This window comes from Clostridium sp. DFI.1.208 (assembly GCF_024463855.1).
Classification (GTDB): Bacteria; Bacillota_I; Bacilli_A; order Erysipelotrichales; family Erysipelotrichaceae; genus Clostridium_AQ.
This window is the reverse complement of record NZ_JANGCA010000037.1, coordinates 1-50,431: the sequence shown is the minus strand read 5'-3', so window position 1 is coordinate 50,431 and position 50,431 is coordinate 1. Positions and strand designations below refer to the sequence as shown.

The window sequence follows — 50,431 nt, the reverse complement described above, 5'->3', positions numbered from 1 at the left end:
CCTGCCTATGTATATTATACCATAAAGTACCTTAAAGTACGAATATAAAATCAAATAAATTTGACAAAAAAATAGCTTATTTAAGCCATATTTTAAACTTTCAACTTTTTTAAGTGTAAAACTTCCGGGACTTGCAGCTCTATGATTTTCGTTATGCTAAATCGCTAAATATAAAAAGCATCCCATTTTGCAAATAATTACGAAAGTTCTTGCTTTTCTCATTTGCTGTGTTATACTGAATGAGTAATAACAAGCAAATAACTATGATTTCAATATTCACATATCAGGAATTGTAATTATCTCATTGTACAATTCACGTATGTGTTTTTTTATGCCATGAGAGTGCTTCTTATCTACATCATAAGGAGGTACTAATATGAGTACAGGTAAAGTAAAATGGTTTAACGCAGACAAAGGATACGGATTTATTACAACAGACGCTGGACAGGATCTGTTTGTACACTATTCTGAAATCCAGACTTCCGGATTCCGTACATTGGAAGAGGGAGCAAAGGTAAACTTCGAGATCAATACAAACGATCGCGGAGACCACGCTGCAAACGTAACTGTAATTTAATTACACAGAGAAAGAACCGTCGAAATGAAATCGGCGGTTTTTTTATATCCCCGAGGAGAAGATCTTCGCAAAAGGTCTACCTGCGAAACCCTTGCTTATGCAAGGAAGCACCTGTACGTATGTTTGATATCGAATGGAACGCAGGTTCCCTGTATCCCGATATAGAAAAGACTCCGCATACCTGCAGAGCCTTTTCTAAAATTATAGGGGATAGAATGATGTTATACGTAAATTAGGGATAGTTTTCGGGGATCATTTACGTATCAGCAGTTTTCTCATCTGCCAACCATACTATACAGCAGTTAAATTCCGCAATTTGTCGAACTATGTCGCCTGCTCGTTTTTTTCTTCATCCACATGAATGAGCGGCTTCAAAAGCTCATAGAAGTCCTCATATGGAACAAATTGAATTTCCTCATCCTTTTTATAAGCCACATAATATTTCCCGTAGCTGTCATAGATCACTTCATATTTATCCTTTTTTACAAGCACCGTTGTCAGTGGTATCTTGTAGCGAGTCTTATTTCCATTTACCAGCTTATCTTCATATGCATAATGCGTGCTGGCATATACAGGATGATCAATACCCGCAATCGTCAAGCTGCCCTTTTCAATATCAGGCAGATACAGATCACTTTCGCCCATCTCTATATATTTATCTGGAAATTTCACAGCAGCAGCCTGCGCTACAGCCTGTTCCTCAAGTCCTGTAATCTGCAAATCCATCACCTTCCTATGCATCGTATTATATCATGAATTTCATTGTTTTTGACATTCCGCGATTGCTATCACACAATTTGTGTATAAAAAATCAGGATTCCACACATTTTTCCATTATCCCTCCATATTTAAACGGAAAGTTTTTTGTATACTATAGGTAAGCAAGTGGTAATCTTGCTTAGTATGACATATTTCCCCCAAAAATAACTTCATACTTTCTCCCTTTCAAAATAAAATAATAATGATACAAAAAAGACGTTCCCCCAAACGTCTTTTTTGTTATCAGAGTACAAAACACCAAATCTCCTTCCAAGTCAATGCAACAGGTAATACAGCCTCATGTCGCTGTTTTTCCCGTTCTGCATCCCGGAAATACCCGATTGTCGGCTTTCATTTTCTGCGTTTATCCTGCGCTTTATTCCTTGATCCACAAAATTGTAGCAGCTATCACACAATTTGTGCGGAGTAATTATAAATTCCACATATTTTTCCATGATCGCGCCATATTTAAACTGCAAGTTTTTCGTATACTATAAGCAAGCAAGAGGTAATCTTGCTGGTATGATAAAATTCCCCCCAAGAATAACTTCATACTTTCTCCCTTTCAATATAAAGATAATAAGATACAAAAGAAGCTCATGAACCCAAGCATGAGCTTCTTTTGTTTTACTTATGATGATTTCTTGTGTATTGCTTCCAAAGCCCAGATGTTTGTATCTCGTCGAAACAGCAGGCAGATTGCGACACCTGTGAATCCCAGCAGCAGAAACAGAAGCGCTGCGCCGCTCCCCGCTCCCTGCCCGACAGCATGCACAAGCAGAGGAGATGCTTCCCGGCTTGCCATAAAGGGCTCAAGGATATAATCCACAAGCACTCCTCCCAGACAATATCCTGCCGGAATTGTGAAAAACTGAAGAGAGTTTCTTGCGGCATATACTCTTCCCTGCATAGCAAGGGGAATATGCTCCCGCAGCAGCACATCCATATTCGTATTCATTACCGGAATAAACAGCCAGCCCAGAATCGCTCCCAGACACCATAACGATGGTCCTCTTCCCAGTGCCAGTAAAAAGCTTTCGGTTCCCATACTGATTAGCAGAGCATTATGAATCGTCCGCACACGGTGATGCTTTGTCGGGCGTAGCATCAGAAGAAGACTCCCGCTCAGATTTGCCAGTCCCATACAGGTATTCACCAGACCCAATACAGCTTCACTGCCACCCTCACGCATCAGCAGCATATAGGGGAGTGCGGCATCATAGGCGGAGGCTACCAGATTTATCGCAGCCAGATACAGGATCAGATCCAGAACACCGCGATTCGCTCGCAGCCAGCGAAGTCCGCTTTTCACCCCGCTCAGTAAGGGCTCCTTTTTCATAGACTGTGCCTTGGCAGCAGGCAGCTTTATGAAAAAGGCCAGTGCGATAAAGGCAACGCCGAAGCTGATGAGATCAAGCAGCAGGATTGTCTGCATACCGAATAGTGCATATAAAGACGTTGCAAAGATGGGAACCAGCAGCGTATTCAGCGAATTGGAAAACATTCGCAGAGCGCCTGCTCTGGCATAGTGCTTCTTCGGTGTCACCAGTGTAATCGCCACTTCACTGGAGGGCTGCTGCAACGTATTCATAAACCCATTGACAGCATTCAGTATATACAAATGCCAAATCTCCAGCGTTCCCTGCAGCATAAGGAAACCAATTCCAAGGGTCGTGGCAGCTGCCAGGCTATCACAGATCAGCATTGTCTTCCTTTTATCCCAGCGATCACACAGGGATCCGGCAAATAAGCCGAACAGCACATAGGGAGTGTAAGAACAGATGGAAAGCATCGCACTGACCATAGCACTGCCGGATTGCTGCAGACTCCATATGACAAGTGCAAAGCTCGTCATAGAGCTTCCCAGCTGTGAGCATGCCTGCGTACTCCAGAGTACAAGAAAAACATGCAGCTCTTTTATCGTTTGTTTCAGATTGTTCATTTTGACTTTGCTCCTTTTCTACAATGATTGTATGATAGGCAAAGTCAGCGGACGAGTCCGTACTCATTGCTCCATGCAAGCGATTCGTCCATCAGACTTTGCATGGAGCTACTGCATAAGGTAATTTCATAATATCCCCTTTCATTTACAGCTGTGTACAGCCGGAGAAAGCATGCGATTCCTCACAAGCATAGAAAGACTCCGTAAAGCTTGTAAATGGATACGTAGAAGTCTTTACAGCAAGTCTTACCTTTTCTATTATACCACAGCCTCGCTGTATGCTTCCCATAATGTAAAACGATAAGGGGAAAATATAACATAGTTTTCCACAGTATCTACATTATTTGTTGACAAGTATTTCGTATACTATAGGCAGCAAGTAAGAAAAGCTTGCTAGTATGATAATTCCCCAAAAGCAAATTCATACTTTCTCTCTTTCATTTAAAACTGATAATAATAGAAACGCACTGTTCCCCCAAGCAGTGCGTTTCTATTGTTTCAAGCCATGCGAGAGGCTGATTTTTGATATCGTCAGAGGTATAGCTTCCCTCCTATGGAAATGAAGATCAAAAGCGTGGTGAAAGCCCCTGTGGCAATACAGGAAAGCAACAACATAATTTCACATAGTTGCGACATATTTTTCAGATAACAATTTCGTATACTGTAATCAGCAAGAGGAACTCTTGCCAAGTATGATAATTTCCCCCTCAAATGAAATTCATACTTTCTCCCTTTCATTTAATTTTATAATTCTAAAAGGAAAAGAACGCACCCCCTCAGCGTTCTTTTTCTTTTGTCTTCATTTATTGCTGAATTCTCATCACCATTCCCTCTCCTGCAAGCTCCATGGTGTATGTGTCGTATGACGCTATGCAATACGTTTGCACATGTACAGGACAAAGGGATGCATCTTCGCTGTTGCAGAAACAAAATCCGGTCAAAGAGCCCTTGCTGCCTAAACATTATCCCATACAGGATAAAAGATATTGCAATGTTTCCCAGGCAATCGGTATAAGCAATGCCGGCAGCAGATTTCCGATTTTGATCTGCTTTCCGAAAAACAGATTGATACCAACACCGAAAATCAATACATTGCCAACCAGTGAAAGATTATTGATCAGCGCTTCACGAAACAGCGGAGAAAGAAAGCCGGCCAGAAGTGTGATAGCGCCCTGATAGAAAAAGAGCGGAACTGCTGCAAACAATACGCCGATTCCAAGGGCAGAGGCGAAAACCATGGATATGATACCATCGAGAATCGCCTTTGTTATCAGCATGGAGGCATCGTGTGTCAAACCATCCTGCAATGCACCTACCACAGCCATCGCTCCGACACAAATAACAAGTGCATTACTCACAAAGCCTTCCACAAATTTATCATCCCTGCTTTTCACCATATTCTGCAGACGATGCGCCAATCCCTCCATGCGATCCTCTAAGCGCAAAAGCTCTCCGACAACCGCACCGACTCCCAGTGAGCAGATCAGCAACAGTGTGCCATTGGTTTGTAGCTGTGCGCCCTCCACATGCATCATGGCACTTAGCGCTCCGCTGATTCCGATAAACAATGTGCATAAGCCAAGTGAGCGCATGAGCAAATCACGAACACGAAGCGGAAGTCCGCCCTTAACCAGCATGCCGATAGCTCCTCCAACAATCACAGCAGCCGCATTGATCACTGTCCCCATAAAATAGCCTCCCTTTTTTCCTACAAATGTACCACTCCGCAATATAAAAGTCAATGGATTCCACTAAGCCTGTTTATGAAACAGCTGCGAAAATGCATAACGTATGCAAATAAAAAAAGGTTTTTCATCTCCTTGTGTACATCACGAAATGAAAAACCTCTTATTACCGCAATAAGCAGCAGCCTGCGTTACGCTTCGCTTATAAGAACTGGTTCAGCATACTTGCAAGCTGTGTCTTTGGCTGATAGCCGGAAATCTGTTTTACTGCCTCTCCGTCCTTAAATACAATCATGGTAGGGACAGACATGATACCATATTTCATCGCCAGATCGCCTTCCTGATCTACATCAACCTTGACAATTTCCATTCTCCCCTTCATATCCTCTGCCAAATCCTCCAGCACAGGTGCCAGCATTTTGCATGGTCCGCACCAGGTCGCAAAGAAATCCACCAGGACAACACCCTGTTTTGTAATTTGTTCAAATTCTGCTTTATTTATAACTTTCATAATCTCGTACCTCCGACTATCCACAGTATATCACATTCTACAGGAAACATGCATGAAAATGCTCATACTGCGAAATATTTCTGCAATGCCTTGAAGATTCCCTCATCATTATTACTGTCGGTCTCCTCATCCGCTGCCGCCTTGACCTCAGCCATAGCATTTCCCATCGCAATACCGATACCTGCGGCCTGCAGCATTTCGATATCATTCTCTCCATCACCAAAAGCCATCACATCGCGCATGGAAATCCCCAGCATGTCCACCAGTGCCTGCAAACCGCTTCCCTTTGTAATACCAAGCGGCATCAGCTCCAGCCATTTCGGCGTTGTCAGCCCCAGCCAGTAGCGATCCTTTAAATCCCTTTTCGCCTGGGCGCTTACTTCAGCCATCACATCCGCATGATAGGCGATACTCACCTTATTGATACGGCGGTCTATTTCTTCCCATGTATCTATATAATGAATATTCGGATAGCCCTTTCGATTATCTGCCAAAAGCGCAAAGGCACCTCCCGTCCATGGATAATCCTCTCCCAGATTGTGTATCCTGCGATATTCCGCTTTTTCCTTGATGATACTTTCCGGATTATAATCATACAATCCGTCATCAAACTGCGCCATAAATTCAACATCCCATTGTCGGAAATATGTAAAAAGCTCTTCCATTTCAATGCGTCCCATCTGCTTGCGAATGTGGCGCTTTCCACTTGCAAGATCATACAGAATCAAACCGTTGACCTCCAGCAGATAACCTCCGTATGCATCCATACAAAGCTCCTTGGCATATTCCAGCAGCTTGCAATAGCTTCTTCCGCTAGCCAGAACAAGACGTACCCCCTGTTGCTGCACACGCAGCAGCAGCTCCTTTGTTTTCGGTGAAATCTTATTTTCGCTTGTCAGCAGTGTTCCATCCATATCCATTACAATCATCTGTATCATTTCTATCACGCCCCTTATGAATAGGATTATACAATGAATACCTTCAGAAGTAAAATCATACTGGAAGAAGAAAAAAAAGAATGCTATACTGAATGCACAACGTGGAGGTACTGCAATGAAAATACAGAAAACGAATGCCATGCGCATTCTTGACAGCAACAGGCTGCCATATGAAGTGTTCAGCTATGCACATGGAACAGAGCCTGTCGCCGGTCTGGCGGTAGCGAAGCAGCTGCAGGAGGATCCGGAACAGGTTTTCAAAACACTGGTAACGGTTGCGAACACGAAGGAATATATCGTTTTCGTAATTCCGGTTGCGTATGAGCTGCACCTGAAGAAATGTGCGAAAGCTGCCGGTGTGAAATCCGTGGAAATGATTCATGTAAAGGATATCAACAAACTAACAGGCTATGTACGCGGAGGCTGTTCCCCTATTGGCATGAAGAAGCAATTCCGTACCTTTGTGCACGAGAGCTGTACCCGGCTTCCTGCCATGATGTTCAGCGGCGGAAAAATCGGTGTACAGATCAAAATGCAACCGGATGACCTGCTCAAGCTGATTCATGCCGAAACAGCAGATATCATCTGTGACGCCTAAAGCTGTCATACTCCATGACAGCTTTTTTTATAAAAAAGGAGAGCTTACTCCCCTGCTGTAAATACATATTTATCCAGTGCCTTTGCAATTCCCATCTGATCATTGGTATCGGTGACATCCCATGCTGCCTTTTTCAGGGATTCCATGGCATTTCCCATCGCGATGCCGTACTTCACGGTTTTGATCATTTCCATATCGTTTTCCGCATCTCCAAACGCCATCATTTCCTCCGTAGAGATTCCCAGCTTTTCACCGATTCGCAACAACGCACTCGCCTTGGATACGCCCTTCGGCATAACCTCAATCCATGCAGGACCGACCTCCAGCAATTCATAATCCTCTAATTCCTTACGCAGATGCGGTAAATGCTTCTTGAAAAAGGAGGCCGTCTGTATCAGTACAAACTTATTTACATCCTGCGTAATCTCATATTCTGCATCCTCCAGCGGTATGAAATTTCGCTTTCCCTGATTAAATCCATAATCCATCGGGCGTCCAAACACAACACTGCGCACCTTTTTCATCGCCTTCAGACGCTTGGATATCAAATCATAGAAATCATAGCCGCAGCAGCTGATGACCTCAAAATTATATTTCATCCCCAGTGCCATCACTTTTTTTGCATCCTTGCCATCCAGCACCTTATCCACATAATATTCCTTTTTATGAAAATCATAAATAATCTGTCCGTTTACTCCTGCCACAAAATTATTGCCTCTGTGCTCAAGCTCCAGCGGTTCATATACAAAATCGATACCACCCTTATCTCGTCCAGTAGCTATTGTTATGGAAATTCCCATCTCCTGTGCCTTGATCAGACGTTTTTTCGTTTCCTCATCAATCGTTTTCTGCGTGGTCAGCAGCGTTCCATCCAGATCCAGTGCTATCAGTTTTATCGCCATATCCTACCTCTACTTTCTTTATCAACCCTATTATAGCGAATATAGAAAAAAAGTAAACCTGTAATACCTGTAAAGGAGCCAGTCAGCTATAAGCAGGGCTGCGATCGTTCCAGCAAAAGAGCTTCTTTACAATGCAATATCATTAGGGATATTCAGACTGTGACCAGAATATTCCTATAGCTTAACAGGCTTTCTTAGAAGTCAGCCGATGCAGAATAGCAAAGAAATTTTGACGCCCCCTTTTTCCCTGAACGCACGTATTATTTTGCAAGAATGTAAGCCGTTTTGTATCGGTTTGCATTTTTAAGCAAAAAGAAAACGGACACTCTCTTGGAATATCCGTCTCTCTCATAGTATTTTATTTAGCCAATTTTGCAGCTGCTGCCTCATCAACAACAACGACAACATCCGCATGATTCTGCAGAACGCTGGCAGGGCATGCCGGATCAACCGGTCCGTTGACCATAGCCGCAACAGCATCTGCCTTGTTAGCACCGGATGCTACAAGCAGGATTTTCTTTGCCTTCATGATTGTCGCAATTCCCATTGTGATTGCATGTGTCGGCACCTGATTGATGTCATTGTCAAAGAAACGCGCGTTATCAGAACGTGTTTTCTCTGTCAGCTCAACAATGTGTGTTTCCTCTGTAAACGGTGTACCCGGCTCATTGAAACCGATGTGTCCGTTACCGCCGATTCCCAGAACCTGCACATCCACACTGACATTTTCCATAGCCTTTTCATATCCTTCACAATCTTCCTTTGTGCTTCCATAAGGTACATGAATCTTGTCCTCCGGCAAATCAATTCCCTTGAACAGATTTTCATGCATGAATGTCCAGTAGGATTCCGGGTGATTTCTGTCGATTCCTACGTATTCATCCAGATTGAAAGACTGGCACTGTGCATAGCTTGTTCCATTGTCCTTGTGATCCTGAATCATGTTCTTGTACAATCCGATTGGACTGGAGCCTGTCGCAAGACCTAAAACAGCATCCTTTTTGCTTGTGACAACTTCCTTCATAACATCAAATGCTTCTTTGCTTACTGCATCGTAATCTTTCACTACAATAACTTTCATTTTCTTTTCTCCTCCTGATATTACACAGTATTATCATACCATTTTGAAAGCATGTTTTCAATGTCAGAACATACATATCCTGCATTTCCAGCTACCTGTGCGTCACAGGCTTTCTGCAGTGCGCATGCTATCCCATACGAGAGCCTCTGCTTTTTCTCTATGGCAGCTTTCGCTTTCGACGGCTGCAGTCGTAGATCAAATGCTTATGGCAGCTGATTTCCCGCTGCAACATAGATGGAATACCATTCCTCTCTGGTAAGCGTAATGTCACATGCTTTCACGATTCCTTCTATACGCGTCAAATTGACGGAACCCAGAATTACCTGCATGTGTGCCGGATGGCGAAGCAGCCATGCCGCCGCAATCGCACTGTTGCTGACCTGATATTTATCGGCAAGTGTCTGTATGCGTGTATTCACCTCAGGGAATTTCGGATTATCAAGGAATACCCCTTCAAACATGCCGTACTGAAACGGTGACCAGCATTGTATCGTTATATCCTGCAGTCTGCAGTAATCCAGTGTACCGTTATCGCGGTTTATGCCGCGCGAATCGAAGGTATTGACATTCACCCCGGCGTCAATCATCGGCGTATGCATCACACTCAGCTGCATCTGATTGATTTCAATCGGCTGCTTACTATATTTTTTCAGCAGCTCAATCTGATAGGGATTGTGATTGCTGACGCCAAAATGCTTTACTTTGCCGGATGTATATAAGGCATCAAAAGCCTCCGCTACCTCCAATGGCTCCATCAGGGCATCCGGGCGATGCAGCAGCAGATAATCAAGATATCCGCATTGCAGACGTTCAATAGAAGCATCCACACAACGAATTATGTAGTCCCTTGAAAAATCATAATGCGTCGTTTCACTGCGATGAATACCGCATTTTGACTGAATGAGCATATCCTTCCTCAAGGAAGGCTGCGTCTTCAGCACCTTTCCAAACAGCTCCTCGCAGACACCCCTTCCATAAATATCCGCATGATCAAAGAAATTGATTCCCAGCTCCAGATCACGACGAATCAGGGTCTCCAAATCCTTTGGTTTCATAGCATCAATACGCATACAGCCCTGAACGATAGCCGGTGCCTGCGTATCCGCAATGCAAATGCTTTTCATATGCTTGCTTCCTCCTTTTATCTTTATCGATTGCCTTCATTATACTTCTTTTTTGTGTATGTGGATACATATAAAATGAGTATTTCTTTTGTTTTCATATCATGGTATCCCTAGACGAAGCATGTAGATGAACGTGCACCATCAGCCAGGGCTATCAACATCCAAAAGGACATCGCTGTTTATAAAAGAAAGAAGGCCCTTTTAGATGAATTCCATTTTTTAAAACGCATGCTTTACTGCATTCTCTTCTTATGCTTCACAAGCTGGGCTTTTCAGATATAGGTATCGGAAATGAAACCAAGAAATCCAGCTTTTTTCATCTTGCCGCAAACAAGAATTTCAGAAATAAAAAGGGATATGCATAGCTTTTATCATATCCGGTTCCCCGTTTCTATGACACATGCTCTATTTGCATATCCCTGTTTCTTAAAATACCTGAATTGTATAAGCAGTTGTGAATGTCTTCCCTGCAGAAAGCGTCATCGTACCCTCACGATGGTAGAAGTCTTCCTCTACTTTTGAAAAATCCGCATGACCGTACCACGGCTCCAGACAGATAAACGGTGCACCTTTTTTCGCTGTCCAGATCGCCAGATATGGATATCCGCTAATGGATATGCGCACACCGTGATGTTTTGGCCCGGATAATGTCAGATAGGAGCTTTTCATCCCCTGATAGATCAGCGTTGCATATTTCTCGATATTCTCATAGCTGCATGGTATCGTCTGCAGGCTTACATCCTCCAGAACATAGGGCTTCTTCTTTTCCGGATCAAACACCAGCTGCTTCAGCTGCTCAGGATTCGTAAAGCGCATCGTATAATCCTCAAACGCCTCCCCCTCGCACAACGGACAGTTGAAGCCCGGGTGCAAGCCAAAGGTAAACGGCATTTCGCTCTCTCCGGTGTTTGTAATGCGATAGGTTACCGTAAGCGTATCGTTTTGCAGTGCATAGCCTACCTCATAATGAAAATCAAAGGGATACTGTGCCCTTGTTTCCGCACTGCTATCAAATGCCAGGATGACCTCATTTCCATCATCGCGCACACAATCCAGCGTCGCATAACGAACCAGTCCATGATTTTTCATAGCGTACGTTTTACCATCAATTTCATAGGTACCATCCAGAGTGTTTCCTACCAACGGAAACAACCCGGGATTTTTTCCTGTCCAGTAATCCGGATGTCCCTGCCACATATACTGCATACCGGTTTTTAAATCGGTAAAGCTTTCAATTTCTCCACCCTTTGCAGTAAAGGTTACCTCATAACGATTATTTGTTAATTTCATACAGCCTCTCCTCTCGTACAATGTTCATGTCTATTATAGCACAACAAAAATGCAGATGCCGCAGAAACTGCAGGAGTTCCTGCTATATCCACCCCATCTGTTTACAGAAGAGATACACGCCGTCCTCGTCTATGGAAGCACAAATATGATCTGCTGCCTCCTTTGCTTTTGGATTGGCATTTCCCATAGCGACGCCAATGCCCGCAGCACGCAGCATGCCCACATCATTGGCACCGTCACCAAAGCACGCAATCTGTTCTACCGGTATATCCCAATGTGCAGCCATCGCTTCTACACCCCTGCTTTTATCTACGTTTTCCGCAGTGATTTCCAATGTGTTGGAGGAATGTGTCACAATAAAGGCATCCTTCATAAGGGCGAGAATCTCTTTCCGCTGTGTTTCGTTTTGCGGATAGGCAAGCATATTAAAGACCGATTCCTGTGCATAGGGCTTGACGATGGGCATATTCAGATACAGCTTGAAAAACTCATCACGAATATTGTGGGGACACGGTGTTGTCAGACAGTCATTGTCAAAGGTGGAATACCGTACCGGTATATGTCTTTGCTCACAATAGCGGATGAGCCGTTCCACCTGCTCCTGCTGCAGAGGAAAGCTGGTGACAACCTCCTTCCTTCCCATGACCAGTGCTCCGCCATCATAGATTGCGGCATCAAAGGAAAATTCACGGAAAAAGGACGGAAGATTGCGGACCTCATAGCGGCAGCGACTTGTAGCGACACCGATACGGTATCCGTTTTCCTTTAGGAGATTCAACGCCAGGCGGGTAGTTGCAGGAAAATCGTGAATGCGATGGGTGTAAAGCGTATTGTCTACATCAAAAAATAAAGCTTTTATATTTTTCATATGGAATCCCTCATTTCATAACGCTTATCATTATAGCACGACAGACAAAGAAAACAAAAGGAGCACCTTGGGGGAAGTGCTCCTTTTGCTGTTGCTTATTATTTATTTAATAGAAAGGAAAAGTATGAAAAATTTTCTGAGGGGAAAAATTCATATCTGCAGGATTCCTCCTGCATGACTACAGTATACTAAAAAGTTATATTTTAAATATGTAGAGAACTTGTAAAAATGTGTGTTCTTTCAAGTGTCGGTACCCAAATTGTGTGAACGCACAAGGATACAGACTTTAGAAAAAGGGTGTAAAAATCTCAGTCACTTCTTTCTATACACCAACAGAAAGGGTGCCTTAGGGGAAAGCACCTTTTTCTGTATATGGTTATTGTATTAAAAGGGAGAACGCATGAAATAATTTTGGGGGAGCATATTCCATACAGGCAGGATACCTTCTGCTAGCATATAGGATGCGCTAAACAATCGCTATATGATGTATAAGCATGGTAACTTATATGCGATATCTTGGCAGCGGATCAAGCGACTGTATGCACCCTTTTATGCTGGAAATTGCTGCAGCTGCACTCTTGATTTCCCCACCGCTGTCGTCTCCTGATATGAAAAAGCTGAACAGGTACAGATGACATAATCTAATTCAAGAAAACTGCCTGTACAAAAGAATAAGATCATGAGGTATGGCTGTGGGCAATTCTTTGCAGATTGTCTTAGAAAGGTTGACGCATGCCAACAAAAAAGATGCCTTGGGGGAAGCATCTTCTCTGTATATGATAATTATTATTTTGAAAGGGAGAAAGTATGAAATAATTTTGGGGGAAATAGTTCATACAAGCAAGATACCTCTTGCTTGACTATAGTATACAAAATGTCTATCAATATATTATGTATAGATCATGGTAAATTATGTGTAATTCAGCAAAGCTCAACCCAAATTATGTGAGCATTGCCGTGAAATTGCTGAAGAAAGGGAATCCTGTGGATTCCCTTACGATTTCGTACGCTGATTAGAATGCTTCTTTTCCTCTTACATATGTCATTTCTACAGAGTAATCGTCATTCAGTACAACGATATCTGCATCATAGCCAGCCACAAGCTTTCCTTTGCGATCATCCACATTCAGATATCTCGCCGGATTCAGTGTACAGGAGTTGATTGCGTAATCCCAAGGAATCATCGCTTTTTCAACAAGCACCTTCAAGCCCTCATTGACCTTCAGAGTAGAGCCTGCAAGACTCTTTGCGCCAGTCAGATGTGCACTTCCATCCGGATACAGCTCAATTTCATTTCCGCCGAAGAGAACCTTTGTCCCTACCGGCAGACCTTTTACCATTAACGCATCCGTAATCATAATGGTATAATCTCTTCCCTTTGCCATGAACAGATCATTCAATGCATCCGGTGTAGAGTGATTTCCATCACAGATGACCTCGCCAAAGGTATCACGGAAGCGCATAGCAGCCCCTACCAGACCCGGCTTGCGGTGATGGAAGGGAGTCATTCCGTTAAAGATATGCGTCATGGAAGTAGCTCCGTTGGCAATCGCCATTCCTGCTTCTTCAATCGTTGCCGCAGAGTGTCCGATGCTCACACGGACATCGTTTGCTGCACAATATCTTGTCAATTCAAAATTCTCATCGCGCTCCGTAGCCATTGTTATAATTTTGATGAGTCCGTTGGCAGCCTTCTGATATCGCTTGAACTGTTCAACATCCGGTTTTACGATACACTGCTCCGGCTGTGCTCCCTTGTAAACCATGTCCAGATATGGTCCCTCAAAATGAATACCGAGGATTTCCGCACCCTCATAGCCATCCGCAACAACCTTTGCGACATTTTTCACTGCCTTGGTAAGTACCTCCTCTGTCTGTGTAATTGTGGTAGGACAGATGCCGGTAATACCTTCCTCAGGGATGTGCTTCATCCAGTTGCGCAGACCTTCTTCTTCCGCATCATTGGTGTCAAAGCCATAAGCACCATGTGTATGAACGTCAATGAATCCCGGTACAATTCGTCTTTCACCATAGTCCTTATCAGCCGGTTTTGCGCCATACGCCAGAATATTTTTGATTTTTCCATCCTCCAGCTCCAGCTGGGCTTCGATGAAGTGACCGAGTACCCATACTCTCTTACTTTGAATAATCATGAAATAGCTCCTCCTTTATTGATATCTATATTATACTACCCGAATCTTTGAATTTAAACGGGTTTGCAACTTAATTTTCAATTCGTGTACCGTTTCTGCTAAAAACTGCAAATAACGGTATGTATTTTATTTGTGAATAAAAAATCAAATAAGTGGACATCCTCCTTATATCATATTAAAATAGAAGCCAGAGGTGAAGGAAATGAAACAAGCAATACAAATTAAAGAAAATATGTACTGGGTCGGCGTTCATGATTTCAACTGCCGCCATTTTCACGGTGATCTGTTTCCGATCGCAGAAGGGACAACCTACAACTCCTATCTGATTGTGGATGAGCAGGTGACGCTGATCGATACAGTTGAAGAAGAATTTTATGATACGATGATGGAGCGAATTCGTTCGGTAATCGGTGAGCGTACCATTGATAATGTCATCGTGCAGCATGCAGAGCCGGATCATTCCGGAGGCTTCCTGAAATTTATGAAGGATTATCCGGATGCCAAGCCGTATGCAAGCAATGCCGGTGTGGGTATCATGCTGAAGCAGTATTTCAAAAGCTATGATTTTCAAAGGGTGAAAACCGGAGATACCTTATCCACAGGACGTTACACACTGACATTTGTGGAAATGCCGATGATTCACTGGCCGGATAACATGCTGACCTATGTCGCAGAACAGAAAATTGCATTCTCCAATGATGCATTCGGACAGCACATTGCAAGCTATGATATCTTTGATGATGCACACGGAGCTGCCAAGTGTATTGATCGTGCAAAGGATTACTATGCAAACATCGTCATGCCATATGGTATGCAGGTTGCTAATAAGCTGAAGCAGATTCAAGAGATGAAGCTAGACATTGATATGATTGCCCCGGCACACGGTATTATCTGGAGAAGCTACCTGCCGGAGCTGTTTCAGGCATATGAGGATTTTGCGACCTTCAAGGCGGTTGATAAAGCAGTTATCGTGTATGAAAGTGTCTGGAAGCATACGCAGATGATGGCAGAGGCACTTGCAGAGGGCATGGGAAGAAACGGAATCTGTGTAAAAATCTTCAAATGCTCAATGACTTCCCCAGCGATCATTCAAAAGGAGCTGCTGGATGCCAAGGCGATTTTGGTTGGAAGCGGAAATTACAACAATGCCATGGCAGGAAGTATCGCGGCATTCCTTGAAAAGCTGGTTACCTGCAAGGTGAAGAATAAAAAGGGTCTGGGCTTTGGATCCTACGGCTGGGCAAATCTTGTCACAAAGGAAATCAATGCCCGTCTGGAAAAAGCCGGCATCACCCTGCTGAATGATACGGTCGTTTCACAGAATTACACACCGAGTGAAGAGGATTTGGACGCACTGATGGAGCTTGGAAAGCAGATTGCTGAAGAAATCAAGGCGATGTAGTCCTGATTTGGCACTGCTATGAAACATCTACATAAAAAAGCAAGGCACGTGAAATCATATGCCTTGTTTTTTTATGCAGAACGCTAGTACATGAACATACATGCTGAAGCACGCAGTGTGTTTTGAAAAAGGTAGCACAGCAATAACGTGGCTCTTACTCGCTTGTGGGTATAACCTGAAATAGAGCATTCAAAATGATCGCGTTCATCAATAGAAATCGAACTCTCTTTTTCATAAACATCCTGACAGGAGAAAGAACTAATAGCGTATCACCTGCTTTTCACTTTCTGTTTGTGATGGGAATGGCGCCGCATTCCAGCACGGACAGAAAAAGGTTTATGATTTCTTCACAAGATGGAAATATTCATCATAGCCTAGATTCAGCTCTGTACAAATCCTGTCATTGATTGCATATAGGGCATTTCGATATTCCCGATAGGTTGGACTCAGCTTCTCCATATTCGGCAGGAATACATCATTGTAACCGCTTCTTTGCAGTTCCATCATCCAGTGCCGTTTACTGATAGAGGAAGGCAGATAGCGAAGCAGACAATATTTCTGAACCCGATACTGATGGAGAACCGCCTTTTTCATTTGCGCGTACTGCTTTGCATTCGGTTCCAGTAGCCTTTTCAGCTGTGCATCCAGCCTTGCCTGTATTGCTGCGGCCTGCTGATTTTGCAAAAACCCCATCAGAAATGTAACGATTTTCATAGACAGCGGCATCTTCAGGTCGGTTGTATCCCAGAATGTGAGAATTGCCTGATAGGCATCCCGCTGCTCCTGCGTCGTGATGGGAATCTGCAGATATGGCAGAAAATGATGCAGAAAGAGCTTGCCATAAATGCCCGGTATCATTTCCTGAATAGCTGCCGCAATCGTTTGATAATCAAGCTGCTCCTGCAGCACTTGGTAATCCTTTGCGCCTGCCAGCATTTGGCGCACTGCCTCCAGCTGTGCAGATTGCTGCTCCAGTTGTCTCTGCATCTGTCCCTCAAGCCGCTGCAGCTCCTCTTGTTCCACCTGCGGATCATGAAAAATGCGTTGAATGGCAGACAGCTCCATCCCCAGCTTTCGATAAACCTGAATCTGCTGCAGAACAGCTATATGCTCTTCGGTATATCGGCGATAACCGTTTTCATCCTTTTCCACCTGCAGCAGTCCCTTTTCCTCATAATACTTGATGGCCCGCTTGGTCATTTGCACCTGCTGTGCCACTTCCTGTAGTTTCATGAGATCACCTCCAGCTAAACCATATACCTGTACGCGACGTACAGGTCAATAGAAACAGACATATTTCTGTTTTTTGTCATGCGAACGCAGTGCCTATCCTGCAATGCGCTCACCCTCTCACCGCCGCTTTCATAGCTAAGGCAAAAAAAACAGGTACCTGGCTTTTCATACCGCAAGGAAACATCTGTTTCCAGCAATGCTACCACCTTCGCATATGGAAAAGCTGTCGTTGCAATAAAAGCAAATCTACAAGACATTCCACTGCCAACAAATCTTTGAAACTAGCTGTAAAGGATGCTTCTTTTGCCGTTTTCACTTGTATGCAGTTGAAGCTTTTACAGCAGTATCCGAATTTCTCACAACAGTGTGTGTATTCTCATTCATTTTTTACGCAGCTGACGGACTCCCTTGCGGATATAGCGCTGTTTATTACGCTTGCCCTTCGCAAAGAACAGTCCAAAAATAAGTAGGATAACACCGCCTGCAGCTCCCAATACATACTGTATTGTTTCATTTTGTTGCTCTTCAGCAGCTGTTCCATCGCTCCACATATGCAGCTTCTCTTTTTTGGCTTCCTTTTCCAGCTCCTGCAATTCCTTTGTATATGCGTAGTCACCATAAATATATTTCACCTCTGCCAGTCCCTGCTTTACCAGCTCCTTTTGCAAAAGGACACCATCCGCATACACCCATGCCAGCGTTCGCCCGTATTTATCCAGCTTATCACTGCCGTCATCGTATTCCAGTTCGATTGTTTCCGCCGATTGCAAGGCATCACACACATATGCACTTGCCTCTTTCCCATAAGGCTCCTTTGTTTTGGTAAATTCAGGCGCATTGATTGCCAGAAATCGTACTGTCGTATCCTTGCCGTTGATTTTGAAATGCGCGGTATCTCCATCCGTACATTTGCTAAATGCAACCTCTTCTCTCGTATTTGCCTGTACAGGCATTGCTGCCATGAGTGCCAGCAGACAAAAAAACATAATTTTCTTCATAATATCCTCTCCATGAGTTTTATTATAATGAAAATTATGTCGTTCTCAAGACTTGCTTTTTTTATTTTTCATAAATGCGGCATTCAGCAACAGCAAACCCGCTACGGCAGCCAATGATGCTGCCTGCAAATGCAGACGATATACAAAGAATACAATTCCAGCCATAATCAGAAAGACAATGCTGCAGCCTGCTGATACAAGGATGGACATCTCCATCTGCTTCTTGGTCGGCTTCATAAGCTGTTCCCGTTTTTTCATAACCCGGTGATTTACTGCGTCTACACGTCTTTGTATTTGATTCATTTTTTCAACAGGGTTCATTTTGCATGCCTCCTTGCATAGATTCCCACGATTGCTAACATCACAGCGGCTATAAGATTTCCAGACAGCTGCAGCAGCATCTGGATAAAGCCCCCTTCTGTCAGCCACTGCACAAAGTAATTAAAGATTCCGGATAATATGACAATGATTGTCAGCTTGAACCAGAAGGAAATACGGCAATGCAGCAATACCAGATAGATCAGAACTGCAAATACATCCGCAGCGGCAGCTATCGTCCAGGTCAGGGGAAGAAAATTTGAAATTGGAAGCTGCAGCGACAGACAATACAGATAAGGAAACAGCATCACCATTGCCACTAGCATAGTTTTTTCAATCAAATAGCGATGTGTCATAAGCAATGCTGTAAGAATCATCCAGCCATATACGATGGAAACAGCGGCAATCCATGCCCAGCTGATAGTCTCCTCCAGCATATAATTACACAGCAGACAAATTCCGATGGACAGCACAGCAAGTGCACTGAGTACCATCCATATCCATCGCTGAATACGCGCTCTGTTTTCCTTCACCTTCAAAACAGCATAATCTGCAAGATTCTTCAGATTTTTTTCATTTCCCGGTTTCTGTGTATCCGTTTCCTCATCACCAAGCAGCTGAGAAACCTCTATGCCAAGCTCCTTGCACAGCGGCAGCAGCAAGGAAATGTCCGGATAGCCTGCGCCACGCTCCCACTTACTGATTGTCTTGTCACTCACCCCAAGCTTATCTGCAAGCTCCCGCTGTGTATACTTTAAATTCTTTCTTGCTGCAGAAATCTGCATGCCAATCTCCCTTTGCTGCATACATGCACCTCGTTTCTATACATGTATCATATCATGATTTCACAAAATCACCTATCGACGAATCGTAGATATCACACAAAGCACTTATTTTTTATCTGTTCTCTGTCTTATTCCGGTAAATCTGCCACAAAAATCCATATGATGTCAGAAACCTTATATTTCGAGCAAATAAAGCCCTCCTGAGAAAAAATCTGAGTCAGCTCCTCAACCGTTGTAAAGAATTCATCCTCCAGCTCAGCTTTTTGCTGCATTGTACAGTGCTGCTCATACTCCCTGCGTTCCAGTGCATGCTCAAACATGAGATCGGCAAGCACAATACGTCCCTGCCTGCGCAGAACGCGCTTCATTTCACGAACGGCAAGGGGTCGTTCCTGTGCATCACAGTGATGAAAAGCATAGGAGGCTGTTATGGTATCAAACGAGGCTTGTTCAAAGGGGAGCGACAGAAAGGTTCCCTGATGAAAAAGCACCTTTGGCAGCTTTTTCTTTGCCTGAACCAGCATTTCCAGAGACTGATCCACCCCGACAACCGATAGCCCTGCATAAGCTAAGCGCGCACTCAGATTGCCGGTACCGCATCCGATATCCAGCAGCCTTCCGCCATGCTTTTGCGCATGCATTGCAGTTTCATCCAGCACGCAATCATATGCTTCGTAAAACGGCAGTCCCTGTGCTGCAGGGGTATGCACAACCTCATCATACACCCTTGCAAAGGAATCAAAATCCCAGCGATCCTTCCATTCCCGATTTTTATGTAATTCCTGCAGCAGCTTCTGCATTTCTTCCTGATCCTGCTGTTCCTCATAGGTGTTGCTCAGCATATCGTTCAGCTCGTGCAGGATATGCTCCCGTATGGCAGACAGCTCATGCAGATGACGGTTTAACAGCTGCAGCTGCTGAAAATACAGCTCCTGTGCATTGCCCTGCTCCCTGCTTAACAGCTCTTTGATATCCGCAATCGAAAAATTCATCGCCCGATACAGCAAAATTCTCTGCAATAAAGCCCGCTCCTCTTCTCCGTAGATCCGATAGCCGTTTTCTAACCGCCGTGACGGCAGCAGTCCCTTTTTCTCATAAAATCGAAGAGCATTCGTATGGATTCCATACAGCTCTGCCAGCTCTTTTATTTTGTACATTCCTATCACCTCATGCATATGGTACACCTTCGCTCAGGACGAAGGTCAAGAAAATATTTTAAATTTCTTCCTGTATTTCAAAAAGGAGATCTGTCCTCCCTGTCACCGGGGAGAACAGACCTCCTGCGTATAAAACTGTTTTCAAATTACTTTAAGAATCCGTCCACAATGACCGTTTCTGCTTCCTCGCTGTTTAATCCAAAGGTCTGCAGCTTAATCAGCTGGTCATTGTTGATTTTTCCGATTGCCGCTTCATGAATGATTTCCGCATCCACGTGGTTCGCAGCAATTTCCGGTATTGAACTGATTTTCGCTTTTCCCATAATGATGGAATCACATTGAATATGTGCACGGGAACGATTGTTTCCCACTGCAATCGGATGGAATACCTGCACGGAATGATCCTTTCCCACTGAGCGGGATACGATTTGAACGACACTGTCCTCTCCATTCAGATTTACCGTCACATCCGAGTGTGCCTTCTGCTCTCCATGGGTCATCAGCTTTTCATTGATTACCAGCTTGGCAGATGTGCCCAGATTTGCCTCTGTTTTACGAAAGGTGGAATCCACACCCTTGATCTGACTCATATCCATTTTGGCAAAGGAGCCTTCCTCCATATGGATAACCGTTGTCGGGTTCAAAATCCTGCCACCGCTGCCACTGCCTTCACCGTAATGCTTTTCTGTATAGGTAATGCTGGCATGCTTTCCAATATGAAAGGTATGGATTCCATCATGCTGTGAGGTATCACAGCCATCATTGTGAATACCGCAGCCGGCTATAATTTCCACATCCGCACCTTCTCCGATATAAAAATCGTTATATACCATGTCCTGCACGCCGCTGTCTGTCAGAATAACCGGAATATGTATACTTTCCCCAACCGTATTGGCATCCACGATGATATCAATCCCCGGCTTATCTGTTTTAGCCAGAATTTTTACATGCTCAGTGGAATGACGTTCCACACCGGCTCCGTTTTTTCTTAAGCTGAAGGCACTGCCCGGCATAAAGCCGCTGATATCCGCAACTGTCTTCAGCAGATTTTTTTCCATCTGTTCCATCTGCTTCACCTACTTTTTAAATTCACAGGAATCAAATTCACGCATCAGTGTCGGAAGAATTTCATCCCTGTCGCCTTTTGTTTTGATTGCTCCGTTTTCGATAATGATAATTTCATCCGCCAGCTGCATGATACGCTCCTGATGAGAAATCAGAATAATGGACTGTCTGGATTCCCTTTGCAGCTGCTGAAAGGTTTCCACAAGCTTGGCAAAGCTCCACAAATCGATTCCTGCCTCAGGTTCATCAAATATGGACAGCTTTAGATCACGGGCGAGAATACTTGCGATTTCAATCCGCTTTACCTCACCACCGGACAGGGAGGTATCCACATCTCTGTTCAGATAATCCTTAGAGCACAGCCCGACATCCCTCAGATAGCTGCAGCAGATTTCCTCATCCAAAGCCTTGCCATGTGCCAGAGACAGCAGCTTGTGCACACTCATCCCTTTAAATCTTGGGGGCTGCTGAAATGCATAGCCAATCTGTCGTTTTGCCCGTTCATCTATGGACATTGCAGTAATGTCCTCCCCATCGAACAGAATCGTTCCCTCCGTTGGTTTTTCAATCCCCATAATCAGCTTTGCCAGCGTCGATTTTCCTCCGCCGTTAGGACCAGTGATTACAGTAAATCTATTGTCTTCAATCGTCAGACTGATGTTGTTTACAATCTTTTTTCCATCTACCTCAAAGGATACATTGCGCAATTCCAGCATGTTATCTCTCCTTTTCCAATACTTTTTCTATTTTATCACAAATATTGTAAAATATATAATGATTTGGATAAGAAATCAAGAAAATACCGCAAAACAGATTCCTATTTCCAAGCAAATTCTAAGAGATCCCCGACGAGCTACCATAACCGGTGATTTGCCATAGACCGCTTTCCCTGCACAAGATTGCAGTTTTATGATTTTTTTGCTGGCGAAATGCACATTCGTCAGCATGTTTACGCATCGGTATTCGTTATGACTTTACAGAAACAGATCGCATGCATTTGAAATCTGCAGCATACAAAAACCACAGTTAAAAAGCGAACACTGTGGTTCTTTCTCTTGCATTGCACTAAGCTGAAGGATGAGCGGTGCTAGCAAATACCGCTTTTAATCTATAGTCTTTCTGCACATGCGCTCGTAGTCTGCCTGTTCCTTTTCCAGCTGTTGCTGCGTATGCATACGCTCCTGCAGTAAGGAATCCATGATTTGTTCAATTTTACATTTTACCTGCTGTAGAGATTTTTCCGATTCCCGTATTTTGGACTGTACGAACATGTCTGTAAATATATTATCAAACAGGTAATCCATAACAATCGTGCCATCACAAAGCGTTACAGCTTTTACCTGAAACCCTTGAACATCCTGAACCTCCTTTTGAAATTTATATAGATTGATTTTCAGAAGTGCGATTTTTTTCTGAGCCTTATCCAGTGAGGAATGCTTCATGGCAGTGGACAGGATGCCGCCTCCTACGATATCCATAAAGCCCCAGGATGAGGCACCATCCAGACTGCGAAGCGCACTTTTCAGCTGATCCAGCACCAGATAACCGGCCTCTACAGCCTCCTGAATTTCCTTTAGCCGCTGTGTATGTGCATCCATAAGCTGCTTCTGTTCACGCAGCGCTTCTCCATCGAGAGAATGCTGTACTGCTTCCTCTAGCTCACATTCCGCAAGCCGCTTACGAACCAGCTCCTCCCGGACGATATTCAGCTCACAGTCATCAATATCCTGTTGCAGTGCCTTTGCATTTTCCTGAAGCTGCCGCACATGGAACGCAGCCTGCATCGCCTCCTGTTCTTCCTTTACCAGACGCTCCTCCTTATCCTTTGCAAAAAATGCAAGGATGGAAGCAACGGATGCGGTATGCAGCTTTTCCACATCCCGGTTTTCTTTTCGCAGCTGTTTTTCAGCCTGCTGTAATGCAGTCTCTACCTCATGAAGACGCTTTCTGCATTCCTTCAGATACTGTTTATCCGATTCAATTTTCTGAAGCTGATGCCGTAGCTCAACGATATCCTTTTTCATATGATCTCCCATCTCTTTTTTTAAATCATAGCACAGCAGGCAATGACAGACAAGAGGAGAATCTTCTCCAGTTGTCCGGTTGTATCTCACTTTCAATACGTATGCAGGCTACTAAATGCTGCCATGAGCTGCCTTCTATAAGGATTGTATGAGATGGAATGTGCAGCACAAGCATATGCATGGGGTATTTCACTATGTCCAACACTGCTTTCATCCCTTTCCAATGATATGGGGAGATGATGAAGAAGATACATATAGCAATATTCAATCATGAAAGAAGCAGACATGCGCTTCAATAAGGTGCGTCGTACATAGCTTGTCATACAGTAAGACTGCGATGATAGAACTACAGCAGCACACAGGGTGTAGAAGGTAAGCGTAATCAGCAGTTGATAACCACAGCAAAAAAGGACATAGAGCGCAACCTCGCCCTATGTCCAGGAGTTTCTTTATGATTGCTGTTACTATCTGTGCATTCAGCCGACTACCTTATGATACGAAAATTCAACCTACTGGTTAGTTTTTCAAGGCCTGAATCGGTGCAGGAATTCTGCCCTTTCTGTGGATCATGACAGAACAGTCTGTCTGATTGATATTCATGACAGGACCACTTCCCAGCAAGCCGCCGAATTCCAGCTCTTCTCCAACCTTCTTGCCAATCGCAGGGATGGCACGAACTGCAGTTGTTTTGGAGTTGACCATACCGATGGCTGCCTCATCCGCAATGATTCCGGAAATAACCTCCGGTGTTGTTTCCCCCGGAATAACAACCATGTCCAGACCAACCGAGCATACCGCTGTCATAGCCTCCAGCTTTTCCAGACACAGGGTTCCTGCTCTGGTCGCCGCAATCATCCCGGCATCCTCACTCACCGGAATAAAGGCTCCGGAAAGACCGCCGACCGTACTGCTAGCCATGACACCGCCCTTTTTCACAGCATCATTCAGCATTGCCAGACAGGCTGTCGTTCCATAGGCGCCACAGCTTTCCAGACCCATTTCCTCTAAAATATAGGCAACGGAATCCCCGATGGCAGGGGTAGGTGCCAGCGACAGATCAACGATCCCAAAGGGTACGCCCAATCGCTCGCTCGCCAAGGTTCCTACCAGCTGTCCCATACGGGTTACCTTAAATGCTGTTTTCTTTATGATATCCGCCAGCTCATTCATCGGCAGGGATTTATCCGCCTTTGCCAATGCGGCACGAACAACCCCCGGCCCACTGACACCGACATTGATAACACAGTCAGCTTCTCCAACACCGTGGAACGCACCAGCCATAAACGGATTATCCTCCGGCGCGTTGCAAAAGACAACCAGCTTTGCGGCACCGATACAATTATCATCCTTGGTCAGCTCGGCAGCTTCCTTCACCATGCGTCCCATCAGCTCCACCGCATTCATATTGATTCCGGCCTTGGTAGAACCGACGTTGACAGAAGCACACACGTGCTCTGTTTCCGCTAAAGCTCTTGGAATGGATTCCATCAGCTCCCGATCACCGGCTGCACAGCCCTTTTGTACAAGTGCAGAATAACCGCCGATGAAATTGACACCTACCGTCTGTGCACAGCGCTCCAGCGTATGAGCATATTTTACCGGATCACCGCCGCTGACTGCGACAAGCATAGCAATCGGTGTTACGGAAATTCGCTTGTTGATGATAGGGATACCATATTCCCGTTCAATATCCTCTCCCGTCTTTACAAGATCCTTTGCCAGACGTGTAATCTTCTTATAAATTTTCTCACAGGACTTATCAATATCGCTATCGCAGCAGTCCAGCAGAGAAATTCCCATCGTAATCGTGCGGACATCGAGATATTCCTCATCGATCATTTTAATGGTTTCCAGTATATCATGTACGTTTATCATACCTTCACCATCCTATATCTTATGCATGGAGTTGAAAATGTCCTCATGCATGACATGAATGGTCAATCCACTCTGTTTTCCCACATTCTCCATATGAGCCGCAAAATCGGCCAGCGTTGTATTTCCCTTTGTTATATCAATCAGCATGATCATTGCGAACATATCCTGAAGCAGTGTCTGGGACACCTCAATCACATTCATATTTGCATTTTCACATTCTGCACTGACTTTGGCGAGGATTCCCACCATATCCTTTCCAATCACACTCACAACTGCTCTCATACAATTCCTCCTTCTCAAGCTTATTTTCCATTATACTGTAATTGTGAAAAAATCACAACACAAAATGATAAAAATTACATGACAGTTTCATTTTCTTACATTCCTTATTTAAAGGTTTCGCTTTCCAATGCCATTTTCTGCATTTCAAACGGTTCCCAGGCAGCCTGCAGCCCCTGCAGATTGCACGTAAACTCCTCCTCCATAAACATAGCCTGCTTCTGCTTCGCAAGATATTTGGAAATCGTATTGGACATACTCTGCGACAGGCGCACACGGCGCTTTGCACATACCATATTCCTTCCATCGATCAGATACAGCGTCATACCGTAGCCCTCACCGTTTTCAAAGCTGCGATACAGACTTTCCGGATATTCATTATCATGTACATTGAATATGAAGTCACTGGTATCAATAGCATCCTCCAGTGTAAGCAGAAAGACTGCGATATCATATTTATAAACGAAATCCAGTGTCAGCGGATTGTGCTTCATCGCCTGACACTCCTCCTCCATCCATTTCTCATCCTTGATGATAAATACAAATTCACCATCGACAACATCCATTACTGTTCCTTCCTCTTCGATTGCGGAAGGAAATACTTCTCCTATTTCTACATTCATTTTTTCACCTGCTTTTTCTTTCTATCGTATTATATCACGGATTCCTTACGTCCCGGTACAAAAGCCTTGGGAATCTGGACAGTAAAGCTCAGCAGCCTGTCAATGGAGCTGGCCCGCAGGGTTCCCTTCTGCATATCCATAATCTGTCTGGCGATGCCCAGTCCCAATACATGCAGCTTGCCCTCGCCATGCACATCCTCCAGCCGATAATAATTGTGAAAGATATGGGCAATCTGATATGCTGAGAGATGTCTGGATTCCACCTCCATGAGCACCTCATAGCGCATATCGAAATCCTGCATCCGGATATGAATGGTGGCCCCCACCGTCCCCAGTTCTACCAGATTACGCAGAAGATCCCGCATGACGCGTGCTATTTTTTCATTGTCCGCATACAGGTCCAGTCCGCTGCCGCTTTCCATGGAAACCTCCATCTGCTTTTCTTCCATCAGCATATAGTATTCATCAACCACCTGTTCCATCATGCGATCCAAATACATATGCTCGGGATTCCATTTCGCATATTGCAGATTAAATCGGGTGATATCAAAGAACTCATTGATCATATCCTCCAAATCCAGTGATTTATGCAGTACCTGTACGACAAAATCCTTTTGAATTTCCGGGGAAATACGCGTTTCCTTATGCAGAAATTCCAGATACATCAGAATATTGGACAGCGGCATTTTGATATCCTGTGCTAGCAGATAGATCAAATCCTTCTTCTTCTCTTCATCCTGCGCAGCTGCCTTCAGATAGTTCTGATAATCATCCGACAGTGCCATGATTAGCTGCTCTGCCTCCTTCATTTCCTTTGGAAAATCAAAGCGGGAGCGATCCTTTCGCATGACATCCTCCATCCCACGCATCAATATGCGCATATAATTGACAAGATCGCGACATAGAAAATAAATCATAAGGATAATGGCAGCTACAATGAGCAGCGGCAGAACAATGATATAAATTTTGCGAAACATCGCAAATGGATCTCCGGTTTCCATAAACAGCCGGATAAAGTCGATTACCACACCGTTGAGTACATCATCGAACAGATAGATCAGTGTAATCGTTCCCAACGTGATTCCGATGATGATGCATGCATATTTAATAATCAGCCGGCGGCGCAGTGCTTTTAAATACGCCCGTTTCATAACATCACCTTCTGTTCATACGGAAGCTGCAGGGTAAAGGTGATGGTCGTCCCCTCCATATCCGCTGTAATTTTTCCCTGATGCAGCTCAATGATTTCTCGGGCGATAGCCAGTCCCAATCCTGCACCTCCGCTGGTTGATGTTCGAGCACTGCCTGCCCGATAGAATTTATCAAACAGATGCTGAACGGAAGCGGCATCCATAGACTCACCTTCATTGCTATAGGTCAATCGCACCCCATCCTCATACAGCATACCGGCAATCCGTATTTCTGTCTGCGGAATACTGTAGTTGATGGCATTGCGCATAAGATTATCAAATACACGCTGCAGCTTATCAAAGTCTCCGCTGATTTCCATATGATCCGCCAGATGCAGCTGCAGACGGATTCCCTTTTCCTCCATAAGCGGATAAAAGCCTGCCAGCTGCTGCTGCAGCATACTGTTCAAATCGATTCTGGTGATTTCCAGCTGGGATACCTTATCGTCATAGCGCAGAATTTCCGAAAATTCATCAATCAGATCATCCAGACGCTGCGCCTTTTCATAGGTGATGCGAATCGAGGTATCCAGCTGCTCCTGATCCACCCTATGGTCGAGAATATGGTTAATATAACCGATCATTGAGGTCAGTGGTGTTTTCAGGTCATGCGCCAGATACATCAGCAGCTCGTTTTTATGCTCCTTTTCCTGAATTGAAAGCTGCCGGGTACGCTGCTTTTTCTCCAGCATATCCTGAATTCTTCCTCTGGCCAGTTCTATTTCCGGCAGATAGCGATAGCTGAAGGGCAGTCGTTCCACCGGCTTCCCCTGGACGGTATCAAGCAGTACGTCCAGATTTTGAAAAAAGAGCAGCACAAACAGATACAGAAGAAGTGCTGTCCCTGCCGCCAGCAGAAACAGATTGAATTCCAGCTCATGCTTCAGATAAAACAGCAGAAAATCGGAATCACTGAGGGTTCCCTGACTGCTGAAAACCTGTGCATAATGATCCAGCAGAAAAATGATAATGCCGATGATTCCCATAATCAGCGCAGTCATAAACAAATACAGATATGCAAGATGCTTCCGCAATCTGCGATAGGTGCTATTCTTCAATCTGGTATCCTACGCCCCACACCGTTTTAATGAATTTCGGATTTCTTGGCGGCTCATGCATTTTTTCACGCAGACGGCGGATATGCACCATCACCGTATTGTTGCTATCGAAATATTTTTCCTTCCATACAGCCTCAAACAGCTCTTCACTGGTGATCACGCGTCCACGATTCTTGCATAAATACCACAGGATTGAAAATTCAATCGGTGTCAGATTAAGCACTTCGTCATACAGGGTGCATCGATGGGAATCATTGTCGATAATCAGCCCTTTAAAGTCAATCACATTCACATTTTCCTGTGACGGGTTATATTTTTTATAGCGGCGCAGCTGTGCCTTGACACGGGCTACCAGCTCCAGCGGATTGAACGGCTTTGTAATATAGTCATCCGCCCCCAGAGAAAGCCCCTGTATTTTATCCACATCCTCCACCTTCGCAGTCAGCATGATCACCGGAAACATATATTTCTCCCGTATGATCCTGCATATTTCAAATCCGCTGATTTCCGGCATCATCACATCCAACAGTGCCAGGTCAACACGGTTGCTTTTCATATATTCCAGCGCATCCTTGCTGTCGTAAAATTTATGTACTTCATAGCCTTCATTGTTCAAATACAGAGCAACGAGGTCTGCAATTTCCTTTTCATCATCTAAAACCAGTATTTTTGTCTGCATGAAAAATCCCTCCATGTTTCTATTATAACAAATCCAGCAGCATCCGTCGCGACAAGTTTGTAATGTAAGAAAAAATTAAGAGGCCGTTTTCCTATATTTGTCATGGACTATTTTACTATCTGTGATATGATAATGGAGGAGTTGACAGAAATGCGAAATATAAGAAAAAGATGGTGGCTTGTGGCAGCAGCAGCCCTGCTTCTGCTGTTTCTGGACGTCACTATGTACATACAAATCAAGGACTATTATCCCGATTTCATGAAGCAGGAGGAAGCATCAACCCCTGTCACAGGACAAGGACTTGATGCAAATCAGCAGAACATAAAGAAACGGCTGGAGGGCATTTCCCTGAACAGCCACTATGCCATGGTGATCGATTTACAGGATCAGCAGATACTCTATGAAAAAAACAGCGATGACAAGCTGTTTCCGGCATCCCTGACCAAGGTGCTCACAGCAATCGTTGCTCTGGATAACATTGAGAATCTGCATAAAAAAATCACAATTTCCGAAAAGGATATCGAAGGTCTAGCGGAGGCAAATGCAAGTGTCGCAGGACTGGAGGCAGGAGAACAGGTAACACTGGAGGATCTTTTATACGCACTGATTCTTCCCTCCGGTGCAGATGGCGCAAACGCTTTAGCTAATCATTTAAACGGCAGTATTCCAAATTTTGTGAAGGATATGAACAAAAAAGCCGCCGGTATGGGTATGCTGCATACGCATTTCACAAATACGACCGGACTGCATGATAAACAGCATTACACGACATTGCAGGACATAAAAAAAATGATGGATCACGCATGGAAAAACCCCGCCTTCCGCAAGGTGATGACGACTCTGCGTTATACGATTCCTGCCACGAAGCAGCATCCAAACGGATTGAAGCTTGAAAGCACGCTGCTGTTTTACGATGATGATTTGAAATTTTCCGGCGGTGAAATCATCGGTGGTAAAAGCGGCTTTACACCGGAGGCAGGCTATTGTCTGATCAGTGTGGCCAGAATGAAGGATGGCCAACAGTATATGGTAATCAGCGCCAAGGCAAAGAAAATAGAAAAAACGCTTGTTGAGGAAGGCGGCAGTGCTACAGAATATGGCAATGTCATGGATGCAAAGGCCATTTACACAGCAATAGCAGATGAAAAAAACAAGTAGAAAAGTGACAGGATGCACGAAAGGTTCTTACTGATTTTGGGTAAATACCAGAGGAGATTTCATTTCTATTGTATTCTTCAATAGAAATGAAATCTTTTTTTATACAACTACCCTAAAGCAAGGCAGAAGCGCACTGGCGGTTCTGCTTTTTTTATCCACTTTGCTATACCCTTAAAAAATCATAAACAGCAATCTCGCACAGTGTATACTTCCTTTTCTATCCATATTTTAAACGCTATATTCTCACAGCGAGCATATTCTCAAGCATATGCTTGTGCTTCATTCCCCCCTTGATGTATCTTCGCTTGTTTGCAGGCTTTTGATCATGACCTGCATAAGCACGTTTCTATCATGCCCTTTTTTTTACTCACCTGTAAAACGGCGCTGGTACAGAAAAAAAGCTGCAAGATTTTATCCGATAACCAAATCCTACAGCTTCTCTATTCTTATGCTTTACTTATTGTCTTCGACTGCCTTAACGATATCGTTTGCAGTCAGGCCGTATTTCTCAAGCAGAGCAGCAGGTGTTCCACTTTCACCGAATGTATCCTTGATTCCGACCATAGCAAGCTTCTTAGGAGCTTTCTGGCTGAGAACCTCGGCAACAGCACTACCCAGTCCACCAATGACACTGTGCTCTTCACAGGTTACAAACAAATCGTGATCCTTTGTCAGCTCAACGATCAGCTCTTCATCAATCGGTTTGATGGTGTGCATGTCAACAACCGTTACATCCATACCTTTTTCCTTCAAGGTATCCGCAGCCTTCATGGCAGCCTCCACCATGATTCCAGTTGCAATCAACGCAACCTTGTTTCCTTTGCGGATAACATTACCTTTTCCAATCTGGAAATTCAGGGTATCCTCTGTATAAACATCCTCTACCGCCATTCTACCAAGACGTACGTAGCAAGGACCGTCATATGCAGCCACCGCACGGATAGCCGCCTTTGTTTCCACACCGTCAGCCGGTGAAATAACAACCATACCCGGAATGCTTCTCATCAAAGCAACATCCTCAACACTCTGGTGGCTTGCGCCATCCTCACCTACGGTAAGCCCGGCATGTGTTGCACATACCTTTACATTCAGGTGCGGATAACAGATGGAGTTACGAACCTGCTCAAACGCACGTCCGGCTGCAAACATTGCAAAGGTGCTTGCAAATACGATGTTTCCGCTTGTTGCCATACCAGCAGCAGCAGCCATCATATTTCCCTCTGCAATACCGAAGTTGAAATGCTGTTCAGGAGCAACCTTCTTTACTTCTCCTGTTTTTGTGGAACCGGATAAATCAGCATCCAGTACCAGAATTTTTTTATTTTCCTTTGCCAGTTCAGCAAGCGCTTTTCCATACGCTTCACGAGTAGCCATCTTTGCCATTATTTACATCCTCCTTCAAGTTCTGCAATTGCTTCCGCACACTGTTCTGCACTCGGTGCAGTTCCATGCCAGCCAGCTTTGTTTTCCATGAAGGATACGCCCTTACCCTTAACTGTGTGAGCTACGACAACCGTTGGTTTTCCCTTGACCGTTTTCGCTTCTTCGCAGGCAGCAATTACGCTTTCCAGATCGTTTCCGTTTTCCAGAACGATAACATTCCATCCGAATGCCTTGAATTTTTCATCAATCGGTGTTGGATTCATAACATCGGTTACATTACCGTCAATCTGCAAACCGTTGTGGTCAACGAATGCCAAAAGGTTATCCAGCTTGTAGTGTGATGCCGCCATCGCAGCTTCCCATACCTGGCCTTCCTGACATTCCCCATCGCCTAAAATCGTATAAATACGGTGGTCTTCCTTGTTGTATTTGTTCGCCAGTGCCATACCGACTGCACAGGAGATTCCCTGTCCCAGTGATCCGGTAGACATATCGACACCAGGCAGCTTGCGCATGCTTGGGTGTCCCTGCAGGCGGGAGTTGATTTTACGGAACGTTGACAGCTCTTCCTCCTCGATCAGCCCTTTCTCTGCCAGTACGGAATACAGCAGCGGTGAAGCATGACCCTTTGACAGGACAAAACGATCCCTATTCGTTGATGCCACGTTGTCTGAGGTGATATCCATCTGTGTAAAGTAAATTGCCGTTGCGATTTCTACAGAAGACAGACTCCCACCCGGATGACCGGATTTTGCTTCTGTAACCGTCTTAACGATGTTCTTGCGAATGTTATTCGCTTTTCCCTTTAGATCTTCTAATTGGTACATTCTATAGTCCTCCTTGTTTTGAACACGTTTATTATACTATAAAACCCCTGCATTGCACATACAATATTATGTGAAATTGTAAAAGAGCAGCCGTTTTTTTGAACAAATGTTCTTAACGGCTGCTTTCATGAATACTCTTATCCATCGGTTCAACAGAACCGCAAATTTCTTTCTATTGCATCGGCAGCAGTGACAGCTGAACCTTCTGCTTTTCCTCATCGATATTGTATACCCAGACCTTCACGATATCTCCTACCGATACCTTATCGCTTGGATGCGCAATACGGTGCCTGCTCATTTTGGAGATATGGACAAGACCGTCCTCATGCAGTCCGATATCCACAAAAGCTCCAAAATCCACCACATTACGGACAACTCCCTCCAGCTGATCCCCGATGTGCAAATCCTCAAGCTCCAGCACATCACTTCGCAGCAGCGGTGCATCATAGCGCTCACGATAATCTCTTAACGGAGTCGCAATCGCTTCCAGAATATCCTGAATCGTATAACGGTCACTGTCACAAGTGCGAATCAATGTATCCACATCCGCCTGCTGAATCACTTCCTGCGCCTGCTCACTACCCATATCCTGTTCACTGAGCTTCAGCTGCTGTAACACCATTCTGGCGGTGGCATAGCTCTCCGGGTGAATACTGGTGCGATCCAGCAGCTCATCCCCATCCTCAATACGCAAAAAGCCTGCTGCCTGCTCATAGGATTTAGCACCGATCTTCGGAATTTTCTTCAATTCCTTTCTGTTTTTCAGCTCGCCGTGCTCCCTGCGATAATCCACAATGGATTTCGCCGTAGCCTGACTGAGGCCGGATATATTTTTCAACAGCTCCTGAGACGCTGTATTCACATTGACACCGACACGGTTCACCGCCTTGGAAACGACAAAATCAAGACGTTCCTTTAAGCGGGCTGTGGGAAGGTCGTGCTGATACTGTCCCACACCGATTGACTGGGGATCGATTTTGATCAGTTCGGATAGCGGGTCAATGATCCTGCGTGCAATGGAAATGGCAGAGCGCTGCTCCACATGCAGATCAGGGAATTCCTCCCGTGCCAGCTTGCTTGCGGAATACACGGATGCCCCTGCCTCAGAAACAATGGTATAGGCAGCCTGCAAATGATATTCCCGGATCAGCGCAGCGACAAAGGCTTCACTCTCTCTGCTGGCCGTACCGTTTCCAATGGCGATGACATCGATAGGATAGGTCTGTAACAGCTGCAGCATTTTCTGCTTTGCTTCCTTGATTTTCGCATTGGGCGGCGTTGGATAAATCACACTGACCTCCAGCATATTTCCATTTTTATCTACGACAGCCAGCTTACAGCCGGTACGAAAGGCCGGATCAAAGCCAAGCACCATTTTGTTTTTCATCGGTGGCTGCATCAACAGACGTTCCAGATTCAGGGAGAACACTTCGATGGACTGCTCGTGTGCTTTTTCACTCAGCTGGGATCGAATTTCACGCTCCACCGCCGGGAAGGCAAGCCGCTTCAGCCCGTCACGCACAGCTTCCTCGATATATGCCGCACACGGACTCTGGCGTTTTTTCGTAAATCGGCGGGTTGTCCAGTCAATGATGTAATCCTTATCAAATTCAATGGTTACAGCAAGCACCTTTTCCTTTTCCCCACGGTCGATTGCCATGATACGATGACTGGCCAGTGTGGTTACACGCTCGCTATAGTCATAATACATTTTATATACCTTTTTCTCATCGGTATGCTTTTTCTTTTCCTTCGTCGTTAACTTGCCATAGCGCTCCATACTGCTGCGAATTTTCTGACGTACAGCCGGATCATCACTCGCCATTTCCGCAAGGATATCCTGAGCTCCCTGTATGGCAGCCTCCACATCGGGCACCTTATCATTCAAATATCGCTTCGCTTCTTTACTCACATCCGCATCCCGCAGCAGCTTCAGCATCCACTCCGCAAACGGCTTCAAGCCACGCGCCGTCGCATCACTTGCCCGCGTTTTCCGCTTCTGCTGGTACGGACGATAAATATCCTCAACCTGTGAAAGCTTTTCACAGGCGTTGACTGATGCAATAATTTCTTCTGTCAGCTTGCCCTGCTGCTCGATCAGACGCTTGACATCCTCCTTGCGCTTTTCCAGATTCACCTGGTACTCATATTGTTCCTGAATAACACGAATCTGTTCTTCATCCAGTCCCTTGGTCACTTCCTTACGGTAACGGGCAATGAATGGAACGGTGTTTCCTTCCTCCAGCAGCTGCAGTGTATTTTTGATCTGTTCCGGCTGGATATGCAAAGAAGCCGCCATTGGCTGTATGATATGTTCCATAATATGTACCTTCCTTTATCTACTGCGTTCTATCAATATCCTTCATAAATACGCAATCGTTTTTTCAACGTCTTCATTATATAGAGGATTCCCTGGAAATACAAGACTTCTATTTCTGAGTCTGCTGTACATACGCCCGGGGATCGCTATCGCTGATCAGGTAGTGATCTACAGGAGACATATTAAACAAAAAAAATGTACAAGCAGTCTGCTGCGGTTTTCCAGCCTGCAAAAGGTGATGCTTCCTTGGAATTTATACGAATACCGCTATGGAAAAGCGATGAGTGGAAAACAGTTGCTGAAATTTTTACGGAGATTTTCTTTTCATACCGAAGAGAATACGGTACAATAGAACCCAAAGGATGTGGATATAATGAAAATCGTACAGCCCCGCCTGCGCCCATCATATGCGAAGGCACAAAGCTTGTATGCCTGCATTGATGAGGACAATTATGTGGAAGGAATGGAATTTGACGGTATCACCATCAGCAATGAGGAGTATACTGCCTTGCATTTGGATGGCTGCGTCTTTCGTAATGTGTTTTTTGAGGATTGTGAGTTTGATGCAATCGATATGATTGATACCGTGTTTGAAAATTGCGAGCTGTCAAACCTGCATTTCAACAAGGGAGCTATTCACCGCTGTGTTTTCCGCAACTGTCGCTGTATGGGAATCGATTTCAGCGATTGTGTCATACACAATACCCTTTTCACTAATCTGAAGGCTGCCTATGCCAATTTGTCAGGCTCCAGATTTCGGCAGGTTATTTTTGAGAACAGCAATTTTTCAAATGCGAGCTTCATTCAGTGCGAGTATCAGAAAACAGTTTACGACAGCTGTGATTTGCGGGAGAGCGAGTTTCACAATACGAATTTAAAGGGCATGGATCTTTCCTCCAGCGACATTGAAGGTATCAGTCTGACAATGGATCATATCCGCGGAGTCATCGTCAACGAGCAGCAGGCACTTCGTCTGGTACAGCTGCTGGGAATCATCGTCAAGGAATAACAAGCTGCCTTGTCAATTGCTCTTTTGCATTGGTTTTTTTCAAAAACATATGATCTGAACAGTGTCTTTTCTGAGGACACTTTTTCTATGCCTACAAAGAAAGGATACTGTCTTATACAAAAAGCCGCATAAAACAAGGTGTACGTTTGCAACGGCGTTTGTCATGCTTGCGGAAATACGCATTGCTGAATGGATGCTTATGTAGCATGCAAAAAACGCTCCCATTGTTGAAGCAATGCCGCCTTTAAAGGAACTGCTTTACTATATAAAAAGGATAAAAAAAAGAAAATGATTGTTAAAAAGGAACTTCTTGTTGAGAATAAACTGGTTTTTGAAAAGTGATAATTGATGAAAAGAAATTGACTGTTGAAAAGAAATGATTGTTGAAAAAATTGTTGAATAAAAGAGACTATCTGATAAAAGGAAACTTCTTGTCCATATAAAATATAATAAAATACCAATGTCATAAAAACGTATTATGCGAAGAAAGCACCTGCATTGCATATCCGTTCGCATACATGGACAGTGTAGGGGAAGCCTTATAGAAATTGCTTGTCCATATACTATATGATGAAACACCAATACCATAAAACGTTATAATGTGAAAAAAGGACAGGCGTATTGGTTATCCGTCCGCATACACGAGCAGCGGGGGGGGAAGCCTTCCTCACTTTACAAACAGGAAAAACAGAAGAATGATTTCCTGCACATGCAGTAGACTTCAATCTTCTGTTTTCTTGCACTTATTTTAAAACAATCATCGGTACAACTATATTCTTCCTATGCTTCCTGCACGTTATTTTCCACAATTTTAAGCAGCAGCTCAACACTTTTCTGCATCTCCTGAATGGAAGCAAACTCATACTTTCCATGGTAGTTATACCCACCGGTTCCAAGGTTAGGACAAGGAAGACCGTCATAGGTCAGGCGGGCACCATCCGTACCTCCACGAATTGCTGTGGACTTCGGCTCCAGTCCGATCTGCTTCATAGACGTCTTCACCAGCTCAATGATTTGCATATCCTTTTCAATAATGGTACGCATATTTGCATAGCTGTCATGAATCTGCAGCTGAATGGTGTTTTCCGGATATTTCTGATTCAGATAATCCGCGATTCTTTGAAACTCTGCCTTCTGCTGTTCAAACAGTTCTTCACTGTGATTGCGAATAATGTAGGACATATAGGCATGCTCACATTCTCCGTGGAGCTCTGTCAGATGATTAAAGCCTTCATAGCCTTCCGTATAAGCAGGATTTTTCTGTACTGGCAGCATGGAGTGAAATTCCATCGCTACCAGCAGAGCATTGATCATTTTATCCTTTGCACTACCCGGATGGATGCTCAGTCCCTGGATTTGAATTTCTGCACTTGCGGCATTGAAGTTTTCATAATCCACGCAGTCTACCTCTCCACCGTCAACCGTATATGCAAAATCAGCTCCAAATTCCGGAACACGGAAATGATCCGTTCCCCGGCCAACCTCTTCATCTGGCGTAAATGCCAGACAAATTTTTCCATGTTCACGCTTTTCCTGTAGCACAGCTTCTGCCATCGTCATAATTTCAGCAATTCCAGCCTTATCATCAGCACCCAACAGAGTCGTTCCATCTGTCACGATCAAATCCTCACCGATTTTCTCCTGCAGGCACGCAAAATCATGGACTCCCATTTTGATACCCAGCTCTTCATTCAGCACGATATCGGATCCATCATAGGATTTGACAATTCTCGGCTTTACATCCCTGCCGCTCATATCCGGTGATGTATCCATATGCGCGATAAATCCGATGGATTTTACATCCTTTTTGGTTGTTGCCGGTATCGTACCATATACGATACCGAATTCATCTACATATGCATCCTCGATGCCGATAGCCTTCATTTCATCCACAAGCGCCTCTGCCAGCTTCAGCTGCTTCAAAGAGCTTGGTGTTGTCTGGGAATGCTCATCAGATTTCGTATCAAAGGATACATAGTGTAAAAATCTTTCCTGAACGTTCATGCTTAACCCTTCTTTCTATAGATACGATTATACACGGAAACGTTCAAACTCTCCAGTAGGATTATTGAAATTCAATCAGATATTTATGCAGCATATGGTACATGGATTCATAATCCTCCTGCATGATCCGCATTGTTTTCTTCATCTGATCGTTTAAGACAAGATGCTTCTCATCAAATGCATGCAAAGCCTTCTGCGCCATTTTCATATTTTTGACTGCTTCCTCCAGAACCTGCTTATCATTACTAATCATCAGGTTTTTCAGCATTTCGACAGCGTCGGTCACCATGCCTTTCAATCCGGCGCTTTCAACCGGATCACCACCGCATGTCTGAATTAAAGCGCTTAGAGAATGTGCGTGCATTTTCAGCTTATCCAGTAGTCCATGAAATTCCTTTTTGAGTCGTTCACTCTGCAGCTTCGCCTCCAAATCTTCAAATATACCGATTCCCATGTGCGTGCCCTTCAGCAGCTGGTTTAATTCTTCTACGATTGCATTGTTATCCATTGTATATCACCTCATGCATAGTATGGATGACATACCTTTTTCCCATACCTGCAAAATGTATGGAATACATGCTGGATTTCGTGCTATCCATGTATCCCTCTCCGGTTTTCTAACAAATTTACAGGCTTTTTGTGAAATACCTTTTTGTGAGTCTCTATAAGTTACAACATTATATAATGGAAACGCATTATGAATCATATGCGTTTTCCATGTGTCTATAGGACTGCCATTTCATAAGATAGCGAATTGAATAGCATAAGCGGTTTGAAAAAGGGAAGAATTCGCGCAAACTTACGTTAAACTGTTGGTCAATTTGTTGGTCATAATTTCGGAAAAACACAAAAAAAAGCCGATAACTATCGACTTATTTAACATATGGAGGGAGAACGGATGATAAAACAAAATATCATCTCCTCGGCCTCGACACCTTGGTCATTTATATTTTATACCCTATATATAAAATTGTAAACCTCTTTTTTGCAAAATTTAAAACAGAAGCAAAAGAATCTTTGCTTCTGTATAATTTGATTATTTCTCTAATTTCTCTATATCGATGACAGACCTTGTTTTTAAATCTATACGAATGCAAAGAAATGATCTTTTGATGATCTGTTTCTGTTCTATGTATGTATACTCATTGAATTTTTTTATTGCTTTATTTCTCAATCTTTTCATATCCTTATCTAAATTCCTTTTCTTAGATAGCAGTCTCTTGCGTTCTTCGATATATGCAGCGTCGTCGAGGTAACCCTCCTCATATTCAAAGTCGAGGAATTTTAATCGTTTCTCTATCTTACCTATCCTTCTGGAGATATCTTCTACAACTTCAAAATTCGTTGTCTCATCCAAAAGTGCATTGATATGATGGATTATTTTGTTTAAAAGGATTTGTTCGTTGATCCTCTTTTTACAACTAGGACAATAATAATATTTATAGACTCTTCTTCCTTTTCTATTTCCGTTACGCGGATAGTGGATCGTAGGAATCTCACTACACCAGCAATCACAGTCTTCACATTTGATTAGATTTTTGAATAGATATTTGTAATGATATTCTTTCCTTCTCCCATGCAATATTTTCTGTATCTCTTCGTAATATTTCTGTGAACAATATGCCGGAGAATGATCTCGTATGTCAACATACGATGTCAAGAGTCTTCCATATATGATAGGATCCGTGACTGCTCTGTAGATTTTTGTATAAGACCAGTGTACTCCACAGGCTAGTTTGGAATCTAATTCGATCGCTAGTGAATCCAGTGATCTCTTGTGATCATGAACCTGTGTTAGGATATACAGCATTGTTTCGACATATGCAATATCGATTTCCACTTTTCTTCCTTTAGCATTCTCTCCCGGATTATTCTTAAATAGATATCCGGTAGGTGGCGTCTTTCCTCCTTTCGTATAATTTCCTTTATAAGCTGAAGTAGTCAGACCTATACGTGTTCTCTTACGATCACGATGCACTTCTGTTTCATCGGAAAGTGTAATGATCCGTGGACCGATCGTCTTATCCGGATGTAATTCGATGTCTTCCAAGCTAGCCCAGTCTCTATTATCAGAGATGACGGTGACATTGTACTTGCTAAAAACATAACGAAGGGAGTTACAATGATTCGCATCTCTGGATAATCTGGATGCTAACCAGACATAGATGATGATTTCTTGATTCGCTGCAGCTATGTCCTTCAACATCTCTTGCATGTGAGGTCGCTTCAATGTCGTTCCGGAATAGCCTTCATCGACATACCATTTTTCTATCGTCCTGTCATCTCTTGCAGCAAGCTCATTGCATACTCGTTTTTGTGATTCGATACTGTAGTTCGATTTACTTTTTTCTGATGAGCTTCTTCTGGCGTAGCCAAATATTTTCATATGTTTACCTCCTTCGTGTGAGAATATCACACACTTTCTGAGGATGATTTTTATCTCATATGTCAAAGTTCTTTCCTTTGATATATGAAGAGAAAAATTATATTCCATATATCTCCGCCTTTGTTTGCTTTTTTGAACAAAAAAAGCATCCACGCAAATATCTGCAAGGACACTTTAATTGAATTGACCATTAGGTATCTCAAAGATAATACATTATTATAATACAGACGACTATGATGATTGTCAAGCACTTTTTTAGATAAAAGTCGAAGTGCTGACAACATCAAAAAATAAGAATATCATGATAGTATGATAGAAGACCTAGCTCCTATCTTCACACCAGAGAGTAGCCTTTTTATTGTGAAATATCAAACTTACGATACACTACTAAAATAATGATTTGTACTTTTTGAGGCGATCAGGATAGGACTGGATAGCTTAAGGGATATAAGAGCTATTTCATCATCATCGTTTTTCCCAGAGTTACTTCCGGGACCTCATACATCTTCTGCAGATCCTTGTTCCAGTCAGAGCCGAGGGATGGTAGATCATCGACGACGTTCTGTATCCTATGGAATGGTCGGACGAATGCTTTGAACTCTTCCGCAGCTGCTCTGCCTGCTTTATCGTTATCCGATGCAAGTATGACGGTATCGATATTCTGATTCAGGACAGGGCGAGTGAGATAATTTACACGGAATGTCTCATTCATGACATTACAGCTGTCGCATGCGAGTACGTTGAAGTCTATCTTCTCACCGGCTTGCTTCTTGGCCGTGATATAAGATAACCCATCGATATAGGCTTCTGTCAAGACTAGTTTCGTGGCCTTTGGATCCATTTCAATGAAAAACCCGGTAAATTTATTTCCTCCACCGACATCTCCTCGAAAGCCCGAATAGGTCGAACGTACGAAGGCGGAATCTATCTTTCCTTTATAGTTCTCACATGCGAAGACGCAGTTTCCTTTCGCATCCAGAAAGATCTTGCCGTCATCGACGAATCGCTTGACGAGATTACGGTCGATCTTTCGTTTGTCACATAGGTACTCATAGATCTTCGAGATATTCTTTTGAGAATCCGGAAGCTTGAATTCTATCTGCTCATATTTCGGTGCGATATACTGTTTCTTGTCAGGGGCAAGTCCGTTATGATATTCGATCAGGATATTCATCGCCTCCGGGAACGTCTTGCCTTCTGCCTTTCTCAGATATTCCAATGCGGATCCATTGATATGCTCCGTATGCCAGAACATAGCGTTGTTCCTCGTATCGATGACGAGAGAACTGTGCTGATCACAGCGGTAATAATGCTGTCCTTGCCTTTGGAAGCTGAAGCCCGCCCGATCCCGCAGGAAATCCATTACAGATATATTCTTCTTCAGAAATTCGATTTCCTCATCAGAGAACCTCTTCCTGCTATTGTCTTTGTATTCACCATAGAAGCTCTTGTACAATTCCTTCGGCATGACCCTGATTTTTTCATAGACATCCTCTCCGTTAGGCGTTCGATGATGTTGTGACAACTGAATCTCACGATCTGCATAAAAATGCAGGACGTTGTTGTCTTTATTGTCGATATCCTCTTGTACGAAGTCCTCACTGATCAATAGTACATGATATTTATAAGCTCCTGCTTCCTTCGGAAGGATGACGCGATGGCTGTACTTCGTACCATTCGCCTGTTTGATCTTCTGTTTGAAGCGTGATTTTGGAATACTGATGTTGATGATCTCTTTCATGTGTCCTTACCTCCTAAAAAAATACCTGGCAACTTGCCAGGTATCATCAGTCAAAATTTAAAACGTATCCTTTATGGATTCCATTCTCGTCATCATAGACGGTACAGGATGCCGTATTTGCCTGGCCTGCGCTTACTGCTGCATTACCGGCTGCCATACATTCCTGATACGTCTGATCGAAGGTCTTGCCTTCTATGAAAGGAAACGATCTGCCCTGTGCCGTAACAGGTATATCTTTTTCTATTGGTGAATCCCCCTGTTCCTGTTGCTGTGGAGTGTCTGGTTGTGGTCCTTCTGTCTTTGGAACGCTCTCTATCTCATTACTTTTTGGCTTTTCTATATGGATATCCAAGGTCTTCCGTGCTTCGTTCCCATGTGCGTCGCTCACTTTATAAACGATCTGGTCTTCTGTCGTTTCGAACGTCGTCTTCTTGCGAAGATCACCATCGACGATATCGATGACAGAATCTATATATTCCTCCGCCTTCAGCTCGGAACGATCAGACACAGTTACGCTGGATCTCTTCAATCTTATAACCGGTGCTTTTGTGTCCTTCACTTCCACGAGCAGCTTCATATCCTTTTCCTTCTTGCCGTTACTAATATGGTAGACTGCCCAATAGGAGCCGGGCTTTTTTGTATCGATCTCATCACGATTTGGAAAGGTGATCACTGCTTCGGGATCATAAGAACGGATGTAGGAGGCAGGCTCGAATGGTTCTCCTGCCTCGAGCTGTATCGTCTCACGATCGAAAGACAGGTACAGCTCTTCAAAGTATTTCAGCCACTCATCCTTCGTGACATAGAGCAGAGAAGCAATGATCGTAATGGCGGAACCGATGATGAGCATCCAGGTGATATTCCGAAGCCATTTCCTTCTGACCTTTTCATAATGCTCATCATAGAGTCCCATCTCATTCGCTATCTTTTCCAATATCTGTTTCAGCTGCCCTTCCTTGATATCCGGATCTATCAATCCGGATAAGTCGATTCCGGATCTCCTTGCGTCTATGAGGAGTGTCAGCTGCTCGACGCTGAATCTTGGATCTGCGATATCCTTGACTTCGATATCATCATCGATCGCTTTTTTTATGATGTACCATTGTTGACTGGTGAAGGCAGTGTTCTGATAGCGTTGGTATCTGTCTTCCATCAGACGGCCGTATTTCCTTTCCTCGATAAGACGCTGCGATTGACAGAGATATTCATGGGGCCGGTCTGGTCCGTATTCACAGCGATGCCGGCATTTTCGAATAGCTGCAGGTTCTTCTGGTCGATCTTGATGTCCTCCAGCTTTGCGCCATCGAAGGTATTCTGCGCAAGGATCGCATTCAAAAATATGGCACCGGTGAGATTACAGCCGGTGAAATCGACTCCGGTGAGGTTACAGGCTGTAAAGTCACAGTTCTTCATGAGGGAACCGGTGAAGTCGATACCGGACAGATTCCGGTTCTTCAGGTTCATCCTGCTGTAATTGCTCTTCGTCCAATCGATGGCAGGCATCTCCTCTGTCCTCCGACAGATCTGATTCGCCCATGCTTCATGTACGTCGAGATCGGTCAGTATCTCTGTTTCCTCACGTTCCCGGATTCCTTCTGATTCCATCGCCTTTCGCGTCATCTGTATATAGGCATTCAGGTCGTGAGCGATCGGATCGAGTGTCATCTGCGCATCACTGTCGAGACGGATCGCATCACGGAGCAGTTTCAGGGAACACTCCAGCATATCGAGGCAGATATCCATTTTGATCGGATCGCCGGTCTGCTTCCTCTCTTCTTCCGATGCCTGCAGCTGCAGCAGAGTATCCTCTACCTTACAGGTCTCATATGCTATATACAGCTTTGCATGATCGGCGAGGGAGAAATTCGCCATTCGGAAATCGCAGTCTCCTGCACTCGTATTTTCAAACGTGCAGCGGACGAACGAGGTATGTCTGAGGTCACAGGCATTGAAATTACAGTCGATGAACGTACATGCATTCATCGACGCGATATTCCTACAGTTCGTGAAGGTGCAGCCTTTGAAGATATTCCCCTCCAATATCCTTTGATCATAGCCGGCTGTATCCATCAGTTCCAGGTTCATGAATTCACAGTTTTCAAAATAAGAAGTGAATATCTTGCAGGAGCTCTTTCCTTCCAGTTCGATGATCTGACGCTGCGGAAAGATCAGACTGGTCTTTTGCATACTGTATCCGGCTTCTCGCTGCTGTCTTTCCAAGCTTTTGTAAAAATCCATCAACGATATCTCACTATTCGTTTGTACGAAGCTCTTTATCTGTTCTTCATCCATTTTCTTCTTCCTTTCCATTACCCGGCAAGTTGCCGGGTAATATCGTGTTCATAGTCATTACACACATGGCAGATTGCCATGTTGTCAGAATACATCTCCATAATTCGATAACAGAGACTTCATATCGATCCATCTGACAGCCGGCTTTGGTGATTTCTCTTCGTTTGGATCCATATTCTTGCCTCTATAGAACTTGCATCTGTCATAAGGGATCATCCTTGCAATGAAAGGAGATTTTCTCTGCCTGTGTATGACGACTTCACCAAGATTCAACTTTTGTAGACGATCGATGCTTATGACAGGACGCGTCTCATACCAGCTTTTCGATGGCAGCCATATCTGTCTGGACCCGCACATCTCACTAAATCTTTTTAACGTATCCATCTGTGAACCTAAGATATATACCGTATTGGAACAGTTGTTCTGGATCGTCGTCGCTACCTTGTCCCCATAGACTTCTCCTAACTGAGAAAGATCCTGCACGACCAGTGAGAAACGTACACCACGGGAACGGGATGCAGTCAACATGCTCTGGATATCCTTCAATGGAGGACAGTTACCGAACTCATCCAATATGACATTCACAGGGATGGGGAGTCTTCCTTTATTCCCTCTGGCTTCGTTGATGATCACCTCATAGAGCTGCTTTAGGAAGATTGTGACGAGTGGATAGTAGGTCTTCTTCTCATCATGCACGATCAGATAGATCACCATCTTCTTCTGACCGAGAGCCTTCATATCGAAATCCGAATAGGAGGTCATCCGCATGATCTGTTCGTTCATCGTCAGAATATCGATCTTCGTCGCAAGGACCTTCTTGATGCTCTGCCGCGTCTGTTCCGGTGCGTTGCAATAATCCATCAGATACATATAACTCGTATCATCCATCCTTCTTGATTTTTCCAACACTGCGCCCAAGATGTTGTCGGAGCGTACCTGCAGTGCTTTCTGTTGTTCTTTCGTCAGCTTCACATCTGCATAGTTCAACCCCAGCTTGATCGCCTTGAAGTTCACGATGCCTTCTGTCATATCACCATTCTTGATCGCTTCTTCCATCAGGAAAGCAGCCATCCCGATGATGCAGTCCCTTGCGGAATCGTTCCAGAAGGGATCCTTGACGTTCGGATCATAGGTGAGACTGTTCGCAAGATCCTTGAGGAATTCGATCGCCTGAGAGTAGTCAGGCTCCGGTATCCTGGCCAGCCACTCTGCTTTCTCGGCAGGTGTGAAGGTAGTCTCTTCTGCTTTCCATTCCTTCAGTGCCTCCTGATGATCCATATAAGCTTTCTTCCATGTATCCCATGCCAGTTCTAAGGGAGCCCAGGCATCGGAAGCCTTCGCATTGACGAGATTCAACTTGATGATCTCATACCCGGCCTCTTCGAATTGCTTTGCCGTATATTCGTAGAGCTCTCCTTTGGGATCGTTGATGACGGCACATTCACCGGACATACAGACGAGCTCGATCATCTGCAGGATGACAGAGAAGGTCTTACCGGAATTCGTCGTACCGATCAGGATCGAATGATTGTCGTTTGCATCGACGAAGATCGTATGCTTCCGGAATCTCGGCATATAGATGGGGAGGCCGGCACGCTGCGTGACAGACTTCCCATCTATCTCCCAGCGTCTTACGGTATTGAGCTTGTGCCAGTCATCGACCCGAAAGAATGTCAGGAGAGCATTATAAGGAAGCTTCGGATAGTTCAGAATACGATCGGCTTTCGTCAGAAAGGATGTTTCGTTCAATACCCATCGTATATCTTCTTTGGTTGACTTTTCTTTGTCTGCTTCATGAAATTGCACTCTGGTCAGACTGCGCTTCGCTTCATGGATAGAGGAGAGATGTGTAAAATTCTTCTTATCATCGTCCAGCTTCTTCTTGGTGCTTTTTGAAAACATACCCAGGAAGATGAAGACTGCGATGAGTACTGTCAGTATATTGATGACCAATCTGGCTCGTGGTATCTGATCCAGCAGGCTGAGATCGAAGGATGGTTCCAGTCTGTCAAATACGAGTGTGTTGATCAGATTGATGGCCGCAAGGTCTATGAGTATCCTTGCAAGCAATGTCCCAAACAATGAGATCATGAGCTTTCGTATCATATATATTCTTTACCCCTTTCTTCACTTCGGATCTGTTGTTCCTCATATTCTCTTATGAATCTTTCCAGATCTCTTTCTTTTTCCTGTGCATCCTGATGCAGGATCCGCTTGGAGCCTTTTTTCAGGACTGCACTTAGTTTTTGGTTGTGGAACACCTTTGCTTTTTTCCGCATCCCCATACGGACATGGGGACCTTCTGAGCGAGCATGTGTGGATCGTTGGGAATCATGCGGTATCTCTTTTGAACTATCCGTAAGGAACTGCACATCAGTCTCATCAGCCGCATCTATAAGCGATATACGGCTATCTTGACCTGCAGAGATCTTAGGCTCACCTTCGGATAACGATATATCCTTCGCATGCATATAGCGGAAGAGGGTGTCTCTATCGATCTGCAATGTATCTGTTTCAGAGATGTCTTTCCAGGCATCGAGATTTTTTGCATACCGATGGAGCGTGTAGCTTTTATCTTGTTCGATTTCGACATGATAAAAGCCCCGTTCATCCAGGAACAGGGCTGCATCAGATGGCAGATCGATACAGGCTGCTCGCTCCTGCAGCTTGATACGATATATCTGTTCATCCTGATAACGGATATTCTGTTTTGAGAACCATAGATCATATTCTTGTTTGCATTCTGTCTCTTTATATTTCGCATGTTCCAGGATCATATTCCCGAGCCGGGTGTAGAGCTTATCCAGTTCTGTTTTCTTGAAGTGGGAGATCTTCTCATTCGCAAGTGTGTTCTGAAAATCATCCAACATCTCGACCTTATCGAGCCACTGTTCATACACCGGTCGTATCTCTTCATCCTGCAGTAAGGAGCGGATGATCAGGTTGAGCTGTCTCCTGTATGGCTTCATATGCTTCGAATTATAAGAAAGTCTCCCTTTTTTCGGCAGCGTCGTGTAAAAGCTATGAAGCAACTGATCATGGAATCTCATGTCGATCCCGGAGATCAGAGTCTTCCTCAACACATCTTTTTCCTTGAAGACATTTTTCGGATCCTTTTTATATCTCTTGGCAAATTCCTGACGGAGACCTAATTCCTTCAACCAGGTGCTTTTATATTTGTCCAGGTATTTCTGCGCCAGCTTACCACGCGTTCTGGTATGGACCTTTTCCATGAACACGATATGCATATGGGGATTCTTCTTATTGTTGTGATAGTTCATCCACCAGATCATGTTGTCCGGGTCGAGCCCTATACTTTTGAAATATCCGGGCAACAATTTGGAAACGATGGCGGCATAATCATTGACATCATACATATTGCTTTGGAAGGAGTCCTGATAGTTTTTTAGAGAGATGACGGTATCCCAACAGATATCGCCATCTTTGCAGAATGCCTTAGCTATCTTCTTCTTGAATCCTGCCATTTTTTCTTTCGTAAGCCAGCCGTCACTGGAAAAGGTGCGTGTCGTATCATCCTGACTTGTATATCCTAAGAGTCCACCTTCATGCATACTACGTTCTTTCTTTCTGTCAGCTGCTTTTTCTCTGCCGGTATATTCACTCCAGTCTAATAGAGACTCCGTAGAGAGAGTTCCTTTGAATCGAGAGCCTTTCGGTGGAGCTTTCCCACATTCCAGGAAGCGGAATTTACTGATGACATAAGCCTTACTCATGATGGATACCTCCTACCTGGCAGATTGCCATGTGATCAAAAACCGATATCTGCATGCGATCGTAACACCTCCAGCTTTTGTTGCATATAAGGCTCCAGAGTCATTGCCAGATCTTCACTTGTGACAGCATGTTCAAATATATGGTTCAAGGAACTGATGAGTTCAGGGTCATCGTATTCGACTCTGCTTCCTTTCCAGGATCCGTGTCTGTCGTTTATATCATTCACGAATTTGATCGCATATCCACCGGCATCTCTCCAGTATACAAGATTTTTGTTATAGTCATCTATGAGGAAATCATTCTCTTTGACTCTTAGCGGTACATGGTCTGTCTTGTTTTCTCCGTAAGGGACCAGGATCACGTTGTGTGGATCCAAAGAGGGGAAGAGTTCCTGCAATACCTCTCGCTTTTCACGTTCAGCGAAGGGAGAGTTGATATAATGTGATAGGATATAGACCTGTTCAGGGTTCTCCATCAGCATCTCCTGCAGACAGTGGACAGCGAGACGATGAGGAGGAAGGTTCCTGAAGTAGCCTTCCTCATATAGTGGCTCAAGAGTAGTCAGAGTGTTATCGAATTTGAACAGGACGCCATCCATATCGAAGAAATATCGTGGCTTCGCAAATCGTTCCTCCATATAGACTTCTATGAGGTCATTCAAGAAGTCAGCACTGAAGACCTGTTGTCCCTTTTTCTGACACTGTCGTTCGATACGTTCCAACAAGGAGTGATCAAAATTATCTTCCAAGCAGTTCATATAAGATTTCCTGGTAACGTCCAGGGAATTTTCGAGCATGTCATAATTGAAGCCATTGGGATCGGAGCCTCGCATCTTTCGATAACAGGAATATCCCTTTTCCAGGTGATCACTCAGACTATCAAAAACATCCATGATGAGCATAGATCAATCGACCTCCTCGCCAAGCTCTTTCGCAACTTTTTCAAAGATGCTGTCTTCAAAGATACTGTCCAGATTTTGAACGAGATTCTTGGCATCTTCAAAATCCTTTGGACGTTCCTCATCGGAGAGCCTGAAATTTTTGAGCATGGTGACACTAGCTTCATAAGACATCATGGCATAGCGAAGGATATTGTTGAGGGTCATATCTCTTTGGTTGTTTTGTTGTTTTAGAGCATCCTGGATCATCAGATTCATTCTGGTAAGATAATCGGAACCGGTGTCCTTATCCAATTTTATTGCATAATAATTATCGATGGCTTCTTCTAAAATTTCTCCTTTCGTTAGTGTGGACTCATTGTATTTTTTCTTTCTTTCTTCTTCTAAATAATATAACTGTTGAAGTTTATCTAGAGCAATATCGCTAACTCGAATAGATAAAGTTTTTTTCTCCATTTGGTACTCCTTCTAGTCTATTCATTGACTTAAAAATTAGATATTGATTGCTTGTTTTTTGTATACATATAAAATTGAGTTTGTATACAAATTTGTGTTCTAAAGCTTAAGATTACGTGAAATCGCTTTAAAATATAAGGTATATAAGCTGTGTATACAAAATGTATACACGTATACGATTATTTATAGTTATATGTATACAGAAATGTATACTTGCTCTATAAAGCGAAATACATATTTTTAAAGCCCTTTTTGATATTTAAAAACTATGATAAATAAAGGATTTATTTATGTCTGCATAATGTATACATATATTCTCCAAAGCACTAAAAAAACGGTCGTTGACCGTTTGTTCCCACGAAAACGTATACGTTTTCCCTTATCCTGCTTCACTAAAAACGCTGTTTTTAGTGAAGTGGCGGCTCCCGGGAGGGAGCCAGCCATCTCTGGTACTCCTTCAAGTGTTTTTTACCATGATCGAAGTCCTGATACATATTGTTCTTCCTCATCTTTTTACCTTCCTTATCATCATTTCGATTCCTGTATATCACTTCTTGAATCTATGACCTGGCAACTTGCCAGGTCATAGAGAAGTGTCTTTCTCTTTTTCCCGCCGGCGTAGATCATACCGGCGCTGCTGCCGCTGGCACTGCCATCGGCAGCTATGGAAAAATGAAGAAAGTAAAAAAGCCATCTTTCCGATGACTTCATTTCAAACATATCTTTTCTGTTTTCTTTCTTGCTTTATCATATTGCGATCGTTTTGAATTCTGCGAATTTGTAGAGGAATTCACACAGATGAGAGATGCTATGCACTCTATATGTGCAACTGGTATTCTCGTCCTGTTGCCTGATCTCCAGCGCTCCGCAGTGGTCTGGATCGAGCAGATACAGACCATCAAAAATTCTTGTCACCTCCGCTTTGCTTTGCATGAGTCCTTTTGCAGTCGCCATCCATTCTCGTGCTACATCTTCAAAGACTCCATATTCATATTCGATAAATAGCATCGTGTTACCTCCCTGCAGGATCTCTCCGGTAATGTCATCTCTATCGATCTCTTCATATGCAGGGCGTAAGATCTTTTCTATTCGATGTCTATCGATATGA

44 protein-coding genes and 1 pseudogene are annotated in these 50,431 nt (G+C 44.0%); 5 read left to right on the top strand and 40 right to left on the bottom strand.

Going from position 1 to position 50,431, the window contains the following annotated elements; all coding sequences use genetic code 11:
• The first annotated feature begins 376 nt into the window (after positions 1–376).
• Entirely contained in the window at positions 377–577 is a 201-nt protein-coding gene (locus NE665_RS16885) for a cold-shock protein (RefSeq protein WP_002608255.1), read from the top strand.
• Between the two features lie 324 nt (positions 578–901).
• Here the strand turns inward: NE665_RS16885 and NE665_RS16880 are convergent, their stop codons facing one another.
• The 5 genes from NE665_RS16880 to NE665_RS16860 form a co-directional block, all read right to left on the bottom strand.
• Entirely contained in the window at positions 902–1,318 is a 417-nt protein-coding gene (locus tag NE665_RS16880) for a hypothetical protein (RefSeq protein WP_233104747.1), read from the bottom strand.
• Between the two features lie 649 nt (positions 1,319–1,967).
• Entirely contained in the window at positions 1,968–3,278 is a 1,311-nt protein-coding gene (locus NE665_RS16875; RefSeq protein ID WP_117444847.1) for an MFS transporter, read from the bottom strand.
• A gap of 962 nt (positions 3,279–4,240) precedes the next feature.
• Positions 4,241–4,966: a DUF554 domain-containing protein gene (locus tag NE665_RS16870; RefSeq protein WP_117444848.1), complete on the bottom strand. Its 726-nt coding sequence runs from the start codon at positions 4,964–4,966 to the stop codon at positions 4,241–4,243.
• A 199-nt stretch (positions 4,967–5,165) separates the two neighbouring features.
• Positions 5,166–5,474, bottom strand: a complete 309-nt coding sequence (trxA, locus tag NE665_RS16865) for a thioredoxin (protein WP_117444849.1) — start codon at positions 5,472–5,474, stop codon at positions 5,166–5,168.
• A 62-nt stretch (positions 5,475–5,536) separates the two neighbouring features.
• On the bottom strand, positions 5,537–6,412 hold the full coding sequence (locus NE665_RS16860) for a Cof-type HAD-IIB family hydrolase (RefSeq protein WP_117444850.1): 876 nt from the start codon (positions 6,410–6,412) through the stop codon (positions 5,537–5,539).
• A 115-nt stretch (positions 6,413–6,527) separates the two neighbouring features.
• On the opposite strand from NE665_RS16860, the gene ybaK reads away from it, so the two are divergent.
• Positions 6,528–7,010, top strand: a complete 483-nt coding sequence (ybaK, locus tag NE665_RS16855) for a Cys-tRNA(Pro) deacylase (protein WP_117444851.1) — start codon at positions 6,528–6,530, stop codon at positions 7,008–7,010.
• A gap of 44 nt (positions 7,011–7,054) precedes the next feature.
• On the opposite strand, the gene NE665_RS16850 is transcribed toward ybaK, so the two are convergent.
• The 6 genes from NE665_RS16850 to nagA all read right to left on the bottom strand — a co-directional run bounded on the left by NE665_RS16850 (position 7,055) and on the right by nagA (position 14,428).
• Positions 7,055–7,912, bottom strand: a complete 858-nt coding sequence (locus NE665_RS16850) for a Cof-type HAD-IIB family hydrolase (protein WP_117444852.1) — start codon at positions 7,910–7,912, stop codon at positions 7,055–7,057.
• 358 nt (positions 7,913–8,270) lie between these two features.
• A complete protein-coding gene (gene nagB, locus NE665_RS16845) occupies positions 8,271–8,993 on the bottom strand; it encodes a glucosamine-6-phosphate deaminase (protein ID WP_117444853.1) in 723 nt (240 codons plus the stop codon).
• Between the two features lie 203 nt (positions 8,994–9,196).
• Positions 9,197–10,117, bottom strand: coding sequence for an aldo/keto reductase (locus NE665_RS16840; protein WP_117444854.1), 921 nt, complete (start codon positions 10,115–10,117; stop codon positions 9,197–9,199).
• Positions 10,118–10,543: 426 nt separating this feature from the next.
• Entirely contained in the window at positions 10,544–11,407 is an 864-nt protein-coding gene (locus NE665_RS16835; protein ID WP_117444855.1) for an aldose 1-epimerase family protein, read from the bottom strand.
• Between the two features lie 82 nt (positions 11,408–11,489).
• Positions 11,490–12,275 carry an HAD family hydrolase gene (locus NE665_RS16830; RefSeq protein ID WP_117444856.1) on the bottom strand — a complete coding sequence of 262 codons (786 nt, stop codon included), beginning with the start codon at positions 12,273–12,275 and terminating at the stop codon, positions 11,490–11,492.
• 1,013 nt (positions 12,276–13,288) lie between these two features.
• Positions 13,289–14,428, bottom strand: a complete 1,140-nt coding sequence (nagA, locus tag NE665_RS16825) for an N-acetylglucosamine-6-phosphate deacetylase (protein ID WP_117444857.1) — start codon at positions 14,426–14,428, stop codon at positions 13,289–13,291.
• A gap of 202 nt (positions 14,429–14,630) precedes the next feature.
• Between nagA and NE665_RS16820 the strand changes: the two genes are divergently transcribed.
• Positions 14,631–15,830, top strand: coding sequence for an FprA family A-type flavoprotein (locus NE665_RS16820; RefSeq protein ID WP_117444858.1), 1,200 nt, complete (start codon positions 14,631–14,633; stop codon positions 15,828–15,830).
• 336 nt (positions 15,831–16,166) lie between these two features.
• On the opposite strand, the gene NE665_RS16815 is transcribed toward NE665_RS16820, so the two are convergent.
• The 14 genes from NE665_RS16815 to vanR form a co-directional block, all read right to left on the bottom strand.
• On the bottom strand, positions 16,167–17,063 hold the full coding sequence (locus tag NE665_RS16815) for a MerR family transcriptional regulator (protein ID WP_118654747.1): 897 nt from the start codon (positions 17,061–17,063) through the stop codon (positions 16,167–16,169).
• A 380-nt stretch (positions 17,064–17,443) separates the two neighbouring features.
• The gene (locus NE665_RS16810; protein WP_117444861.1) at positions 17,444–18,061 is read right to left on the bottom strand and encodes a thermonuclease family protein; all 618 of its coding nucleotides are present in this window, start codon (positions 18,059–18,061) and stop codon (positions 17,444–17,446) included.
• Between the two features lie 45 nt (positions 18,062–18,106).
• Positions 18,107–18,382 (bottom strand): hypothetical protein, encoded by a 276-nt coding sequence (locus NE665_RS16805; RefSeq protein WP_117444862.1) that lies wholly within the window; start codon positions 18,380–18,382, stop codon positions 18,107–18,109.
• Positions 18,379–19,185, bottom strand: coding sequence for a helix-turn-helix domain-containing protein (locus NE665_RS16800; RefSeq protein ID WP_118654746.1), 807 nt, complete (start codon positions 19,183–19,185; stop codon positions 18,379–18,381). Before NE665_RS16800 ends, NE665_RS16805 begins: the two co-directional genes overlap by 4 nt.
• Positions 19,186–19,292: 107 nt before the next feature.
• Entirely contained in the window at positions 19,293–20,321 is a 1,029-nt protein-coding gene (locus NE665_RS16795) for a methyltransferase domain-containing protein (protein WP_117444546.1), read from the bottom strand.
• Between the two features lie 146 nt (positions 20,322–20,467).
• Complete coding sequence (locus NE665_RS16790) at positions 20,468–21,388, bottom strand: SufD family Fe-S cluster assembly protein (protein ID WP_117444547.1); 921 nt, start codon at positions 21,386–21,388, stop codon at positions 20,468–20,470.
• 9 nt (positions 21,389–21,397) lie between these two features.
• On the bottom strand, positions 21,398–22,102 hold the full coding sequence (locus NE665_RS16785; protein ID WP_117444548.1) for an ATP-binding cassette domain-containing protein: 705 nt from the start codon (positions 22,100–22,102) through the stop codon (positions 21,398–21,400).
• Positions 22,103–22,489: 387 nt separating this feature from the next.
• On the bottom strand, positions 22,490–23,410 hold the full coding sequence (locus tag NE665_RS16780; protein WP_117444549.1) for a hypothetical protein: 921 nt from the start codon (positions 23,408–23,410) through the stop codon (positions 22,490–22,492).
• Between the two features lie 516 nt (positions 23,411–23,926).
• Entirely contained in the window at positions 23,927–25,285 is a 1,359-nt protein-coding gene (locus NE665_RS16775; protein ID WP_117444550.1) for a PFL family protein, read from the bottom strand.
• A 12-nt stretch (positions 25,286–25,297) separates the two neighbouring features.
• On the bottom strand, positions 25,298–25,567 hold the full coding sequence (locus NE665_RS16770; RefSeq protein ID WP_002608232.1) for an ACT domain-containing protein: 270 nt from the start codon (positions 25,565–25,567) through the stop codon (positions 25,298–25,300).
• Between the two features lie 104 nt (positions 25,568–25,671).
• Complete coding sequence (locus NE665_RS16765; RefSeq protein ID WP_117444551.1) at positions 25,672–26,187, bottom strand: hypothetical protein; 516 nt, start codon at positions 26,185–26,187, stop codon at positions 25,672–25,674.
• A 29-nt stretch (positions 26,188–26,216) separates the two neighbouring features.
• Positions 26,217–27,338, bottom strand: a complete 1,122-nt coding sequence (locus tag NE665_RS16760) for a HAMP domain-containing sensor histidine kinase (protein WP_117444552.1) — start codon at positions 27,336–27,338, stop codon at positions 26,217–26,219.
• Positions 27,335–28,435 (bottom strand): HAMP domain-containing sensor histidine kinase, encoded by a 1,101-nt coding sequence (locus NE665_RS16755; RefSeq protein ID WP_117444553.1) that lies wholly within the window; start codon positions 28,433–28,435, stop codon positions 27,335–27,337. Before NE665_RS16755 ends, NE665_RS16760 begins: the two co-directional genes overlap by 4 nt.
• Positions 28,425–29,114 (bottom strand): VanR-ABDEGLN family response regulator transcription factor, encoded by a 690-nt coding sequence (gene vanR, locus NE665_RS16750; protein ID WP_117444554.1) that lies wholly within the window; start codon positions 29,112–29,114, stop codon positions 28,425–28,427. The genes NE665_RS16755 and vanR overlap by 11 nt, the downstream gene beginning before the upstream one ends.
• 150 nt (positions 29,115–29,264) lie before the next feature.
• Here vanR and NE665_RS16745 point away from each other — a divergent pair, with 150 nt between their 5' ends.
• Entirely contained in the window at positions 29,265–30,272 is a 1,008-nt protein-coding gene (locus tag NE665_RS16745; RefSeq protein ID WP_117444575.1) for a serine hydrolase, read from the top strand.
• A 453-nt stretch (positions 30,273–30,725) separates the two neighbouring features.
• Here NE665_RS16745 and NE665_RS16740 read toward each other — a convergent pair whose 3' ends face one another.
• From NE665_RS16740 to NE665_RS16730, 3 genes and pseudogenes are all read right to left on the bottom strand, one after another.
• Positions 30,726–31,658: a transketolase family protein gene (locus NE665_RS16740; protein WP_256302578.1), complete on the bottom strand. Its 933-nt coding sequence runs from the start codon at positions 31,656–31,658 to the stop codon at positions 30,726–30,728.
• A pseudogene (locus NE665_RS16735) lies at positions 31,655–32,497 on the bottom strand (transketolase); the annotation flags it as partial. The gene NE665_RS16740 and the pseudogene NE665_RS16735, both read right to left, overlap by 4 nt.
• Positions 32,498–32,654: 157 nt before the next feature.
• On the bottom strand, positions 32,655–34,802 hold the full coding sequence (locus NE665_RS16730) for a Tex family protein (RefSeq protein ID WP_117444557.1): 2,148 nt from the start codon (positions 34,800–34,802) through the stop codon (positions 32,655–32,657).
• A 373-nt stretch (positions 34,803–35,175) separates the two neighbouring features.
• Here NE665_RS16730 and NE665_RS16725 point away from each other — a divergent pair, with 373 nt between their 5' ends.
• Entirely contained in the window at positions 35,176–35,811 is a 636-nt protein-coding gene (locus NE665_RS16725) for a pentapeptide repeat-containing protein (protein WP_117444558.1), read from the top strand.
• 780 nt (positions 35,812–36,591) lie between these two features.
• Here NE665_RS16725 and pepT read toward each other — a convergent pair.
• The 12 genes from pepT to NE665_RS16665 form a co-directional block, all read right to left on the bottom strand.
• Positions 36,592–37,815, bottom strand: a complete 1,224-nt coding sequence (gene pepT / locus NE665_RS16720; RefSeq protein WP_117444559.1) for a peptidase T — start codon at positions 37,813–37,815, stop codon at positions 36,592–36,594.
• A 61-nt stretch (positions 37,816–37,876) separates the two neighbouring features.
• The gene (locus NE665_RS16715; protein WP_117444560.1) at positions 37,877–38,323 is read right to left on the bottom strand and encodes a DUF2383 domain-containing protein; all 447 of its coding nucleotides are present in this window, start codon (positions 38,321–38,323) and stop codon (positions 37,877–37,879) included.
• 528 nt (positions 38,324–38,851) lie between these two features.
• Positions 38,852–40,309 (bottom strand): recombinase family protein, encoded by a 1,458-nt coding sequence (locus NE665_RS16710; RefSeq protein WP_256302577.1) that lies wholly within the window; start codon positions 40,307–40,309, stop codon positions 38,852–38,854.
• 346 nt (positions 40,310–40,655) lie between these two features.
• Positions 40,656–41,942, bottom strand: coding sequence for a DUF3991 and TOPRIM domain-containing protein (locus NE665_RS16705; RefSeq protein ID WP_216881055.1), 1,287 nt, complete (start codon positions 41,940–41,942; stop codon positions 40,656–40,658).
• A 46-nt stretch (positions 41,943–41,988) separates the two neighbouring features.
• A complete protein-coding gene (locus NE665_RS16700; RefSeq protein WP_216881058.1) occupies positions 41,989–43,095 on the bottom strand; it encodes a hypothetical protein in 1,107 nt (368 codons plus the stop codon).
• A complete protein-coding gene (locus tag NE665_RS16695) occupies positions 43,095–44,234 on the bottom strand; it encodes a pentapeptide repeat-containing protein (protein WP_216881061.1) in 1,140 nt (379 codons plus the stop codon). Before NE665_RS16695 ends, NE665_RS16700 begins: the two co-directional genes overlap by 1 nt.
• A gap of 84 nt (positions 44,235–44,318) precedes the next feature.
• On the bottom strand, positions 44,319–46,340 hold the full coding sequence (locus NE665_RS16690; RefSeq protein WP_216881064.1) for a type IV secretory system conjugative DNA transfer family protein: 2,022 nt from the start codon (positions 46,338–46,340) through the stop codon (positions 44,319–44,321).
• The gene (mobP3, locus tag NE665_RS16685) at positions 46,337–47,968 is read right to left on the bottom strand and encodes a MobP3 family relaxase (protein WP_216881083.1); all 1,632 of its coding nucleotides are present in this window, start codon (positions 47,966–47,968) and stop codon (positions 46,337–46,339) included. The genes NE665_RS16690 and mobP3 overlap by 4 nt, the downstream gene beginning before the upstream one ends.
• Positions 47,969–48,003: 35 nt before the next feature.
• Positions 48,004–48,870: a hypothetical protein gene (locus NE665_RS16680; protein ID WP_216881087.1), complete on the bottom strand. Its 867-nt coding sequence runs from the start codon at positions 48,868–48,870 to the stop codon at positions 48,004–48,006.
• Between the two features lie 3 nt (positions 48,871–48,873).
• Positions 48,874–49,323 carry a hypothetical protein gene (locus tag NE665_RS16675; RefSeq protein WP_216881090.1) on the bottom strand — a complete coding sequence of 150 codons (450 nt, stop codon included), beginning with the start codon at positions 49,321–49,323 and terminating at the stop codon, positions 48,874–48,876.
• Positions 49,324–49,851: 528 nt separating this feature from the next.
• Positions 49,852–50,043: a hypothetical protein gene (locus NE665_RS16670; RefSeq protein WP_256302576.1), complete on the bottom strand. Its 192-nt coding sequence runs from the start codon at positions 50,041–50,043 to the stop codon at positions 49,852–49,854.
• 27 nt (positions 50,044–50,070) lie between these two features.
• The coding region (locus NE665_RS16665) for a hypothetical protein (RefSeq protein ID WP_256302575.1) at positions 50,071–50,431 on the bottom strand (361 nt) is incomplete at its 5' end.

Excerpts from the sequence above, each read along its gene's own strand:
- NE665_RS16885 (WP_002608255.1), top strand. The coding sequence starts at position 377 with ATGAGTACAGGTAAAGTAAAATGGTTTAACGCAGACAAAGGATACGGA.
- NE665_RS16880 (WP_233104747.1), bottom strand. The coding sequence starts at position 1,318 with ATGCATAGGAAGGTGATGGATTTGCAGATTACAGGACTTGAGGAACAG.
- NE665_RS16875 (WP_117444847.1), bottom strand. The coding sequence starts at position 3,278 with ATGAACAATCTGAAACAAACGATAAAAGAGCTGCATGTTTTTCTTGTA.
- NE665_RS16870 (WP_117444848.1), bottom strand. The coding sequence starts at position 4,966 with ATGGGGACAGTGATCAATGCGGCTGCTGTGATTGTTGGAGGAGCTATC.
- trxA (WP_117444849.1), bottom strand. The coding sequence starts at position 5,474 with ATGAAAGTTATAAATAAAGCAGAATTTGAACAAATTACAAAACAGGGT.
- NE665_RS16860 (WP_117444850.1), bottom strand. The coding sequence starts at position 6,412 with ATGATACAGATGATTGTAATGGATATGGATGGAACACTGCTGACAAGC.
- ybaK (WP_117444851.1), top strand. The coding sequence starts at position 6,528 with ATGAAAATACAGAAAACGAATGCCATGCGCATTCTTGACAGCAACAGG.
- NE665_RS16850 (WP_117444852.1), bottom strand. The coding sequence starts at position 7,912 with ATGGCGATAAAACTGATAGCACTGGATCTGGATGGAACGCTGCTGACC.
- nagB (WP_117444853.1), bottom strand. The coding sequence starts at position 8,993 with ATGAAAGTTATTGTAGTGAAAGATTACGATGCAGTAAGCAAAGAAGCA.
- NE665_RS16840 (WP_117444854.1), bottom strand. The coding sequence starts at position 10,117 with ATGAAAAGCATTTGCATTGCGGATACGCAGGCACCGGCTATCGTTCAG.
- NE665_RS16835 (WP_117444855.1), bottom strand. The coding sequence starts at position 11,407 with ATGAAATTAACAAATAATCGTTATGAGGTAACCTTTACTGCAAAGGGT.
- NE665_RS16830 (WP_117444856.1), bottom strand. The coding sequence starts at position 12,275 with ATGAAAAATATAAAAGCTTTATTTTTTGATGTAGACAATACGCTTTAC.
- nagA (WP_117444857.1), bottom strand. The coding sequence starts at position 14,428 with ATGATTATTCAAAGTAAGAGAGTATGGGTACTCGGTCACTTCATCGAA.
- NE665_RS16820 (WP_117444858.1), top strand. The coding sequence starts at position 14,631 with ATGAAACAAGCAATACAAATTAAAGAAAATATGTACTGGGTCGGCGTT.
- NE665_RS16815 (WP_118654747.1), bottom strand. The coding sequence starts at position 17,063 with ATGAAACTACAGGAAGTGGCACAGCAGGTGCAAATGACCAAGCGGGCC.
- NE665_RS16810 (WP_117444861.1), bottom strand. The coding sequence starts at position 18,061 with ATGAAGAAAATTATGTTTTTTTGTCTGCTGGCACTCATGGCAGCAATG.
- NE665_RS16805 (WP_117444862.1), bottom strand. The coding sequence starts at position 18,382 with ATGAACCCTGTTGAAAAAATGAATCAAATACAAAGACGTGTAGACGCA.
- NE665_RS16800 (WP_118654746.1), bottom strand. The coding sequence starts at position 19,185 with ATGCAGCAAAGGGAGATTGGCATGCAGATTTCTGCAGCAAGAAAGAAT.
- NE665_RS16795 (WP_117444546.1), bottom strand. The coding sequence starts at position 20,321 with ATGTACAAAATAAAAGAGCTGGCAGAGCTGTATGGAATCCATACGAAT.
- NE665_RS16790 (WP_117444547.1), bottom strand. The coding sequence starts at position 21,388 with ATGGAACAGATGGAAAAAAATCTGCTGAAGACAGTTGCGGATATCAGC.
- NE665_RS16785 (WP_117444548.1), bottom strand. The coding sequence starts at position 22,102 with ATGCTGGAATTGCGCAATGTATCCTTTGAGGTAGATGGAAAAAAGATT.
- NE665_RS16780 (WP_117444549.1), bottom strand. The coding sequence starts at position 23,410 with ATGAAAAAGGATATCGTTGAGCTACGGCATCAGCTTCAGAAAATTGAA.
- NE665_RS16775 (WP_117444550.1), bottom strand. The coding sequence starts at position 25,285 with ATGATAAACGTACATGATATACTGGAAACCATTAAAATGATCGATGAG.
- NE665_RS16770 (WP_002608232.1), bottom strand. The coding sequence starts at position 25,567 with ATGAGAGCAGTTGTGAGTGTGATTGGAAAGGATATGGTGGGAATCCTC.
- NE665_RS16765 (WP_117444551.1), bottom strand. The coding sequence starts at position 26,187 with ATGAATGTAGAAATAGGAGAAGTATTTCCTTCCGCAATCGAAGAGGAA.
- NE665_RS16760 (WP_117444552.1), bottom strand. The coding sequence starts at position 27,338 with ATGAAACGGGCGTATTTAAAAGCACTGCGCCGCCGGCTGATTATTAAA.
- vanR (WP_117444554.1), bottom strand. The coding sequence starts at position 29,114 with ATGCAGACAAAAATACTGGTTTTAGATGATGAAAAGGAAATTGCAGAC.
- NE665_RS16745 (WP_117444575.1), top strand. The coding sequence starts at position 29,265 with ATGCGAAATATAAGAAAAAGATGGTGGCTTGTGGCAGCAGCAGCCCTG.
- NE665_RS16730 (WP_117444557.1), bottom strand. The coding sequence starts at position 34,802 with ATGGAACATATCATACAGCCAATGGCGGCTTCTTTGCATATCCAGCCG.
- NE665_RS16725 (WP_117444558.1), top strand. The coding sequence starts at position 35,176 with ATGAAAATCGTACAGCCCCGCCTGCGCCCATCATATGCGAAGGCACAA.
- pepT (WP_117444559.1), bottom strand. The coding sequence starts at position 37,815 with ATGAACGTTCAGGAAAGATTTTTACACTATGTATCCTTTGATACGAAA.
- NE665_RS16715 (WP_117444560.1), bottom strand. The coding sequence starts at position 38,323 with ATGGATAACAATGCAATCGTAGAAGAATTAAACCAGCTGCTGAAGGGC.
- NE665_RS16710 (WP_256302577.1), bottom strand. The coding sequence starts at position 40,309 with ATGGAATATAATTTTTCTCTTCATATATCAAAGGAAAGAACTTTGACA.
- NE665_RS16705 (WP_216881055.1), bottom strand. The coding sequence starts at position 41,942 with ATGAAAGAGATCATCAACATCAGTATTCCAAAATCACGCTTCAAACAG.
- NE665_RS16700 (WP_216881058.1), bottom strand. The coding sequence starts at position 43,095 with ATGGAAGACAGATACCAACGCTATCAGAACACTGCCTTCACCAGTCAA.
- NE665_RS16695 (WP_216881061.1), bottom strand. The coding sequence starts at position 44,234 with ATGGATGAAGAACAGATAAAGAGCTTCGTACAAACGAATAGTGAGATA.
- NE665_RS16690 (WP_216881064.1), bottom strand. The coding sequence starts at position 46,340 with ATGATACGAAAGCTCATGATCTCATTGTTTGGGACATTGCTTGCAAGG.
- mobP3 (WP_216881083.1), bottom strand. The coding sequence starts at position 47,968 with ATGAGTAAGGCTTATGTCATCAGTAAATTCCGCTTCCTGGAATGTGGG.
- NE665_RS16680 (WP_216881087.1), bottom strand. The coding sequence starts at position 48,870 with ATGCTCATCATGGATGTTTTTGATAGTCTGAGTGATCACCTGGAAAAG.
- NE665_RS16675 (WP_216881090.1), bottom strand. The coding sequence starts at position 49,323 with ATGGAGAAAAAAACTTTATCTATTCGAGTTAGCGATATTGCTCTAGAT.
- NE665_RS16670 (WP_256302576.1), bottom strand. The coding sequence starts at position 50,043 with ATGTTTGAAATGAAGTCATCGGAAAGATGGCTTTTTTACTTTCTTCAT.